This is a genomic window from Streptomyces sp. NPDC025618 (assembly GCF_055558795.1).
On the sequence record NZ_JBVHLW010000039.1, the window covers coordinates 1 to 51,306 of the forward strand.

Here is a 51,306-nt window from a genome sequence, read left to right on the forward strand (position 1 = left end):
TTGTGAGCGCCTTCTCTTTCGCCGGGAGATATGTTTATTCCCCCCCCCCCCCCCCCCCCAAGCCCCCCCCCCCCCCCCCCCCCCCCCCCCCCCCCCCGCTACGAGACTCGCTACGAGACGGTCAGCTCGGCGATCCCTGTGCGGGACTTGGTACCGGTCTGGCCGTGCAGAGCGACGCGTACGTATCGCGCGGAGACGGGCCCGCCGCCCGCGACGGCCTCGTGCCAGTGCCGGCCGTCGAGCGAGAGCCGGACGCTGTACGAGGCCGGTGCCGGGCCGGTCCAGACGGGGGTGGCCTTGGTGACGCGTACGGACTTGCCCAGGTCGGTGGTCAGTTCACCGTTCGGCCCGCCGGGGACCCAGGCCGTGGCGGGATTTCCGTCCACGGCGGCCGCCGCGTACATCCCGGATTCCTCGGAGGTGGCCGTGGCGGTGGTGCAGCGGGCCAGGTTGTCGGTGGGGGTGAGGTCGGGGCGGCGGGTCTTGAGGACCGCCGGTGCGGCCTTGGTGAGGACCTGCTCGCCCTGCGGGGTGTCGAGGGTCATGGGCGCGCCCTCGGTGAGCCGCACGGTGGTGTCGTGGGCGCCGATGGCGATGTCGTACGTGCGGCCCTGCCAGCGCAGGCCGCGCAGGGTGACGCCGCGACCGAGCTGCGGGGGCAGCGTCGGGTCGAGGTGGAGCCGGTCCTCGCGCATCCGCATGCCGGTCAGGCCGTTGGTGAAGATCTGGAGGAAGCCGCCCTTGCCGGTCAGGAAGTCCTGGGCGGGCGCACCGGCCAGCGGGTCGTCGGCGCCCGCCTTGGTACCGCGGGCCTCGGAGAACTGGTCGAAGGGACCGCGTACGAACGGCCGGACGGAGCGCTGCAGATAGGTGTATGCCGAGCAGCCCGGTTCACCTGTGGCGGCCGCGTCGATGGCGTGGACCGAGTCCGTCATGGCGGGGCCGTCGGGGTCGGTGCGCTGGGCGTAGTAGTCGAGGGTGCGTGCCGCGTCGGCCCGGGACATCGGCCATTCCAGGGGGTACGTCAGCAGCACCGTGTCGGCCTGCTTGATCCTGCTGCCGGGGTAGCCGTCGTACTGCTGGAAGACCTTGTGCCGCGCGTCGTACGGGATCCGGATCCTGTCGGCGACCGACGTCCACTCCCCCGGCGCGCGCTCGCCCAGCAAGCGCGCGGCACGGGCGGCGTTGCGCAGGGCGGTGACGGCCCCGGCGTTGGTGAAGACCGCGTCGTCGACGCCGTTGCTGTACTCGTCGGGGCCCGCGGTGTCCTTGATGGAGTAGCTGCCGTCGGCGTTGGGGGTGACCCTCCCGGCCCAGAAGTCGGCGATTCCCTTCAGCACCGGCCAGCCGCGCTCGCGCAGCCAGGCGGTGTCGCCGGTGGCGAGGTAGTACTGCCAGGTGGCGAGGGAGATGTCCGACTGGAGATGGATCTGGGTGCGGCAGTGGGGCGGGTCGACGCTGTGGCACTCCTGGGCCAGGTCGCCCTTGCTGCCGCTGTTCCAGGGGTAGAAGAGCCCTTGGTAGCCGAGCCCGCGGGCGTTCTCGCGGGCTCCCGGGAGGGTCCGGTAGCGGTAGTCGACGACGGTCCTGGCGAGTTCGGGCGCGGTGGCCAGCAGGGCCGGGTACATCCAGGTCTCGGCGTCCCAGAAGACGAGGCCCGCGTAGTTATCGCTGGTCAGCCCGGTCGGGGCGATGCTGTTGGCCGCGCCCTGCCGGGTGCTGGACAGCAGCCCGTATCGGGCGGAGCGCACCCACGCCTGAAGGTCGGGCTGTCCCGGCACCTCGATGTCGGAGTGCCACAGCCGGGCCCAGGCCGCGGTGTGGGCGCGCAGCAGCCCGTCCCAGCCGCGCCGGGCCGCGCGCAGTGCGGCGGCGGTGGCGTCCTGGCGGGGCGCGTGCGAGGTCAGCGCGGTGTCGACGCCCACGTATTTGGTGAGTTCGTACGCGTGGCCCTCGCGGACGGGGAAGGTGAGGGACTGCTCGGCGCTCAAGTCCTTCGCGGATCCGGCGCGCCGGCCCCCGGTCGCGTGCACACCGCGCCCGGCCCGCAGGGTGGAGGCGACGGCGCCGTCGGTGTCCGTGCCGTCGGTGCGGAAGGCCACGTCCATGGTCCGGCCGTCCCGGCCGGTCCCACCGGTGCGGTCACCGCCGCCGGTCTGCCGCATGCGCCGCGCGCCGCGTCCGTCCAGCAGGTCGGTGACGGTGGCGTCGCCGCTCCAGCGCGGCGTCATGCGCAGCCGTACGGCGCCCGTGTGCGGGTCGTCGCGGTCGGCCAGCACGTCGTAGACGAGGTCGGTCCTGCGCCCGTCGACGGCGGTCCAGGTCAGGGAGGTCCGGACGATGCCGCAGCTCTGGAAGAGGGTCTGGCGATATCCCGAGATCCGGCCCGGCTTCGTCGAAGAGTCGAAGACGTCACCGTGTTGGCCGCCGGTGCCGACGGTGAGTCCGGTCCAGGTGGGGAGCGCGGCGACGGCCTGCCGGTCGGCGGCGGTCTGCTGGTTGTGCGCGTAGAGCCCGGAGACGAACGAGCCGTCGTATCCCGGGGTGAAGAGCGGCCAGCCGGTCTTGCCGTCGCTGTCGGTGTAGCCGGCGCCGTTGGGCGGTACGCGCTGCCCCAGATAGCCGTTGCCGACGTAGGCGTGGTCGGTGTCGCCGGTGTCGATACGGGTGGAGTCGAGGGTCCAGCCGTCACCGGTCCGGCAGCCGGCGGGGGAAGCGGCAGCGGCGGAAGGGTCGGCGGTGGGGGGTCGCGGCGTCGGCGCGGCGGCCGCGGGCGGCGCCGAGGCGACGAGCGCGCCCGCGAGCAGCAGTGCGGACAGCCGGGCCGGACGCGGCCGCGCGCCGGGGGAGTACGTCATTGTTCTCCGTCGTCTTGCCTGTGTTCCAAGAGTCCCGCGACCTTAAATTTGATGAACTCATAACGTCAACAGTCGTGGTTGTCTTTATGACTCTTGAAGACGAAGAACCCCGCGCCGACACGCCGGAAGGCCATGGCGAACCGGGCGTGGCCCGCTGGGTCCGGGCGGCCAGGGGCCCGCCGGGGCCCCTGGCGAGAGGGGCCCCGGCGGGGCGGCGTCAGCGGACGAACTTCCAGGTGATGCCGTTGATCACGCCCTTGTCGAGCGGTGCCAGCTTCTGGAAGGCCGTCTTGCTGAGGTCGATGTGGGTCCGGTCGCACGAAGGACACTTGTCCTTCACCGGCACTCTGATGGTCTTGCCCTGGTAGCTGACCTCCACCGATATGCCCTTGCACAGCGGGTCGTTGTTGGGGTTGGCGGAGGTCCACCACGACGCCGGGACCGCGACGAGGTCCTGGGAGGTGGCGTCGATGGGGGTGCCGCAGGCGCCGTAGCCCTTGTCGGTGTAGTACGTCATCTTGCCGCTCATCGACTGGCCGATCGGGACGTCAGCGGCCGCGGGTCCGGCGCCGAGGGCGATACCGGTGACGGCGGCGACCAGGACGGGGGCCGCGTATCGGAGGGTCTTCAATGCGCGCATGTTCTCTCCTTGTTCATGAGGGGTTGTTCATGAGGGGTTTGTTCACCAGGCGTTGTGCACGGGCCGTCGCGCATGGGTCGTTGTGCACGGGCCGTCGCCCATAGGTCATTCAGGGCGACTCCCGCCCGGAACAGCGGATGACGGCATGACGCAGCCGTGGAGCCCGTCGGCCCACGAAGCCGCAGGACAGCGGCATTTCCTCGGCACGTGCCCGGCTTCCGGCATATGAGGACATGCTCCTCGTTGCTCCCGCAAGCCCTTTCAGGCGCAGTTGTCCTGAAAACATTGCTCAATACATTGAGTTCGGCCGGACACGGTGCCTGCTATTGACAGCAAACTCAGGGGAGTTATTCACTGCGCGATGGCGACAACACGCCGATCGGGCCCGATTCACCGTCGGCCGGCGTCACTCATCTTTTCCCCCACAGGAGCCGCCATGAGAAGAAATCGCATCGCCGCCCTGCTGTTGGCCGCACTGGCCCTGGTCGGCATAACCGTCCTCGCTCCGGCCGGCACCGCGGGTGCCGTCGGCCCGCGGGGTGCCACGCGGGCCGCCTTTCCGGTGAGCGAGGCCCAGTTCAAGCAGATGTTCCCGAAGCGGAACGCGTTCTATACGTACCAGGGCCTGGTCGCCGCGCTGAGCGCGTACCCCGGCTTCGCGGGCACCGGCAGCGCCGAGACCCGGAAGCAGGAGGCCGCCGCCTTCCTCGCCAACGTCTCCCACGAGACCGGCGGGCTGGTCTACGTCGTGGAGCAGAACACCGCCAACTACCCCCACTACTGCGACCGGAGCCAGCCCTACGGCTGCCCGGCCGGCCAGGCCGCCTACTACGGCCGCGGCCCCCTCCAGATCAGCTGGAACTTCAATTACAAGGCGGCGGGGGACGCCCTCGGCATCGACCTGCTCCACCGTCCCTCGCTCGTGCAGACCGACGCGGCCGTCTCCTGGAAGACCGCCCTGTGGTACTGGAACACCCAGCGCGGCCCCGGGACCATGACCCCGCACGAGGCGATGGTCAACGGCCGCGGATTCGGGCAGACCATCCGCAGCATCAACGGCAGCCTGGAGTGCGACGGCCGCAACCCCGCCCAGGTCCAGAGCCGGGTGTCGAACTACCAGCGTTTCACCGGCATTCTCCATGTGGCGCCGGGCGGCAATCTGTACTGCTGACCCCGATTGCCCTTTCGGGCAATCGGAAACGGGCGGCACCGTCGAGGTGACCGCCCGTTTCATACGCAAAGCGTTTGGGTGGACCGTGTCCGCATCATCGCGAGTGCTGGTGTTCGCTCTCCCTCATTCATGAACTGCACTGTTCGGCAATTCCCGTCCGACGGCCGCGGCACGGGATCACGGGCGGGCCAGCCAGCGCACCTCGTACGGGGCGAGGGACAGCGCCTGCCCCTCCACCACGGCCGCCACCGGACGACACTCGGTGTTGACGACGAGCACGGCCGCGTCGTCGGCGAGGACCTGGATCCTGTCCCCCGCCCCGGCCGTGGCGGCGACCGGCCGGAAGGCGGTGCCCGGAGGGAATTCGCGGGCGAAGTTCCTCAGCAGCCGCGCCATGGGCAACTCCCCTCCCCCGTCGGACAGATGGGTGCTCCGCCACAGGCATCCGGGGCACGCCTTCCCAGTGCGCTGCGGGTTCCAGTAGAAGGCCGCGGACGCGCCGCTCTCCGCCAGCCGCATCATCGCGGTGGCGTGCACGGCGATGCGGTGCTGCTCGCCCCAGCCGTCCCGGCCGCCGGGCCTGTCGTCCTCGGCGGGCGGCTCGACGTACCACTCGGCCCACCACACCGGGAGCCCGGTCACGCTCCTCACCCAGCGGGTGACGTCGGCGAACTTCTCGGTGGCGGCGAACTCGTCGGGGAGCGCCCGGTGGCCCTCGCGGGTGTAGCTCGACCCGTCGACGACGACGAAGTCCGCGCCCGCCTTGTGCGCGCTCCAGTAGCGGATGACGTCGGCGGAGCGCTGGTCGAGTTCGCCCCAGGGGCCGCGCAGTTCGCGTGAGCGGTCCTCCGGGGCATCGGCGGGCGGATCGTGGTCGACCACCACATAGGGGCCGCCCACCAGGTTGCGGGGGTTCCGCCGCTTCAACTCCGCGTGGACGAGGTTGTACAGCCGCGTGTAACCCTCGTAGTCCCAGCGCCGTTTGCCCTCGTCGTAGAAGCCCTTCATTTCGTTCCACACGAGGAAGTGCCGGATGTCCGGATAGCGTTGGGCGATCACCCCCGCGAGCCGGGCGAAGTCGGCGTAGTGCCGGGGATCGGGGGCGGCCTCCAGCCGGGACCAGTCGGTGCGCCCGGCCCGGCCGCCCTTCATCCAGTCGGGGGCCGCGCACAGCGTGAGGACGGGCGTGGCCCCCGTGGCGCGCATCAGGGCGACGCGGTCGTCGAGCGCCTCGAAGTCGTAACGTCCGGGCGCCGGTTCGGGATTCTCCGCGCCCCAGCCCATGATGTGCTGGTTCTGCGGCAGGGGCCGTGCGGAGAGCAGGGCACCGGCTCTGCGGGTGGCGTCAGGTTCACCGTGTTCCGCGCTGTGCTGGGTATGGGTGAAGCCCCAGCCCGGTGCCCCGTCGTGTCGTTCCACGGCATCCAGAATATCCGTGCCGTCCTGTCTTCTCCCGGGCTCACGTGGATCCGGGGCGCGGCCGGCCGGATCCACGTGCGGGAGGCGGTGGGGCCATGTCAGATCCTGACGGCCCCCACGCTCGTGACGGCCGCCCGTCTCAGCGGAGCCAGGGAAGATCCGCTCCTTCCCTGTCGAGCCCTTCCTCCATCGCCCGGCAGATCCGGCCCAGTTGCTGGATCTGCTCCGGGGTGAGGTTGTCGAAGACGGCCGCGCGCACCGCGGCGACGTGGCCCGGGGCCGCCTTCTCCAGGACCTCGCGGCCCTCGTCCGTGAGGACGGCGTTCTGGCCGCGCTTGTCTCCGTAGCACGACTCCCGGCGCACCCAGCCGAGCTTCTCCAGGCGGGTGACCGCGTGCGAGAGCCGGGGCCGGGTGATCTTCGCCTGGCGCGCCAGGTCGGTCATCCGGATCCCCCGGCGGGGGGCCTCGGAGAGCTGGACGAGCAGCCCGTAATAGAGATGCGGCATGCCCGCCTCGCGCTGGAGCCGGCGGTCCAGGTGGTCCTCCACCAGCCTGGTGGCCTGCAAATAGGCGCGCCACACGCGCTGTTCCTCATCGGTGAGCCACCGCGGCTGCGACTCCTGCCCCACAGATCCTCCTCGTATGTCCGTGCCCACAGGTCATTCCGCCGAGGTCTGTGGCTTGGGGAGGAAGGGGATCATCAGCATGCTCACCAGGATGATGACCCCGGAGACGACGAACGCCCGGCCGTAACCGGAAGCCAGGGCGTGGGCGCCGGACCCCACGTCGGCCGTGCGACGGGCGGCGACGGAGGCGAGGACGGACAGGCCGAGCGCGCCGCCCATGGTGCGCGAGGTGTTGGCGAGGCCGGCCACCAGGCCCGATTCGGAGAGCTCCACGCCCGTCGTGGCGGAGACCGCGAGGAGCGTCATCATCAGGCCCGCGCCGAAGGAGAACACGACGCCCGGACCGAGCAGGGTGACCAGGAAGGAGCCGTCGGCGTCCATGTCGCCCTGCCAGATGAAGCCCGCCGCGGTGAGCAGCCCCGCGATCACGAGGAGGGTGCGCCCCTTGATCCACCGCATCAGGCGGGGTGCGAACTGCGCGGAGAGGATGATGGTGGCGGTGTGCGGGAGCAGGGCCAGGCCGGTCTGCACCGCTGAGTACTTCAGCACGTTCTGCATGTAGAGCGAGAGGAAGTACCACATCGCGTAGAAGCCCATGCCGCTGACGACGGTGATGGCGTTGGCCGCAGACACCGAGCGCACCCGGAAGATGCCGAGCGGCATCAGCGGCTCGCGTGTGCGCTGCTCCACGGCGACGAAGGCCGCGAGCGCCACGGCGCCGGCGATCAGGAAGGCGAGGGTGCGCGCCGAGCCCCAGCCGTGCCCCTCGCTCTGCGAGATGCCGTACGCCAGGCTGCCGACGCCGAGTGTCACCAGCACCGCTCCGGGGAGGTCCAGCCGGCGCCGCCGCGCCTGGTCGCTGCGGCTCTCGGCCAGCCAGGCCACGGTCGCGACGATCACGATCAGGCCGAGCGGCACGTTGATCAGCAACACCCAGCGCCACGAGAGGTAGTCGGTGAGCAGGCCGCCGATGAGGCCGCCGGCGGCGCCGCCGCCCGTGCCGACCGCCGTCCAGATCGCGACGGCTTTGACGCGTGCCGGGCCTTCGGGGAACGTGGTCGTGAGGATGGCCAGGGTGGCGGGTGAGAGCACGGCCGCCCCGATGCCCTGCAGGGCGCGCGCGACGATGAGCATCCACGGCGCCTGCGCGAGGCCGCCCAGCAGGCTCGCGGCGGTGAACACCCCGAGGCCGAAGACGAACACCGCCTTGCGGCCGAACAGATCGGAGGCCCGGCCGCCGAGCAGCAGGAAGCCCGCGAAGGTGATGACGTAGGCGTTGACGACCCACTGCAGGCCCGTCTCACCGATGTCGAGGCCGGAACGGATCGACGGCAGCGCGACATTGATGACGGACACGTCGAGGACCACCACGAACTGCCCCACGCAGGCGGCGAGGACCGCCACCCAGGTGGACCCGCCGCGACCGCGCGCCTCTTGGGCGCCGTCCTTTCCGGAAAGTAACTGTGACATGGACTGCATCATCCTCAGGTGGCGTCCTCGCCCTCAACAGACAAACGGAGTAGGGGACTTCATACTTAGGGACTAGTCCTCCGCTTGCTGCCCTGCGATCCCCCGCGCGAAGCGCTCGGCTGGACGTACCGCGAGGAGACGTCACCCGGCCCGCTCAGAAGTACCCCTCCCGCTTGCGGTCCTCCATGGCCGCTTCCGACAGCTTGTCGTCGGCCCGGGTCGCGCCTCGTTCCGTGCGCCGGGAGACGGCGATCTCGGCGATGACGTCGGCCACGGTGGCCGCGGCCGAGTCCACCGCGCCGGTGCAGGACATGTCGCCCACCGTGCGGTAGCGCACCCGGCGCTTCTCCACCGCCTCCCCGTCCCGCGGCCCGCCCCATTCCCCGGGCGCCAGCCACATGCCGCTCCGCCGGAAGACCTCGCGCTCATGGGCGTAGTAGATCGAGGGGAGTTCGATCGTCTCGCGGGCGATGTACTGCCACACGTCGAGCTCGGTCCAGTTGGACAGCGGGAAGACGCGGACGTGTTCGCCGGGTGCGTGACGGCCGTTGTAGAGCTGCCACAATTCGGGCCGCTGGCGGCGCGGGTCCCAGCCGCCGAACTCGTCCCGCAGGGAGAACACGCGCTCCTTGGCGCGGGCCTTCTCCTCGTCGCGGCGGCCGCCGCCGAAGACGGCGTCGAAGCGGTGGCGCTCGATCGCGTCCAGCAGTGGCACCGTCTGCAGCGGGTTGCGGGTGCCGTCGGGACGTTCGCGCACGCTGCCGTTGTCGATGAACTCCTGTACGGAGGCCACCTCCAGCCGCAGGCCGAGCGCCGCCACGACGCGGTCCCGGTAGGCGATCACTTCCGGGAAGTTGTGGCCGGTGTCCACGTGCAGCAGCGCGAACGGCACGGGCGCGGGCGCGAAGGACTTCAGCGCCAGGTGCAGCATGACGATGGAGTCCTTGCCGCCGGAGAAGAGGATCACCGGCCGCTCGAACTCGCCCGCCACCTCGCGGAAGATGTGGACGGACTCCGACTCCAGCAGGTCCAGGTGGGTCAGCCCGTGCGGCCGTGCCGTCCCGTGGGTCCCGTCGCGCCCCGCGGCGTACGGCCCGCTCCGCCGGGGGTTCAAGCGAGCTCCCTCTCCGCCAGGAGCCGGTGCAGCGCCCGCGCCGACTCCTCGGCGCTCCGCTCGCGCACCGGGAGCCGCAGCTCGGTGCCGGGCGGCGCCGGGAGCCCTCGCGCGGGCACCTCGTCCCGCACCACCCGTACCTCCAGATGCGCGGTGCCGGACCTCTCGTGGCGTCTGCGTACGTCTTCGCGGCCGGCCGCGGGGGAGGCGGTCACCGGGACGAGGACGACGATGCCGTTGCGCGCCAGGACCTCGGCGATCAGGCCGATCCGCCGCATGCCGGTGTCGCGGTCCGCGGGCGAGGAGCCCGCGGACAGGAGCGCGCGGGTCCCGTCGCCGTCGAGCACTTCCACGCGCCGGCCCCGCTCGCGCAGCCGCTCCGCCAGCGCGCGGGCGATCGTCGTCTTGCCCGCGCCCGGCGGGCCCGTCAGCCATACGGTGGCGCCCGGCCAGCACGTGCAGAAGGATTGAGGGTTCACCCGTCGCTCCCGACTCGCCGATGGGTAGTGCGTGACAACCGCGGCGGACCGGGCACCGGCGCCGCGCGTTCGGGCAGCGCGAGGACCCGGGTCGCCGCCGCCGTGATCAGGTCCTGCGCCCTGTCCGGGCCCGGTGGCGCGTCCCGGGCCGCGCGCCAGGCCACCATGCCGTCCGGCCGTACGAGCACGGCGCCCGCGGGCCCGGTTCCGCAGGCTCGCGGGAAGTCGTCGGCGGGGTCGGCGAGTTCGCCGCCGGTGGCCGCCAGGTGATGGCCCCGGAGGGGGATGTTCGTCTCCTTCGCCGTCCGTGCGGCGGCCTCCGCCCAGACCGGGTCGGCGGAGAGCAGGACGAGGCGCCCGTGGCACAGGTCGAGCGTGGAGACGCGCCTTCCGCTGTCCGCGCGCAGCCACAGGTGCGGCAGCCGGGTGCCCGGGTCTCCCCGCAGGGCGAAGACCGGAGGGAAGGCGGGTCCGGGCGAGGCGCCGAGGACGGCGGCGGAGCTGTAGCGGTATCCCATGATCAGGGTCCGGGGGTCGCAGCGGACGCTTCCTCCCAGCGGCTCCGGCGGCACGCCGTCGAGGAGCATCGACTGGTCCGCCGTCGCCTTTCCCACCGGGCGGCGCTCTTCGTCGTAGGTGTCCAGGAGCCGCGGTCCGGCCCAGCCGCCGAGCACGGCGGCGATCTTCCAGGCGAGGTTGTGCGCGTCCTGGAATCCGACGTTGGAGCCATAGCCCCCGGAGGGCGGGTGGAGGTGGGCGGCGTCGCCGATGAGGAACACCGCTCCGCTGCGGTAGGCCGCCGCTATGCGGTGCCGGGCCTTCCAGTGGAAGACGGTGTCGATCCGCGCGTCGCTCCCGCCGTCGCCGACAGCGGCCCGGACCAGGTCGAGGCAGGTGCGCTCGGAGTAGCTGCCGTCGGGTTCGGCGCGGGCCGGGTCGTAGTCCACCGCCGCGCACCAGCGGCCCGGGGTGTTGAGCTCCATCACCGCGCCGTCGAACCCGGGGTTCTGGATCATGCACATGAAGAACCGCCGGTCGCGCGCCCAGCGGCCCGGGTCGGCGCGGAAGAGGATGCTCACCCGGTGGGCGACGGTGCCCAGCCCCTCCCGCGCGATGCCCACGCCCTCCGCGATCCGGCCGCGCGCGCCGTCGGCGGCGACGACGAAGCGGGCGTCGACCGTATAGGTCCGGCCCGTCCCTGCGTCCCGGACGCGGGCCCGCGTCCGGTCCTCCCCCGGCCACAGGCCGGTCAGTTCGTGCCCGAAGCGCACGTCGGCGCCATGGCGCGCGGCGGCCTTCGCGAGCAGCGGTTCCATCCGGTCCTGGCCGCACCAGAAGGGCGCGCAGGGGCCGGGTACGGCCAGTTCCTCGTCGCCGGTCTCCAGCACCCGCGCCGGTTCGGGGCCGGCGAGCGAGGCGGCTTCCAGGACCACTCGGGGGAGGTGGCGTTCGGGGCGGGTCCGCAGCCGTGGGTCGTCCTCGCGCACGACCTCGAACCCCACCCGGCGGATCTCCTCCTCCAGGCCCGCCTCGCGGAAGAGTTCCATGGAGCGGCGGCTGACGTGGGTGGCGCGCGGGACGGGCGAGGTGGTCGTACGCCGTTCGACCAGCAGGGTGCCGACGCCGTGGCGTGCGAGGAAGAGCGCCATCGCCAAGCCCGTCGGTCCTCCTCCGACGACGAGCACCGGGACGTCCACCGCTGGGCTCTCCTCCCTGCCGGTCGCGGGTCTCGGGCCGCTGTCAGGACTTGGCCGCCAGCCGGTCCCCGACGACGAGGTGGTCCAGGCGCATGCCCGCGAACGCCTCGACGGCGTCCTCCGGGGTCTCGACGATGGGCTGGCCCGCGACGTTGAAGGAGGTGTTGAGCAGCACGGCACAGCCGGTGAGCGACTCGAACCTGCCGAGCAGCTCGTACACCTTGGGGTTCTGCGCGGCGTTCAGCGTCTGGAGCCGGGCGGTGCCGTCCACGTGGGTGGCGGCCGGGATGGCGTCCTGCCGGGTCACGCGCGCGACGACCAGCATGAACGGGGAGGGCTGGGCGAGGTCGAAGTAGTCCGCCGCCCGGTCCTCGCGCACGATGGGCGCGTACGGGCGGAACCACTCGCGGTGTTTGACGTTGTCGTTGAGGTGGTCCCGTACGGACGCGGGGAAGGGTGCGGCGAGAATGCTGCGGTGTCCCAGGGCCCGGGGGCCGAACTCGGAGCGGCCGTCGAACCAGCCGATGATCTTGCCTTGGGCGAGCAGGCCGGCGACCCTGCCGGGCAGGTCGTCGGGGGTCTCGACGGTGAAGCCCGAGGCGGCCAGGGCCGCGTCGACGCGCTCGGTGGAGTAGTCGGGCCCGAGGTAGGCGGTGTCGAGGACGGGGAGCTCCGCGGGCGCAAGGCCCTCCAGCTGGTGGAGGCCGTAGTAGGCGCAGCCGAGGCTGATCCCGTTGTCGCCGGCGGCCGGCACGACGAAGACCCGCTCGAAGGGGGTCTCGCGCAGGATCCGGCCGTTGGCGACGCTGTTGAGGCCGACGCCGCCGGCGATGCACAGGTCCGTCAACCCGGTGCGGCGGTGCAGGTCCCGGGCGCAGTGCAGGAGGGCGCGTTCCAGGGTCTCCTGGGCGGCGTAGGCCAGGGCCGCCCGGTCCTCGAACTCGCCCGATTCAACCAGTCGTTCGAAGACGTGGTTCACCTTGCTCGCCGAGATCTGCACGCCGCCCTCGGGCAGCAGGGTGACCAGCTCGGCGACCTCGTCGACGAAGCGGTCGTCGCCGTAGGGCGCGAGGCCCATGGTCTTGCCGTCCTCGCTGACGGGGTAGCGGGTCTTGGGGCCGGTGTAGGCGAGGCCGAGGGCGAGGCTGGCCGAGCGGTAGAAGTGGCCGAGCGAGTTGTCGGTCTCGCCCGGCTGGTAGTAGGCGCTCTCGGAGGTGGCGTCCACGGCGTGGGTCCCTGCGACCCGGTTGACCAGGCGCAGCCCGGAGGCGTCGGCGGTGTAGCAGCTGATCGTCTCCGCCTCGCGCGGCCCGGGGCCGGACTTCAGACCGGTCACCAGGCTGCCGGAGTTGTCGCAGACCAGTACGGCGGCGCGGGTCATGCCGGAGGCGCCGAACGCGCTGTAGGCGTGCGCGAGATGGTGGTTGACGACCGTCACGCGCTTGCGGAACGAGTGGTAGAAGGGGCGTGGTACGAGCTCGCAGGCCACCACGTGCTCCACGGCCTCGGCGGTCGTGCCGAGGGCGTCGAGGACGGCGCGCCGGCTGTGGCCCGCCAGGAGGTCGGCTCCCAGGCCGTACTTGCTGCGGACCAGCCGTTCCTCGTCGATCGCCACCAGCCGTCGGCCGTCGGTGGCACAGGAGGCCCAGTCGTGTCCGGATCCACCCAGACCCAGCACCGTCATGGTGTCATTGCTCCTTCAGCTGTGGCCGGCTTCGGTCAGGAGGGGCGGGCTCAGGCCCTGCGGATCTCGACGATGCGCACCGGGCCCGCGCCGCAGGGCAGCGAGCGCTCCACTGTCAGGCCCGACTTCTCCAGCAGCGCGGCGAACTCGCTCTCCGAGCGCTCGGCACCGCCGACGAGAACGAGCAGCAGCAGGTCGACGAAGAGCGTCGAGGCGGCGGGCCGCTCGTCGATGAGGTTGTCGATGACCAGGAGCCGGGAGTCCGGCGTCATGGCGGCGGCGATGCGGCGGAGGATGCGTACGACGTCGTCGTCGTCCCAGTCGTGCAGGACGTGCTTGATGAGGTAGAGGTCGGCGCCGTCGGGGATGGTCTCGAAGAAGTCGCCGGGCAGGATCTCGCACCGGTCCGCGAGGCCGCGGCCGGTGAGGAGTTCGCGGGCCTCCTCGGCGACGGGCGGGCGCTCCAGCAGGGTGCCGCGCAGGCCGGGGAAGGCGTCGAGGACGGCGGCCATGAGGCTGCCGCGGCCGCCGCCGATGTCCACGACGGTCGCGGCGCCGGAGAAGTCGTAGGCCGCGGCGACCTGGCCGGCCTCGGCGAGGGAGACCGACCCCATGGCGCGGTTGAACAGCTCCCGCGCGTCCGGGTCCTCGTGGGTGAGCTGCCAGAACGAGGTGCCGTTGGCCACGTCGAAGGACGCCTCGCCGGTGCGGACGCTGTGCGCGAGCTGCTCCCAGGCCCGCCAGTGCCAGGGGGCCGCCTGGAAGCGCGCGTCGGTGGCGACCGGGCTCGCGGGGTCGGGCAGCAGGACGGCGGAGAGGGCGTTCTGGGCGAACAGGTCGTCGTGGCCGAGGTCGTCGAAGACACCCACCGTGGCGAGGAGGCGGAGCAGTCTGCGCAGGGTCTGCTCGTGCGCGCCGGTGGCCTCGGCGAGGGCGGCCGCGGTCCGGGGGCCCTCCTGGAGCAGTTCCGGGACGCCGAGTTCGACGGCCACGTGGATGGCGCGGGCCTTCCACGCCCCTTGCAGGATGTCGTTCACGGTCTCTTCCGCTGCGGCGCGGGCAGCCGCGGCCTCGGCGTTCTCGGGTGTCTGCGCCACGGTCATACGGGGGTCCTCCACAGGGCATCGGGGGGCAGGCGGCATGAGGACAGGGCGGGTGCGGCCAGGTCCGGGGAGACGGGGTGCGCGGACGCGGCCGCGGGCGGCGTGCGGGCCTCGGAGCCGCCCCGGCGGGCGGGGCGGCGCTGCGGGCACCGGCGGCGGACGGCCGGGAGAGGTGGCGCGCGGGCCGTTCAGGGACGGCGCGGGCGGCACACGGATCGCACGGACACCGGTACTGCGACCGGGCAGCACCGGGAGAAGAAGCAAACGGTCCACCGAAAACCTGTGTGGAGCCAGCCAAACTGTGCCAAGCACCGGAACGCCCGTCAAGATTCCGTCCGGCACCGCCTCGCCGTGACCGGAGCCTCCCGCACTGTTTCGGCCATCGTGGATCAGCGGCCGCGCCCTGCCGCACGGCAACTCCTCCCCCGGCCCTAGGCTGTTGGGCGACCCCATGACCACGCGGTACGGCTGACCTCGCCGGGCCGCAGGAAGAAGGACCGGCGATGACACCAGAGGAACTCTCCGACTTCGCGCTGGAGCTGCCGGAGGCGGTGGACGACGAGGCGTTCGGCCCCGGAGCCGCGGTCTTCAAGGTGGAGCAGAAGGTCTTCGCCATCCTCCAGGACGCGTCCGAGGACCGTCCGGCGCAGGTCACGCTGAAGTGCGAACCGGATCTGGCGCTGCACCTGCGCGAGCAGTACGCGGCGGTGGTGCCCGGCTACCACGTCAACAAGCGGCACTGGAACACGGTTGTCCTGAACGGCACGGTTCCCGTGGATGAGCTGCGGGAGATGGTGGAGCATTCGTACGATCGCGTGGTGGCGGGGCTGCCGAAGGCGGTACGGGAACGCCTGAGCCTCCTGCGCAAGGTGTGACCCCACCCCACTCCCCCGCCTCTCCCGCCTCTGTCTCTCTCTGAATTTCCTTCGTTCCGTCGTCTGGAGAGAGTCCTCGTCCCGCTGTTAGCTTGATCCGACGATCGACGCCTGTCCGGCGCCGGAACGCTTCGGCCTTTCCGGCGCCTCCCGGATGACGGCATACCCACTGCCACGCACACCGAGGGAGTCGCCCGTGACCATTCGCCAGCGTGTCGTCGTCATCATCACCGAGGGAGCGGCACCCGAGCTGCTCGACCGCTGGTGTGCCCAGGGGCTGCTGCCCGGCTTCGCCGCTCTGCGCTCGCAGGGGGCCTCCGGGCCGCTCCACGCCGAGGGCACCCCCTACGAGCCGCCGGGACTGCTCAGTGTCCTGACCGGCCGACGCGCCGCGGACCACGGCTTCTTCTCCTACTGGACCTGTCACGACCCGGAGTACGCGCCGCAGGTCCTGACTCCCGAGCACCGCCGCCATCCGCTGCTGTGGCAGCACGAGGTCTTCCACGGCGTCAGGTTCGCCTCGATCGGCCTCTTCGGCACCCACCCCCCGGAGCCCTTCGACGGTTCCCTGATCACCTATCCGATGTATGCCACCCTCCACGCCTGCCACCCGCGCAGCCTCCAGCGCACGCTGGCGAAGAAGGGCATCCGTCCCGTCCACGACGTGTCGATCTTCTGGACCGGCCAGGACCGCGACGAGCTGCTGCCCTCGCTGCTGGAAGCGGACGTGCAGCGCGGCCGCGCGGCGCTGGCGCTGCTGGAGGAATCCGATGTCGTGATCGTCAACCTCACGAGCATCGACCGCTGTTCGCACATCTACTGGCAGGAACTGGAGCACGGCCCCGAGCACGAGCGGGACAGCGCCGTCTTCGCCGCCTACCGCACCTGCGACCAGGTGATCCAGGACGCCTTGCGGGCGGCCGGCGACCACACCAGCGTGGTGGCCTTCTCGGAGATAGGCTTCGGGCCGCTCCGCAATTACTGTTCCATCAACGACGAGATGGCACAGGCGGGATTCCTGACCACCGCCGAGGACGGCCGCGTCGAGTGGGCCGCCAGCGCGGCCTTCGAGGCGGTTCAGGGCACCCATGGGGTGAACATCAATCTGCGCGACCGCTACAAGCACGGCCTCGTCCCGGAGCGTGACTACGAGAAGGTCCGCACCGATCTGGCGGCCGCGCTGCTGGAGCGGCGCAACCCCCGTACGGGCAGGCCCTTCTTCGAGGCGGTGCGCCGCCGGGAGGAGGTCTATCCCGGCGAGGCCACCGTGCACGCACCCGACCTCATCCTGGAGCCGGCCGACTGGCGCTATCTTCCGCTGGGCGACCCGCGCTGGGCCTCACATGTCCACCGGGACTGGCAGAGCGGCTGGCACCGCCGGGAGTCCTACTGGTCGGCTGTCGGTCCCCGATTCGCCGGCGGAACACGGCAGAGCCGTACCGCCGCGCCCGTCGATATTCCCGCAACTGTCTGCGCTCTGCTGGGGCGTGACGTGCCGGCTGATTGGGACGGCGTTCCGCTGTCCTGAAATCGACGCCCTGCCAGCGGCGTTGACCCCCGCGAGGGACGCTCCGATTGGCCAAAGTCACGCGCGGTCACTAGCGTACGGCGCGTCCGGCACATTCGGACTTCGCGGTCCGGTCGGCCCCGGAAAAATCAGACGGCCCGGCGCGGAGACCTATTTCAAAGTGCAAGAAAGGAACGCGCATGTCAGCAAAGATTTCCCTCTTCGCCGTGGTGGTCGAGGACATGGCCAAGTCGCTGGAGTTCTACCGGAAGCTGGGCGTCGAGATCCCCGCCGAGGCCGACTCCGCGCCGCACACCGAGGCCGTGCTCGACGGCGGCATCCGGCTCGCCTGGGACACCGTCGCGACGGTGCGCAGCTACGACCCCGAGTGGCAGGCCCCCACCGGCGGGCACCGCTTCGCCATCGCGTTCGAGTTCCCCGACACCGCGAGCGTGGACAGGAAGTACGCCGAGCTCGTCGACGCCGGCTACGAGGGCCACCTCAAGCCGTGGGACGCCGTCTGGGGCCAGCGCTACGCCATCGTCAAGGACCCCGACGGCAACGTGGTCGACCTCTACGCGCCCCTCCCGTAACACCCTGGGCGGGGCCCGGACCGACCGCGCGTCCGGGCCCCGCCGGCTCGGCTCACCGGCACGTTCCCCGAAAGGCGGACACCATGGTCCTACGAGCGCCCAGGCGCCGGCGCGAACCGCGCCGCACGATCACGCCGCCGCCCGGCCGCGGCGAACGGGAAGAGATCTGCGGGCGGGTCGCATTCGTCCGCCAGGAATACGGCCCGGCCCCGGCCGATCTGCTCCCCTTCCCCGATTCCCTGGCGGCCGCCCCGCTGGGCACCCTCCGCTCGGGGATCCGCACCGGATTCCTCGGCGGCCCCTGGCAGGACGGCTTTCCGCGCTATGTCTGGCAGCGGTCCGGTGACTCCGTCGTGGAATTCCGGCTGACGGGCCGTTCGCCGGGCGAATACACCGGATACGAACTCCACCCGAGCGAATGGCCGGAAGGGCTGGCGGACCATGCTTCCTGAGTTCCAATTGCAGTGGAATTGGCTCGACGCCCCGGCCGGCGGGGAGGGCGAGCTGCGGGCGACCTGGGCCCGGCTGCGGATCGCCGTGGGCGCCGAGACCGTCACACTCGTCCAGGAGCCCGGACGGGGGACCTTCCGGGAGCACACGACCGGCTCGCTCTATCCCCTCGCCGAGTGGATCGCCTTCAACTGGTGGTCCCTCGTGGCCGACGCGCGGCCCGGCACCCAGATATCCCAGCTGCGGTTCACCTACCGCTACGGCGTGGGCGACGACCGCGGCTCCTGGTGGATGCGCTCGCGCCGCCACATCCTGCGCGCCGCGTGCGACGGCTTCCGCTGGCCGGACATGCTCTTCGTGCCCGAGGGCCGGGAGACCCGGATCGTGTGGATGCCCGACATGGGCCCCGACGCGCGCCCGGGCGACCGCTTCGCGAGCCGCGGCAACTCCTGTGTGGAGAGCGCCGCGTTCACCGCCACACTGGCCTCCTTCGTCGACGCGGTGACCGAACGCCTCACGGCCCAGGGCATCACCGGCACCCCGCTCCAGGAGGAGTGGGCCGCCGTCCGCGCCACCGACGAGGACGAGGCGGCCTTCTGCCGCATCGCGGCCCGGCTGGGCCTGGACCCCTACGCGGAGGCGGAGCCGTACGAGGCCGACATCCTCAAGGCCGCCGAGCAGTTGCCGGAACCGCTCGCCGGCGACTTCTTCAACGGGGTGCGGCCGGAGCGGATAGCCGACCAGCTCCAGTGGATCGCGCGCGTCAGCACCCTGATGGGTACCGCGCCGCAGGACGCCCCGCTTCCCGCAGCGCTGGTGGAACTGCGCAAGGACTGCGCCGACCTGAGCGAGCGGTTCTTCGCTCCGGGGCGGCTCGACAACCCCTGGGACCTCGGCTACGAGGTGGCGCACCGGGTGCGCGCGTGGGCCGGGATCGACGACACCGCGCCCTTCGACCCGGCCCCCCTGATGGGCTACCGCACCGAGCAGGTTCCCTATATGGACCGCGGCCTGGTCGCCCTCGGCACCCGCAGGGGCGCGGACGGGCCGGTCCTGGTCTCCTCCCGGCGCTACACCGACCGCCCTCGCCGCTTCCTCCAGGCCCGCGCGCTGTGGCATCTGATCTGCGACCCCGACGACACCTTCCTGATCGCGGCGGCGCACACCCACCGCCAGCACGTGGCGCGCGGCTTCGCCCTGGAGGTCCTGGCCCCGGCCAAGGGCGTGGCGAGCCTGCTGGCCGACCCCGGCCACCTGGTGTCCGCGGAGGACGTCGAGGTGATCGCCGACGACTACGGCTGCGGCAACATCGTCGTGGAGCACCAGTTGGACAACCGCGTCCTGGCGAAGGACTTCACCTGGTCAGGCCGGCCGCGCGCCGGCGCCCCGGCCGGTGAGAGGGGCCGGGGCGCATGACCGCCACCGCCCCGCCCGCCTTCCCCTTTCCGCCCGGCCCCGAGGGCACCGTGCCGGCCGAGTACGCGCGGCTGCTCGCCGAGGACCCGGTCTCCGAGGTGCGCCTGGCGGACGGCTCACGCATCTGGCTGGTGACCCGGCACGAGGACGTGCGCACGGTGCTGGGCGGCGGCGGCTTCAGCCGCCACCGGGCCGCCACGCTGCCGGGAGCGGGGTTCGGCCGGTCCCAGGGTTCGGGCATCGTGGACCTCGACCCGCCGGAGCACGGGCGGCTGCGCGGTCCGGTCGTGGCCGCGTTCGGCGCCGCGCGCACGGCGCGCTTCGCCCCTCGCGTCGAGGCGGCGGCGGAGGCGGTCCTGGACCGGCTCCCCGCCGGTGCCGGAACGGCCGACCTCGTCCAGGCGTACACCGCGCCCTTCGCGGGCCGCGTCACCTGCGAGTTCCTCGGGCTGCCCGGGGAGCGGTGGCAGGACGTCACCTCCGATGTCGAACTGCTGCTGCTCCCCCGCGGCGCCACCGAGCAGGCGCTGAAGGAGGCCCGCGGCAGGCTCGGGCAGGTGCTGGACGACCTGCTCGCCGCCCACAGGGCCGAGCCGGGCGACAGCGTCACCGACACGCTGCTGAGCGCGGCCGAGCTCACCGACGACGACCGGCGCCTGCTGCTCCACGGCCTGATCATCTCGGGCTTCATCACCATCCGCGACCTGCTGGCCCGGCACCTCTTCGGCGTGCTCTCCTCCCCCGGCCTCGCGGCACGCCTGCGCGACGACCCGGCCGTACTGCCGTCGGCCGTCCAGGAGTTGCTGCGCTACTACCCTTCCAGCAACGACGGCCTGCTGCGGGTCGCCACCGAGGACGTGGTGCTCTCCGGCCGGCGGATCGCCGCCGGTGACGCGGTGCTGCCGCTGGTCTCGGCGGCCTCCCGCGACCCCGCGGTCTTCACCGACCCCGAGGTGCTCGACATCGACCGGGTCGCCGACCGCGGCATCGCCTTCGGCGCGGGAGCGCACGCCTGCCCCGCGACGGGACTGGCCGTGACCGAACTGACCGTCGGCATCGGCCGCCTGCTGGCCGCCTTCCCCCACATCGCCCTGGCCGTGCGGCCCGACGAGGTCGAGCACAGCTCCGAACTGCTGCCCCTGGGCATCCGGTCACTGCCGGTGGTCCCCGGGCCGCGCCGCTGAGCCGGAGCCCCCGAGGCAGGCGCGGCGCGCTTCCCCGCGGGGCGCAACACGTCCAGGGAGACGACCCGCAGCGCCTGTACGCCGGAGAACCACGCGCGACTCCAGGCCCTGACGTCGCGGTACGGCCCGGACCACGTCCTCCGGTTCAGCCCCGAAAGCCCGCCGCTGCCGGCCGGGCCCGGCCGGCGCATCCCCACGGGTCAGCAGAAGGAGACGGTGAAGACGATGGACCGGACGGACACAGCGGTCGAGCGGTTCCCGATGTACATCGACGGGCAGGCCGTGCAGGCCCACGACGGTGCCGTGCTGCGCACCTTCGAGCCGGCCACGCGGCGCCATCTGGCCGACCTCCCCAGCGGCGGCCCGGAGGACGTGCGCCGGGCGGTGACCGCCGCGCGGCGGGCCTTCGACGAGGGCCCGTGGCCGCGGCTCTCCCCGGGCGAACGGGCGGGCCTGCTGCGCGAGGTGGCACGGAGGCTGCGCGAAGAGGGTGCCCCTCTGGCCGAGTTGGAGGCCCGCGACAACGGCTCGACCCTGCGCAAGGCCCTCGGGGCCGATGTGCCGGGGGCCGCGGCCGCCTTCGAGTGGAGCGCGTGGTGGGCGGAGCAGCTGCCCGAGCGGCAGCCGGAGGCACCCGGTTCCGGCTCCTACGTCGTGTGGCGGCCGGTCGGGGTCGTCGCCGCGATCGTGCCGTGGAACCTGCCGCTGCTGCTGGCGGCCTGGCGCATCGCCCCCGCCATCGCCGCGGGCAACACCTGCGTGCTCAAACCGGCCTCCTTCGCCTCGCTCTCCACGCTGCGGCTGGTCGCGCTGCTCCACGAGTGCGGCCTGCCGCCGGGCGTGGTCAACGTGGTCACGGGGCCGGGCGGTGTCACCGGGGAGCAACTGGTGCGCTCGCCCGGTGTCGACCTCGTGGCGTTCACCGGCTCCGACGAGACCGGCGCCGCCGTACGGGAGGGTGCCGCCTCGGCGGGGACGAGCGCCCGGCTGGACCTGGGCGGCAAGTCCCCCAACATCGTACTCGCGGACGCCGATCTGGACCGGGCCGTCACCGGTGTCGCCTGGGGCGCGTTCCTGCACAACGGGCAGGTGTGCATGGCCGGTACGCGAGCGGTGGTGCACGCCGGTGTTCATGACGAGTTCCTGCGGCTGCTGGCCGAACGGGTGGGCCGGCTGCGCGTCGGCGATCCGCTGGATCCGGCCACCGACCTGGGGCCGCTGGTCTCGCGCAACCAGGCGCGTACGGCCAGGCGCTTCACCGAGCTCGGCCTCTCCCAGGGCGCGGAGCTGGTGTGCGGGGGCAGGGCCCCGACGGCGGACGAACTGCCGCGCGGGCTGGACGCCGGGGCGTATTTCCTGCCCACGGTGCTGGCGTCGGTCGGCCCGGACGACGCGGTCGCGCAGGAGGAGATCTTCGGTCCGGTGCTCGCGGTCGTCCGGGCGGAGTCCGACGAGGACGCGGTGCGCATCGCCAACGGCTCCCGCTACCGGCTCAGCGCCGGGGTGTGGTCCCGCGATCCCGTACGGGCCCGCGCGGTGGCCGAACGGCTGCGCGCGGACCGGGTGTGGATCAACGACTACCGGCTGGTCGATCTGGAGCTGCCCGGCGCCGCCGGGTCCCGCTCCGCCGTCTGGGACCGGCTGACCAACGAGCTGGACGCGTACCGCCGGAGGCATATGGTGCACGGCGGCGCGGCGGGAGCGGGCGGGGTGTCGGCGCCGCCCACTCCCTACGCGCTGCTGGGCGGGTGATGTCAGCCGAGGACGGAGCCGCGGGAGCCCCGCGGCGCGAGACCCAGCAGCTCCCGCAGGGTGGGGGCCACGTCGTAGAGCGACAGGCCGTCCGCGCGGCCGGGGGTGACGCCGGGGGCGCTGAGGGCGAAGATGCCGGTGTCCCCGTGGTTGGCGTGGTCGGGGCCGGTGTCGTTCTCCGTCGTGTAGAGGCCCTTGCCCATGCCGAGGGTGGCCAGGGCCCGCCAGCGCAGGTTGCCGACGTAGACCAGGAGGTCGGGGGCGATGCCGTTGACCTCTCCGTAGAGCTCGGCGGGGCGCAGGGCGCGGGTGCCCATCGGCTGCCCCTGGTCGTCGGGCAGCGCTTCCAGGGCGGAGGCGATGAGGTCGCGGGTGGTCTCGTACTCCGCGGCCGGGATGGTGCCCTGCGGCTCGCGGCCCTCGACGTTGAGGAAGATCCGTCCGTAGTAGCCGCCTTCGGCCCAGGCTGTGGTCCGCTTCCAGTCGACGGCGGCCTGGGCGACGGGCGTGGGGCCGGCGGGTTCCTCGGTCAGGACGAGGTAACCCTCCTTGCGCAGCCATTCGTTGACGAAGAGCCCGCCCACCATGGGCTGGGCGCCGTGGTCGGAGACGACGAGGACTGCCGTGTTCTCGGGGAGGCTCTCCAGGAAGCGGCCGAGGTGCCGGTCGAGGGCGCGGTAGTAGTCGCGGAAGAGGCCGGTGTAGGCGTTGCCCGGCTCGTGGCGCGGGTGGTCCGGGTCGCAGTATTTCCAGAAGCCGTGGTGGAGGCGGTCGGGGCCCATGTCCACGAAGGAGAGGAAGTCCCACTCCTGGGTGGTCGCCAGGTGGCGCGCGACCTCGAAGCGCTGCTCGCTCATGTCGAAGACGCCCTGCGAGACGCGTTCCAGGTCGGTGGAGCGGAAGTCCTCCACGTCCAGGGCGTAGCCGCCGGTGAGCTTGTGCAGCTCGTCGGCGAGGCCGGGCGGGGAGGTGTAGCGCGACTGCGTGGAGGGGGCCAGGAAGCAGGAGACCATGGCGCCCTGGATGGGGGCGGGAGGGTAGGTGCCGGGGACGCCCAGGACCACGCTGGTGCGCCCGGCGGCCGTCATCTCGTCCCAGATGCGGGGGGCCCGGATGCTGTGGGAGGTGGCGAACCTCAGCGGTCCGTAGTCATAGGCGCCGCGGTCGCGGAATCCGTAGACGCCCAGTTCGCCGGGCGAGCGGCCGGACATCATGCAGGACCAGGCGGGCATGGTGATGGGCGGGTCGATGCTGCGCATCGGACCCCACAGGGATTTCCGCCGGAGGGCGGTGAACACCGGCATGTCCTCGGCGAACCGGTCGAACATGTACTGCGGGGTCGCGGAGTCGAGTCCTATCACGGCAACTTTTCCGGCAGCGGGCATCGCGGATTCCTCTCGCTGTGCGCACCGTGCGACATTGCTTGCCGGAAAACGTACACGGCGGTCCGGCGGTCCGACAGGGGGCCGTGGAAATGCCGCCGCATTTCCGCGCGCCGGGCCGGTGGTGAACTCCCGCCGCAATCCCGGCGAGCCCGCCGGAATCCCCTGTCACATTCGACCGGAAAACCTGCGAACCCCCGGGGAGACCAATGAAGATCAGCATCGCTCTGCCGAACACCGTGCCCGGCGCGGACGGACATCTGATAACCGATTGGGCACGGCGGGCGGAGGAGCGGGGATTCGCCTCGCTCGCGGCCACCGAGCGCCTGGTGTATCCGGGCCTCGACCCGCTGCTGGCGCTGGCGGCGGCGGCCGGGGCGACCTCCCGGATCGGGCTGCTCACCAATGTCCTGATCGGCCCGCTGCGCACCGCGCCGGTGCTGGCGAAGGCGGTCACGAGTCTGGACTCGCTGTCGGGCGGGCGGTTCACGCTGGGGGTCGGGCCCGGCGTGCGCGAGGACGACTTCGAGGCCGCGGGCCGCGTCTTCGGCGACCGGCGCGCGGCGTTCGAGGAGCAGTTGGAGCTGCTGGGCCGGGGCGCCGGGCCGGGCGCGGACGGGCCCGGCGTGCCGGTCCTGGTCGGCGGGGTCAGCGCCGCGGCGGTACGCCGGGTGGTGCGCTGGGCCGACGGCTGGACGGCGCCCGGACTGGAGCCGGGGAAGATCGTGCCGGTCGCCGAGCGGGTGCGCCGCGCCTGGAGCGAGGCGGGGCGCGCGGGGGCGCCGCGCGTGGTGGCGCTGGCGCGCTACACCCTGGGCGAGGACGTGGCACAGGAGTCGGCGGCCTTCGTCAGGGACTACTTCGCGGTGCTGGGCGAGGAAGCGGAGGAGTTCGTGGCGAAGACCCCGCGCACCGCCGGGCAGCTGCGCGAGGCGGTCTCGGCGCTCGCCGACGGCGGGGTGGACGAGGTCGTCCTGCACCCCACGGCGGCGGCGCTGTCCCAGGTGGACCGGCTGGCGGACGCGTTGCTCTAGGGGCGGCGCGGCCGCCCGTTCAGCGGCCGGCGCGCCGGCCGCCGGCGAACCGCAGGGCCCGCTCCACCCCGTCGAGGCGGAAGGGGTGCCCGACCTGGAAGATCAGGTGCTGGACACCCATCGCCACCAGGCGGCGCAGCTCCTCGTCGGTCTGGTCGCGGGTGACGAAGGCGCTGCGTTCGATCTCCGCCGGGTCGCGGCCGACCCGCGCGCACCACTGGTCCAGCACGCGGTTGCCCTCGGCGAAGCGCCAGGCCATGGTGTTCCAGACGGCGGCGCGTTCGGCGGCGAAACGCAGCAGGCGCCGCTGTCCGTCGCCGCCGATGAGCAGGGGGAGCTCGCCGAGCGGGCCGGGGCGCAGCCGGCCGAGTCTGCGGTCGACGCGCTCGACGGCCTCGATGAGCCCCGTCACCCGCTCCCCCGCGCCGGGGGCCGGGTATCCGTACTCCTTCAGGTCGCGTTCGACCCACCCGGCGCCCATGCCGAGGATCAGCCGGCCGTCGCTGAGGTGGTCGACCGTGCGGGCCATGTCCGCCAGGAGGTCAGGGTTGCGGTAGGCGTAGTTGGAGACCAGGGTGCCCAGCCGGGCGGTGCGGGTGTCGGCGGCCATGGCCGCCAGCAGGGTCCACGCCTCGAAGTGGCTGCCGTCGGGGTCCCCGGTGAGCGGGAAGAAGTGGTCCCACAGCCACAGCGAGTCGACGCCCAGGGAGTCGGCCGCCCGCCAGGCGGCCCGCAGTCCGGCCACCGAGGTGTGCTGGGGGGCCAGCCAGACCCCGACGCGGAGGGGACCGTCCGGCGGCGGCGATGTGTGTGCCATGGAGAATCCGTCCTTCCCGCACGTGAAAAAATCATGGACCGGCGTTTTTCGCGCTATGGTGCGGGCGAGATTTCGGCTGCTAGCCTCGCCATATGGATGCGACTTTGACGAATGACGTCGAGAAAGCCTCCCGGGATCTGGTCGAATCCGGATACTGCCTGATCGAGTGCCCGTTGCCGGCCGCGGTCTTCGAAAAGCTCAGAGGGCGGCTGCTGGAGGTCGCCGAGCAGGAGCGTGAGAACGGTTCGGCTTTTCTCTACGACGGCGGCAACCAACGCGTCTTCAGCCTGCTGAACAAGGGCGAGGAATTCGAGCAGAACGTGCAGGACCCCACCGTCATGCGTCTGATGGAGGAGATCCTGGGCTTCGGCTTCCTGCTCTCCAGCACGCATGCCAATATCGCGGGTCCCGGCGGCTCGCGGATGCATCTGCACGCCGATCAGACCTTCGCCCGGCCGCCGTGGCCCCCGTATCCGCTGGTGGCCAACAGCATGTGGATGCTGGACGACTTCACCGAGGACAACGGCGCGACCCGCCTGGTGCCCGGCTCCCATCTGCTGGGCCGGCAGCCGGACTACGACCGGGGCGAGGGGAACACCGAGTCGGTCGCCGTGTGCGCGCCGGCCGGGAGCGTGATGGTCTTCGACGGGCGCCTGTGGCACCAGACGGGCGCCAACTCCACCGACCGGCCACGGCACGGCATCCTCAACTACTACTGCCGCGGCTATGTCCGGCAGCAGCAGAACTTCTTCTCGGGCCTGCGGGAGGACGTCGCCACCCGCGCGACGCCCGAGCTGCGCCGTCTGCTGGGGTACGAGAACTACTTCTCCCTCGGGATGACCGACGGCCTGCCGTAGCGGCGCCGGGCGGGAGAGAGGACGCGGTCGGGGCGGTGCGGGAGAGAGGACGCGGGAATGTCGCGAACGGCTGAGAGTAGCGCCGGGGGCGTGGTGGTGCCGGTGGTCCGGCTGGTCACCGTGACGGACAGGGCGGACGCGGAGGGCTGGCGGGAGGCGCTCGCCCCCGAACTGGTCGCGGACCACGGCCTCGACGCGATCGCGGAGGCAGTCGGGGACGGCGGGCCGTGGGCGCTGTTCTGCGCCGGTGCCGGGCTGGGCGCGGCGCTGCGGGCCGCCGGGCGGGCGGCACGCCCGCCGGCCCATGTGCTGCTGTGGCTCGACGGCCGCGGACCGGGCGGGGAGGCGGAGGAAGACTTCGGCCAACTGCCCTGCCCCGTCACCGTCCTGGTGTCGGCGGCGGTGGACCGCCACCGAGCCGTGGTCCCGGCCTGGCGCGGTCTGACCGAGGGGCCTTTCACCGTACGGATCCTCCCGGCGGCCTGTCCGCTGCCCGGGGCGTGCGACCGGGCCGGCGCCCAAGTGATCAAGGAGGAGCTGCGGGTGTGGCCCGCCTGAGCGTGCGTGCGCGCCGGTCCGGGGCACCGTCAGCTCTCGGGGACCAGCCGGGTGAGGGCGCGGGCGGCCAGGCGGTAGCCGAGCGCTCCCATCCCCATCACGACGCCGGAGGCCAGCGGGGCGGTGACGGAGGTGTGCCGGAACGCCTCGCGACCCCACACGTTGCTCAGGTGCACCTCCACCCAGGGCGGGGCGAAGTCGGCGAGCGCGTCGCGCAGTGACCAGCCGGCGATCATCAGGGCTCCCGGGTTGACCACGGCTCCCACCACGTCGTGGTGGCTCTGGAGCACATCGACCAGTTCTCCCTCGCCGTTGCGCTGTTCGGAGACCAGCCGCCAGCCGCGCGCCCCCACCTCCTCGGCGACGGCGGCCTCGATCTCGGCCAGGGTCTCGGTGCCGTAGATCTCCGGCTGCCGTTTGCCGAGGGTCCCCAGGTTGGGTCCGTTGAGCAACAACACGCTGCGCATGCCGGTCTCCTCTCAGCCCACGAGCGCCTTGTGGAGTTCCGCGGGGGTGGCTCTGGCCAGGTCGGCGTCGTCGGGGAGGTCGGCGCCGAGCTCCTCCTCCAGGACGACGGTGAGTTCGATGAGCCGGGCGGAGTCCACCGCCAGCTGTTCACCGAGCGGCGTGTGGGGGTCCAGGACGGCGTCCTCGGCCCCCAGCGTCCTCGTCACCAGACGCAGGAAGTCCTCCAGCGCGGGCGCTCGTTCCATGGTCGTTCGCTCCTTCGGGGTCCGGCGCCGCAGGCGGCCGGGCGCTCGGCCCGGCGGGCGCAGGGGCAGGTCCTGTTCGTAGTGCAGGCCGAGCCGCAACGCCGTCTCGGCCTTGGCCAGTTCGGCGCCGAGGTATCCGGCGTGGGCGGGGTCCTCGATGACCCCGGCCTCCAGCAGCCCGAGCAGCATCGACTCCCCGCGGGTGCCCCACATCTCATGGCAGGGCATCACCTCGGAGGTGTAGTGCCGCAGCAGGATCCGCCGGTGCTCGCGGTCGAGGCTGATCAGCACGAATCCGCCGATGCCCGCGTCCAGGGAGCTGCGGCGGCCCACCGGGTGCAGACGTCCGAACCCGGGCCCGCTGAAGCGTGGTTGATCCGTGTCGTGGTCGCGGGGCAGACGGGCCGGTGCGCGCCGTACCCGTGCGAGGAGCGCCGCGACCTCGGCGCGCAGTGCCCCCTCGTCGCGCACGCCGCGGGCGTCGACCAGCTCGACGCGGGCGCGTACCTCGTCGATCTCCCGCTCCGTCACCGATCTCAGGACCGGAAGATAGCCCATGGCTCCCCGGATGTGCCCGTCCTCGGGGCGGAGGCCGTGCTGGAAGAGGGCGATCAGGCTCTGGCCGGCGAGGAAGCGGGGCGAGTCGCGGCCGCACACGAGCAGGCCGCGGACCGTACGGTCGTGCCGCAGGGCCTTGATCACCTGCTCGATGCCCAGGTTGGCGGTCATCAGCGTGCCGGCGACGGCCACGCCGGGCAACCGGGCCAGGGGACCGGCCAGTTCCCTGCTGCTCAGCGTGCAGACCGCCACCGTCGCCGTGGCGGCTTCCGTCTCACCACGTGGCACCGCTGCCCTCTCCCGTGTACTGGCGCGGCAGTCCGCCGGGGCGTTCCTTGGGGATGGTCGAGCTGACCTCCGTCACCCGGGCGCCGAGCCGGGTGAGGGCCTTGCCGACGCGCAGCTGTTCGCCGCGGAGCAGGTCGAGGCGGTCGCGGAAGAAGTGCTCGACGTCCACCACCTGCCGGCCCTGCTTCTCCGGGTCGAGGGAGTCGTTCATGACGGCCTCGACATTGGACATGAAGAAGGCGTAATTGTGCTGCCCCATCTCCTGGCGGATCTCGTGCACCCGGGCCTTGAAGTTCTCCATCACCTCGTCCACCCCCGGCAGGGAGGTGAACCGGCGGTGCAGCCGGGAGATGAAGGTCTGGAGCACGACGTTGTAGGTCTCGAAGGCGAAGACGGAGGACTGCTCGGTGATGACGCCGTGCCGGTGGTAGTCGTCGTTGTTGTACAGCTGGGCGAAATGCTTGGCGAGCCGTCCGACGCGCGGGTCCTTGAATGCGTAGCCGTACGGGTCGAGTCCTTCGAGATAGCTCTCGCCCAGGAGTCCGTCGGCGCGCATGCGGCTCACGATGGCGGTTCCGGGGTAGATCTCCAGGCGCTCGGTCATGCGCCGGAGATTGTGCCCGGAATTGTCGCGCAGGAAGGCCGCGTTGGTGACGATCGTCTCCAGGGTCGCATACGGGTGGAAGGGGATGAATCCCATGGCGAGATAGATGCCGTGTTCCCGCAGCATCCTGATGATGGTGACGTTGTCCTCGACGGTGGCGCGTTTCTCCCAGAGCAGCAGTTCCTCGGCGGTGCCAGCTTCGATGCCGACGTTGACCTTCTCCAGGCCCGAGGCGACCAGCAGGTCGAGCAGGGCGTGGTCCTCGGGGGTGTCATGCCAGTTCTCGGCCCGCATGCAGACGTTGTAATAGATGTCGAGACCGCGCTCCAGGATTCCGTTCGCGATGGCCGCGACCCGTTTCTTGCCCACCCGGCCCCCGTCGGGGTCCTCGAAGGTGGAGTCGACGAAGTCGAAGGTCCGGAACTGGTGGCGCGCGACGATCTCGGCGACCTCGTCCACGATCTGTTCCGGTCCGCGGCCGCGCCACGCCTTGCCCGCCTGGACGCGGTTCTTCAGGTGCGGGGCGGAGCAGAAGGCGCAGTTGGCGACGCAGCCCCGGCTGGTGCTCACCCGGACGTACTCCAGCTTGTCGCCGTGCTGGCTGAGCTGGTCCCGGGCGGGGAAGGGGAGGTCCTCCAGGTTGTGGATCAGGGGGCGGGCGGGGTTCTGGCGCGGGGTGCCGTCCTCGTCGCGGTAGCAGATGCCCTTGCAGGCGGACAACGGCTCCTTGAGGTAGAGACGTTGGACGAGGTCGAGGATGGTGGGCTCGCCCTCCCCGACGGCGACGACGTCGGTCCAGGGGTTGTTCCGCAGGACGTCCAGGCCCGCGAAGGTGCCGGCGGGGCCGCCGCAGGCGATCGTCGTCCCCGGCAGCTCCTCCCGCAGCAGCCGGCACAGGGTCAGGCAGCTGCCCAGGTTCAGGCTCATCAGGGTGAAGCAGACGAGGTCGGGCCGGAATTCCTTGAGCGCCTCGACGGTGGCGGCCGCCGCGTCGTCGCCGTGCTCCACCTCCCGGATCTCCGCGGTGAAGCCGGTGTGGCGCAGCACGCTGGCCATATAGGCGACGCCGAGGTGTTCGGGGGACATCACGAGGTCGCCGTCGAGGAGGATCAGGAAACTGACCCGGAAGGACGCGGGATCGGTGATGCGCGGGTCCAGGGCCAGGTCGAGTGTGCCCGGTTTGGGTGCCGATGGTGCCAGACCGAGGTCGTGCTTCATCAGAACTCCCTGATGTCGGGATGGGGATCCGTACGGCCGCGGGCGGACTCGGGTCCCGTCGTGCCGAGCACGGCCGCGCCGTCGAGCCCGCCGGGGTGGATGCCCAGGGAGGCGAGGACGGTCGGGGCCACGTCGGTCATGTCGAGCGGGCCGCCGGCCGTCCCGGGGGCGGGCGCGGGCGCGCCGCGGCGGTAGAAGACCGCGTCGTCGCGGGTGTGCGTGCCGGTGAGGATGTCGTCGCGCACGGTGGCCGTGCCGCCCCAGCCGCCGCGCAGCTGCACGCCGGGGGCGGGCACGGCCACCAGGTCGGGGGCGTTGCCCAGGAGCGGGCCGTGGTAGACCTCCGGGGCGCGGTAGAGGTCGCGGACGAGGAGCGGTCCGTCGACGTCGGGGCCGAGCCGGGTGCCGTCGCAGCGCAGGGCGGCCAGCTCCCGCGCGATCTCGTGGGCGGCCTCGTCCGCCTCCGCGTCGGTCAGGCCGCCGCCGGGGAAGCGGCTCTTGCGGTTGAGGTAGACGCGGGCGGGGTCGAGCGCGAAGGCGGTGCTGCGCGCGTCGACCGCGGTGAGGTCCGGACACACGTCGAGCCCGGCCAGCCAGCCGGACTCCCTGAGCCACGCGTTGAGATAGACCTGACAGGCCGCGGGGCCGAAGCCGTGGTCGCTCATCAGGAAGAGTTCGCCGTCCGGCGGGAGGGTGCGCACCAGGGTGGCCACGCAGTCGTCCACGAGGCGGTAGAAGCCGAGGACGTCCTCGTGCAGGGGGTCGGCGGGGTCGGCGACGGCGCGCCACAGGAAGTGGTGGACGCGGTCGGTCTCGGTGAGCACGGCGACGGCGAGGTCCCACGCCTCCTGCCGCAGGAGGCGTTCCATCGCCCGGGTGCGGGCGCGCAGGGCCCGGACGGCGCGCCCGAGGAAGGCCGCCGGGTCGGCGGCGACGTCGCCGACCTCGACGTCGAGTTCGTAGTCGAGGCCGCGCAGCAGGGGCAGCAGCCGTGGCGGGCTGACGGCGCGCTCCAGTTCAGGGGCGACGAAGCCGGAGACCAGCACGCCGTCGATGGCGGGGGCGGGGTAGGTGCCCGGCACGTTCAGGCACAGGGTCCTGCGGCCGGCGCGGGAGGCGAGTTCCCACAGCGGGGGTTCGCGCAGCTGCCCGACGCCGGGGAAGCGGATGCGGTAGCCCTCGCCCGGGGTGAGGTCGGTGAAGCCGTAGATGCCGTGCCGGCCCGGGTTGGTGCCGGTGAGGAAGGTGGCCCAGGAGGTGGAGCTGATCTCCGGTACGGGTGCCAGCAGTTCCGCGCAGTGGCCCTCGGCGAGCAGCGCCGCGGTGTGCGGCATGGTCCCGTCGCCGGCCAGGCGGGTCAGCAGGGTCCTCGGCATGCCGTCGAGCCCGATCACCAGGGCGTGCCGGTCCATCGTGCTCACGTCCTTCCGCTGCGGGGAGCCGGGGCGGGGGCGAGCGTGCGCGCGGTCGTCATTCGGCGGGCGCGGTGACGCCGCTCATGCGCTCGGACACATAGCCGGCGAGGAGGTCGAGGCTGTCGATGAGCTTGATCGACAGGTCCTCGTCGGCGATCTCTATGCCGAATTCGCTCTCGACCCAGATGAGGAATTCGATGGTGTTGATCGAGTCCAGCCCGAGCTTCTCCACGAGCCCCTCGTCGGGCACGGCCGAGGGTTCCAGGGACAGTTCGAGGGAGTCGACGAGCACCTTGCGCAGCCGGTCCTTGATCTTGTCGGTGGTCAGGGTCTCCATGGCAGACAAACCTCTCTCCTCCACACCGCCGCGGACGGCGGGACTCCGGTGGGGACAAGCGCCGGTACGGCCCGGCGGTGGTTACAGATAGCCCATTTCGCGCAGGCGGTCACTGGTGTAGGCGTCCTCGCCGCCGGTGGGCGCGAGCGCGGCGGGGCTCGTGGCGGCCGGGGCGCCGGTGGCCTCGACCCGGGGATCGGCGGGCGGGAGGCGTACGCCGTCCTCGAGGACGGCGGTCACGGGGCGGCCGTGGATGTCCTTCGGCCACGCGGCCCCGAGGTCGGTGAGCAGGGTGGGCAAGGTGTCGGTGAGCGCGACGGTGCCGGGCAGCCGGCCGGGACGGACGCGGGGCGAGCGGTGCGCCCACATGCCGCGGTAGCGGTGCAGGCCGGTCTGCGCGCTCGGCCGCCACACCTCGCCGCCGAGGTCGGGGACGGGGAGCACGGTCTCGTCCCGCGGGACGAGGAGGAGGTCGGGCGCCCGGCCCGTGTGCGGCCCGGGGTACGCCTCTTCGCGCGGGCGGACGGCCCGGAAGACCCGCTCCCCCTCGGGGCCGGTCAGTCCGGAGAGCAGGCCCGCGACCTCGTCCATGACCCGGGCGCGGTCGCGGGGGGCGACGGTGCCGCGCCGCTGGCGGCCCCGCACGTTGACATTGAGGCCGTAGCTGCCGGGGACGGGCATGTAGACGCTGGTGCGGCGGAAGTCGACGTGGCGCCCGCCGCCCGCGAACCAGCTCGCCGCCGCGTCCTGCGGCTCCTCCCCCGGCCCGGTGGCCAGCAGTCCGGCCTCCTCCAGGAGCGTGTGCACCGCGAGGCCGTGCCGTCCGGGGCCCAGGCCGTGGTCGGAGACGAGCACGACGGAGGTGTCCTCGTCCACCAGCTCCAGGAGTTCGCCGACCGCCTGGTCGATGGCCTGGTAGATCCGGGGCATGGCGGCGTCCCAGCCGCTGCCTTCCGGTGCCGCCCGGTGGCCGGGGTGAGAGGGGTCGCCGAAGTGCCAGTAGTGGTGGCCGACCCGGTCGGCCTCGGTGAGCACGACCATCACGAGGTCGGTGGGCCGGGTGGTCATCAGGTGCCGTACGGAGCGGACCCGCGCGGCCACATTGCGCTCGGCTTCCTCCAGATAGGCCATGTCGCCCCGGAACATGGTCGCGAGGTCCGACTGGAAGTGGGCCTTGGCGGCGGCCAGTTCGCGCAGCAGGGAATCCGGGCGGCAGTGCTTGAGGGTGCGCTCCAGCGGCCAGGTGACCTGGTAGCCGGGGAGGTCGGCCGGCGGGTGCGACATGGGGATGTTGACGAGGCCCAGCGAGTATTCCTGCGCGGCCAGCCAGTCCCAGGCGCTGGACCTGCCCAGATCGCCGGAGCGCGTGACACGGGCCCCGTAGGCGGGGTCCTGGGTGTCGTAGAACTGATAGATCCCGTGGCCGCCGGGGTCGCTGGCGGACACGAACGTGCTCCACCCCGGCGCCGTGTGAGCGGGCCAGGTGCAGTCCGTGGCGGCGCTGGCGCTCTCGCGCAGCAGCTTCGCCATATGGGGCAGCAGACCGCACTCGATCAGCGGGTCGATCGTATCGAAAGTGCCTCCGTCGATTCCGATGACGAGGGCGCGGGGAGAGGGTGGCACGGAATTGCCTCCAGCTCTGAAAACTCATCATGATTGCAGGCAGAAACTGCCGCTCATCGATGATCCGAGGACTGTAACAGCCCCTCACCGGTGCGTCCACAGACCGCACAACGGTGGCCGTAGGGCGCCCGGATCCGAGGTCCGGAGTCGGATTCGGCTCAATGAACCATGCACAGAGCACATACCAGGACGCTGCCCGGCCCACCATACGCGACGCCGCGCACTCCCTCCAGGCATGCGGTTTGAGCCACTTCGACGCGGGAGACCCGGGCCGAGGGCACCGCCGAGGCATCCGTGAACTGGCCCAATTCACTTCGGTAAAAGGTAATTTCACAGCTCAACCACCCTGCTGACGAGAATCCACCGCCCACCGGGGGCCGGGGCAGCGCTTCCCGGCAAGGGTGTTGACTCCGGCAACTGCCCTATGGAGGCTCGTGCTTGGCATGTGATCCGGCCCACGACCGGGGGCCGGATCACATGCCCGCTCCGGCCACCCGCACGCCGCGGGCCGGATTTCCTCCTCGCCCCCGAGGAACGGTGATTCCCGTCGGGTCACACACCGCCTCGGCGCAGGGTGAACACAATGGAAACGAGCCGTGCGCAACGGCCCCCGAAGACATCCGAAGTCACCACGGACTCGACACCCATCCGTCTGCCGTACAGCGCCCGAAGTCGCCCATGCCGCACCCGCAGGACCGAAAGGCTGCTCAATGACACCAACGTCCGGTGATGACGTCCTGTCCTTTCCCTCATGGCCGCAGCACGGCGCGGAGGAGCGCGCCGGTCTTCTCCGGGCCCTGGACCAGAAGGGGTGGTGGCGCGACGCGGGGCAGGAGGTCGGCCTCTTCGAGCGGGAATTCGCCGACTATCACGGCGCCCCGCACGCGATCGCGACGACGAACGGCACCCACGCCCTGGAACTCGCCCTGGGGGTCATGGGGATCGGCCCGGGCGACGAGGTCATCGTCCCCGCGTTCACCTTCATCTCGTCGTCGCTGGCAGTGCAGCGCGTGGGCGCGGTGCCGGTGCCGGCGGACGTGCGGCCCGACACCTACTGCCTCGACGTCGACGCCGCCGCGGCGCTGATCACCCCGCGCACCAAGGCGATCATGCCGGTCCACATGGCGGGCCAGTTCGCCGACATGGACGCCCTGGAGAAGCTCTCCCTCACCGCGGGCGTGCCGGTCCTCCAGGACGCGGCGCACGCCCACGGCGCGCAGTGGCAGGGCCGCCGGGTCGGGGAGCTCGGCTCGCTCGCCGCCTTCAGCTTCCAGAACGGCAAGCTGATGACCGCGGGCGAGGGCGGCGCCCTGCTGCTGCCCGACGACGACTCCCACCGCGAGGCGTTCCTCCAGCACTGCTGCGGACGCCCGCCCGGGGACCGCGTCTACCGCCATCTGACGCAGGGCTCCAACTACCGCATGAACGAGTTCTCCGCGAGCGTCCTGCGCGCTCAACTGACCCGCCTGAAGGGGCAATTGCGCATCCGTGAGGAGCGCTGGGCGCGGCTGCGCGCGGCGCTGGCCTCCATCGACGGCGTGGTGCCGCAGGGGCGTGACGAGCGCGGCGATCTCCATTCCCACTACATGGCCATGGTCCGGCTGCCCGGCATCTCCGCCGCGCGCCGCCTCGCCCTGGTCGACGCGCTGGTCGAGCGGGGGGTGCCCGCGTTCGTCGGCTTCCCGCCGGTCTACCGCACCGAGGGCTTCGCACGCGGCCCGGCGTCCGCGGACCCCGAGGAGCTGGCCAAGAACTGTCCCGTGGCGGAGGAGATCGGCAGCGACTGCCTCTGGCTGCACCATCGCGTACTGCTCGCCGACACACCGACGCTGGACCGGCTGGCGGAGATCTTCTCCGGCCTCGTCGGCGCGCTCTGACCCGATGCGGGCCCCCCACGGCAGCACCGCGCCCCGGCTGAGCGTCGTCGTCCCCAGCCGGGGGCCCGCGGCACGCCTGCGCGCGACCCTCGCGTGCCTGGCCGGATCCGGCCCGGGGACGCCGTCCTTCGAGGTCGTCCTCGTCGACGACAACGACGGGGGCGATCAACTACCGGCGGCCGCACGCGAAATGGGCGAGCTGCTCCCGCTGCGTGTCGTGCGGGGTCCGCTGCGGGGGCGGGCCGCCGCCCGGAACGCCGGGGCCGCCGCGGCCCTCGCGCCCCGGCTGGTCTTCCTCGACGACGACGTCCTGGTGGGCCCCGGATTCCTCGCGGCACACGCCGACGCCGCGGACCCGGGCGCCTTCACCCACGGCCGGCTGCGCGAACTTCCCACCGCCGCGCGGTTCCTCGCCACGGTCGAGGGGGCCGCTCCCGCCGAGGTCCGGCGCGCCCGCGCCGGCCTCGAACCCGCCTCCCCGGCCGCCCCGGAGCGGCGCCCGCCGCACCGGCGGCTCGTCGCCAACGCCCTGGAGCGGGCCGTGGAGGCCATGGCCGGCGGCTCCCTGCCGGACGTCGCGCCCTGGCTCGGCTTCATCGGCGCGAACACCGCCCTCGACCGGGCCGTATGGGAGCGCGCCGGCGGATTCGACGAGGAGTTCGGGCGCACCTGGGGGTGCGAGGACCTGGAGTTCGGATTCCGCCTGCACGCCGCCGGGCTGCGCAGGACCCTCGCCCCCGGCGCCCTCGGCGTGCACCTCAGCCACGCCCGCCCCGGCCGCTGGGAGCAGCACCACCGCAACCTGACGCACTTCTCCACCACCCATCCGCACCCCTCGGTGCGCGCCCTGGAGGCCCTGCTCGGGCCGGAGGGCACGCCCGAGGCGTATGTGCGCGCCGTCCAGGCCGAAGAGGCCGCACCGGCACGGGACGCCGCCCGGTGAGCGGCATACCGGCCACCGCGCCGTACGGGCCCGTGGTGCTCTCCCCGCACGCGGACGACGCTGTGTGGTCCGTGGGCGGGCGGCTGGCGCGCTGGGTCGCCGAGGGCCTGCGGCCGACCGTCGTCACGGTCTTCGCCGGGCCCGCGGCCGGGGCGCCCGGGTCGTGGCGCGCCGCCGCCGATCCCGCGGTGCGCCAGGCCGAGGACCGGGCGGCGTGCGCCGAACTGGGCGTGCGCCACGTGCCGCTGGACTTCACGGACGCGGCACTGCGTACGGCCTCGGGCACCTATCGCTACGCTTCCCCGCGCCGGCTGTTCGGCCCGTGGCACCCGGCCGACCTGCCCCTGCTGGACGAGGTCCGGGCGGCTCTGCGGCCACTGTGCGCGGGAGCGGCGAGCGTCCACGCCCCCCTGGCGGCGGGCCGGCACGTCGACCACCGCCTGGTCCGCGGCGCGGTGGAGGCGCTGGCCCCCGCCCGCACCGTCTTCTACGAGGACTTCCCCTACCGGCTGCGCGAGCGTGATCACGCGAACCTGCGGCCGCGCACGGAGCGGCTGCCGTCCACGGCGGTGGACCGCTGGCTGGCCGCCGCCGGTCGCTACACCAGCCAGGCGAGCGCCCACTTCGGCGGGGTCGCCGCCCTGCGCGAGGCCCTGCTCGCCCGCGCCCGCGCGCACGGCGGGGCCGGCGGGCCGGTCCACGCCGACCGCCACTGGGTGCCCGTCGGCCGGGACGACCGGGGCGAGGCCCGGCCCGCACTCGTGGAAAGGGGGCCGTGACCCACGCCGCGCGCAGCCCCACCACCAGAGAGGCCACTCATGTCCCGTCACACCCACCCTCCGACGGCCGCCCCCGAGGCGGGCACCAGGCGGCGCCTGCCGCTGATCGGCAACGACCTGGTCATCAACGAGGACTCCTGCAACCTCAGCTGCACCTACTGCCTCACCGGACAGAGCAACCTCAAGGAGGGGCACTCCCTCCAGCTGATCTTCGAGCCCCCGCGGCGCGACAGCTACGCCAAGGACAGCGGACTCGGGCAGCGCATGGACAAGGTCGCCGACCGGATCCGGGACCGCTTCGGCCTGCCGCTGCTGAAGGTGACCGGGGGCGAGATCTTCCTCGTCCGGGGGATCATGGATTTCCTGGAGCAGGAGGCCCGTAAATACGACGTGCTGGTCATCCAGACCAACGGCGTCCTGGTGCGCGAGGAGCACCTGGAGCGGTTCCGCTCGTGGGGCAACGTCGTGCTCCAGGTCTCCCTCGACAGCCACCTCCACCACGGCAACAGCCACCGGGTGCCGTCGGAGAGCCTGCACGGGAAGGTCGTCGCCGCCATCGCCCGGATCCTGGACTCGGGGCTGCCGGTGGAGATCTACACGGTGCTCAACGACCGGAGCGTCACCGAGGTCTGCGCGTTCGCCGAGTGGCTGTCGGGGTTCTCCCGGCCTCCCGTGTTCTTCCCCTTCCCGGTGCGGGGCCCGGACTCGGAGGACTTCAAGGTGCGGCCGGAGCAGTTCGGCCATATCCAGGAACTCATCGACCGCTACGACGAGTTCGCGCGGGTCCTCCCGCCGCGGCCCTATTTCGACCGGCTGACCAGCTTCTACCGCGAGGGGCGCCGCACCTTCCGCTGCCACCTGCCGCGGCTGGTCGTCTCCAGCTTCAGCGACGGCGTCGTCACCCCCTGCCCCAACATCTGGTTCTCCGACATGGGCAACGCCCTGGAGGAGGACTGGAGCGAGATGCTGGACACGGTCGGCACCAGCGGCCTCTACAGGGCCCTGCTCGCCCCCAAGCCCCGGCTCAAGGCGTGCCACGGCTGCTTCACCCCCTGGGACACGCTCTCGATGTACTTCGAGGACGAGATCACCCTCGACGAGCTGTGCGCCGCCCCCACCTACTCCCCGCCCCGCATCCGGCAGATGCTCAGCGACGCGAAGGCGGACTACCTCCAGGGCGGCCATGACTGAGCCGACAGGCGGTCACGAGGCGGACACCCTCCTGGGCGCGGTGGAGCGGCTGCCGGCCGGCCGGACGCCGCTGCCGGGGACCGACGCCAACGCCCTGCTGGAGCAGGTGCGTACGGCCGCCGCGGCGCTCAAGGCCGAGGCGGTGGAGGGCGAGGCCGTGGCCCTGCGCGCGCCCAACAGCCCACAGTGGGTCGTCGCCTTCCTCGCGCTGCTGGCATCCGGCGCCAGGCCCCTGCTGCTCGAACCCGACACACCGGACACCGAGACAGCCCGGCTGCTGCGCGCGGCCGGGGGCGGCAGATCCCTGGTCGTCCCCGGGACCGGCGAGCTCCGACCGACACTGACCGGCCCGCCCGGGGAGCACTCCGGCGGCGGGTCCGCCGTCCTGCTCCCGACCTCGGGGTCCACCGGCGCGAGCAAGCTCGTCGTCCGCAGCGAGGAGAGCCTGCTCGCGGAGGGCCGCCGCTACCGCGACGGCATCGGCCTCACGGGAGAGGACACCCTGCTGCTGCCGGTGCCGCTGTCCCACGCCTACGCGCTGGGCTGGCTGTTCGGCGGCCTGCTGACGGGGGCCGCGCTGCGCCCCGTACCGCCGGCCGCCCTGGGCCGGATCGCCGAAGAGCTGTCCGGTGGCGCGACGGTGGTGGCCCTGGTGCCCAGTGTGGCCCGGCTGCTGGCGACCCGCCGGCTGCGGGGAGCCACGGCCGGACGGCCGACGGGGGCACCCGCCGCCCCCGCCCTCCGGCTGGCCATGGTGGGCGCGGGACCGGTGGACGAACAGCTGGACCGCGCGTTCACCGAGGCGTTCGGGACCGGCCTCGCCCGGAACTACGGATCCACGGAGACGGGCGCCGTGCTCGCCGGACCGGCGGGCCTGGAGCCCCTGTGCGCCGGAGCCCCCCTGCCCGGCGTGGAGTGCGAACTGACCGCCCGGGACGGCACGGTGCCGCCCCCCGGCACCCCGGGGCTGCTGAGCGTGCGGGTGGACGGAGAGCCGTACGCCATGGGCGACCTCGCCGTGGCCGTGCCCGGGGGCCTGCGCATCCTGGGGCGTGAGGACCGGGCGATCCGCCGGGGCGGGCGCTGGGTCTCCCCGCTGGAGATCGAGGAGGTGCTGCGCGCGCACCCGGACGTGGTGAACGTGCGGGTCGGCGCCCGGCGGGGGCGGCACCAGGGCGAGGACGGGATCGTCGCGGAGGTCTCGGCGGCGGCGCCCGGCCTGACCCCCGAGGCGCTGCGCGAGCACGCCCGCCGGGAGCTGGCCCCGCACAAGGTGCCCGACGAGTTCGTCCTGCGGGAGAGCCTGCCGGTCAACGCCGCCGGCAAGGTGCGGGCGGCGTCCGTCTACCGCCTCACCCGGGGCGCGGTCGAGGCCGCCCGCGCGTACAAGACCTCCGAAGTGCTCTTCGCCCTGCACGACTTGGGCGCGCTGGAGCCGCTCGCCCGGGGCGCCGACACGGCGCTCCTCGCCGGGGAGCTGGGGTGTGACGCCGATGCCCTGGAGTGGCTGCTGCGCACGGCCGCCGCTCTGGGGGTGCTGACCGCCGGGGCGGAGGCGCCCGGGGCACGGGTCCGGGCCGGGGAGCTGGCCGCGTTCGTGGCACTGGAGGAGCACCTCTCCCGGGGGCTGGTCACCCGCGAGGAGCTCGCCGCCGTCGCCCGGCGCGGGACGGCTCGGCGCCCCTTCGACGAGAGTCCGCCGGAGAGCCTCGATCCGCTCGTGCCGCTGTACCAGGGCGCGATGGACGGCCCCGGCGCACGGGCCAGGGCCGCGCTCGGCCTGCGGCTCCTGCGGCCGGGCCCGGGAGCGCGGACGGTGGAGGTGACCGCGGGTCCGGGCCGCTATCTGGAGCGCCTGCTCACCTTGGACCCCGCGGCGACCGGCCATCTGGTCACCGTCGGCCGGCTCAGCGGGCCGCTCTCCCCGGCCGTCGCCGCGGCCGTCGAGGAGGGCAGGGTGACCGTCGGCCCGCGACTGCCCGCCGGTGACGCCGACTTCTGCGTGGTCGCCAACGCCGTGCACGGCCCGGGGCCCGGCAGCGCTCTCGGCGCCCTGCTCGGCTCCCTGCGGCCGGGCGGGCGGCTGCTGGTCGACGACGTCTTCCTGCCGCCGTCCGGGCCGGGGAGCGAACTGGCCCTGGACTGGCTCACGCACGGCGGGACCGCGTGGCCGACCACCGGCGATCTGATCGCCGGACTGCTGCAAGAGGGGGCGGAGGTCGCACGGCACGTGCCGCTGGACGCGTCCCCCTGTCATCTGATCATCGCCAAGGAGGCCGGTTCATGAGCAGCGTCACCGACCGGGCCACGGAGCGCCTGGGACAGAGCGGCCGCGTGGTCGTGGTCTCGGGCGCGTCCGGGCAGATAGGCGGCGCGTGCGCGCTGGAGCTCGCCGCGCTCGGCGCCACCGTCGTCGCGGGTTACCACAGCGGGGAGCAGGCGATCCGCAAGCTGCGGGAGCAGGTGGAGGGCCAGGGCGGCACGCTCGTACCCGTCGCGGCGGACCTGAGCGAACCCGCGGGCGCCGACGCGCTGGTGGCCGCGGCCGTCGAGCGGTTCGGACGGCTGGACGGCTGTGTGGCGGCCGCGGGTCTGCGCACCCGCAGGCTGGCGATGGCCACGGACGCCCGGAGCCTGGAGAAGCTGCTGCGGGTGAACCTGGCCGGTTCGGTCAACCTCGCCAAGGCGTGCCTGAAGCCGATGATGCGCGCCAAGTACGGGCGGATCGTGCTCTTCGGCTCCCGGGCCGGGACCAGCGGGCTGCCCGGCCACAGCGCGTACGCCGCCACCAAGGGGGCGCTCCAGCCGTGGGCGGCCTCGGTGGCGGGCGAGGTCGGCAAGCACGGCATCACCGTCAACGTCGTCGCGCCCGGGGCGATCCGGGCCGAGGTGATGGACTTCTCGGAGGCCGAGCGCGATCTCGTCCTCCAGTTCATCGGGGCGGGCCGGCTCGGCGAGCCCGAGGAGGTCGCCGCGGCGGTGTCGTTCCTGCTGTCGCCGTCGGCCTCCTACGTCAACGGCAATACGCTCGTCGTCGACGGCGGTGCCCGCTTCTGATGACTTTCACGGAGAAGGCACCCGTCGTGACACCGCCGGAGACGGCGCGCGAGCCCCTGCGGATGGCCGTGCTGGGCGCGGGGTGGGTCTCGCGCAAGGTGTGGCTGCCGCTGCTGGCGGAACACCCGGCGTTCCGGGTCGACTTCCTCGTGGACGACGACCCCGTGGCCGCCAGGTCCGCCCTGCCGGAGGGCACGCGGACGCGCATCCTGAGCAGACCGGAGGAGATCGCTCCGAGAAGCGTGGACGCGGCCATCATCGCCCTGCCCAACCACCTCCATCTCCCCGTGGCCAAGGCCCTGCTGGAGCGGGACGTGCCGGTGTTCGTCGAGAAGCCGGTGTGCCGCACGCTCTTCGAGGCCCAGGCGCTCGCCCTGGACCACCAGGCGCGGGGCGGCAGCATCGGGGACATCACCCTCTACGCCTGGAGCGCCGCCCGGCACCGCACCGACGTCTGCCGCCTGGCGGAGCTGCTGCCCTCGCTGGGCGCCGTGCGCAGCGTCGGGCTGAGCTGGATCCGGGCCACCGGCATCCCGCAGCGCACCGGCTGGTTCGTCGACCGGCGGCTCGCCGGCGGCGGCGCGCTGCTGGATCTGGGCTGGCACCTGCTGGACGTGGGGCTGCACCTGCTGGGGTGGCCGCGCGTGGTCCGGGCGGCGAGCACGATGTCCGCGGACTGGATGAGCCGGGGCGAGGCCACGGCCGACTGGAGCCGGCGCTCCTCCGGCACCGCGCGGTCCGGGCCCGGCGAGACGGTGGAGGACACCGCCCGCGGCTTCCTCGTCACCGACACCGACGTGGGCATCTCCCTGGAGACGCGCTGGGCCTCCCACCAGGCGCTGGACGTCACCACGATCACGGTGGAGGGCACCGAGGGAGTGGCCACGCTGCGCGGCACCTTCGGGTTCAGCCCGCACCGGCTGCGGAAGTCGAGCCTGGTGGTCCTGCGCCAGGGGGTGGAGGAGACCATCGCGCTGCCCGACGAGCCCGTGGGCGTCGAATACAAGCGGCAGGTGGACGAACTCGCCCGCCGGCTCGGCGGCTCGGCCGACGGGCAGGGCCCGGTGTCGGGCCTGGGCGAGGGCTCGATGGCCGAAGTGACCATCCTGGCCTCCTGCATCGACCACATCTATTCGGCCGCCGGTGTCGATCCCCCCTCCCCCCTGCGCCCGCCGGAGAGCGAGGCGGCGCCCGGCACCTCCACTTGTCCACGTGTCCTGCCCACCCGGGGAAGCCAATGAAATTCGCTTATTTCTCCCATGTCTGGGGCCGTCCCGGGATCACGCCGGGCGAGCGCTACGAAGAGCTCTGGCGCGAGGTCGAGGACGCCGACCGGCTCGGCTTCGACTACGCCTTCTCCGTGGAGCACCACTGCACGCCGCACGAGAGCTGGATGCCCTCGCCCGCGGTCTTCTGCACGGGCGCGGCGCTGCGCACCGAGCGCATCCGAGTCGGGCCGATGGGGTGGGTGCCGCCGCTGCGCCACCCGCTGCACCTGGTCGAGGAGGTCGCGACCCTGGACCAGCTCCTGGGCGGGCGCCTGGAGGTGGGGCTGGCCTCGGGGGTCAGCCGTGATCCCTTCCTGCCCTTCGACGCCGATTTCGACAACCGGCACCTCCTGACCCGGGAGGCCCTGGAGCTGCTGCGCACCGCGTCCGCCGCTCAGGGCGCCTTCGACTTCGACGGACCGGCGCACCGGCTGCGCGACATCACCCTGTCCTTCCCGCCGGTGCAGCGCCCGCACCCGCCCGTGTGGGTGCCCACCACCAACCGCAACACCCTGCGCCATCTCAGCCAGGCCGGTGCCCACACCAGCTCCACGATGATCGTGCCGCGCGCGTCCATGGCGCTGGTCTACCGGCACTACCTCGACTGGTGGCGCGGCCACGGCCATGTGACGGACCCGCGCATCGGCTACTGGACGCTGGTCCATGTGGCCCGGACGGACGCCGAGGCGGAGGAGCGGGCGGCCGCGCACATGACCGAGACGTTCACCAAGACGCTGCGGTACGGCTCGGTGTCCCGCTCGCGCGATCAGCACGCCCCGCCGAGCAGGCTCAGCACGGCGGACATCCTGGCGGGCTCCGGCGACTTCCGCTTCCTGCTGGAGAACAACCTGGTCTTCGTCGGCTCGCCGTCGACCGTGGCCGACCGGATCAGGGCGGCGTCCCTGGAGGGTCATTTCGACACGCTGCTGGGCGAGTTCGCCTTCGGTGAGCTGGCGGAGGGGCACCGGGTCGAGTCCATGGAGCTCTTCGCCCACGAAGTGGCACCGGCGCTGCGCCCCTTCACCCCCTACGCGCCGCGCCCGCAGGAGCCGGCGTACAGCGCGAGCGACGAGCAGCAGGTGGCGGCCCGCCTCCAGGCCCTCGGCTACATCGACTGACGCGGTACCCGACAGGCGGCCGCACCGGCTGTTCCGTCCCGTCCCGCCATGCCGTCCCGTCCAGGCGAAAGGATCGAGGAGATCAGCGTCTACACGCCGGCCCGGCCCCCCTCCACCCAGGAGCTCCAGGCACTCGTGGCACGGCTGCTGCTCGTGCCCGACGAACACCGCCGCTTCACCGTCGACGAGCAGAGCGCGCGCCGGCTGCACCGCCTCGGACCGGAGTTGCTGTCCGCGCTGTGCGAGGCGGGCGTGCCCTTCGTGGGTACGGGCTCCGCGCGCCTCTTCGACGGCTACGACCTGGGCAACGCGGCGCTGCACCTGGGCCTGGCCTCGGTGCAGCGCCGGGCCGTCCGCTCGTGGGCCGGTTCCCTGCGGACCGCCTCGGCTTCACAAGGGCCGCGCTACCGCGTCGACGTCACCGCCTCCTGCCCGGTGCCCGGCCACGCGGGCCCGTGCCGCTACGGCGTGCTGCTGCCCGGCGCCCGTCGCCCGGTGGAGGCCGCCTCACCGCAGGAGACCACGCTGGCGCGGCTGTACGTACGGTCGCGCGACCACTGGCCGGACTTCCCCCCGGCCGTCCTCGACCTGCTGCGCACCCTGGAGCCGGTCGGCTTCTTCCTGCTGCCCGAGGCGATCCGCTGGGACCCGGAGTTCCTGTGGAGCACGCGCATGGCGGACTGCGGCGGCGCGGCGGCCTGGCTGGTGGCGGAGGGCCAGCGCCGCGGGCTCGACGCGCGGTTCTCCTTCGGCCTGCTGGTGGCCAAGCCGTACTCCACACCGCACTGCTGGGCCGAGTTCCTGGTGGGCGGCCGCTGGGTGCCGGCCGATCCGCTGCTGCTGCGGGCCATGGCCGCCTGGGGCGGGCTGGACGCGGCGGCCCACCCGCCGCACAGCTCGCCGGGGGCCATCTACCACCGGCTCGCGGGCCGCTTCACGAAAGTCGTCAGCCACGCCGGGGTCTGGGCCCCGACGTCCCTACCCACGGAGCTCCTGCCATGCCTGTGAACCCCCCGCCCCTCCCGGAGGCCGCGAAGGACGCGCCTTCCCCCTCGTTCCCATCCCGGTTCACCACGGTCGTCTTCGACCTCGACGGCGTCCTCATCGACAGTTTCGCGGTGATGCGCGAGGCGTTCGCCCTGGCCTACCGCGAGGTGGTGGGGCCGGGCGAGCCGCCCTTCGAGGAGTACCGCACGCACCAGGGCCGCTATTTCCCGGACATCATGCGGCTGATGGGTCTCCCCGGCGAGCTGGAGGAGCCGTTCGTCCGGGAGAGCCACCGGATGATGGACCAGGTCGAGGTGTATCCGGACGTGCCGCAACTGCTGGCGGACCTGCGGGCGGACGGCGTCGGCACCGCGATCGCCACCGGCAAGTCCGGCTCCCGGGCACGCGCCGTGCTGGCCGCCGTCGGGCTGCTGCCCCTGCTGGACGAGGTGGTGGGCAGCGACGAGGTGCCGAGGCCCAAGCCGCACCCCGACATCGTGCGCGAGGCGCTGCGCCGGCTGGACGCGGCGCCCGAGGGCGCGGTCATGGTCGGTGACGCGGTGATCGACATCCGCAGCGGCCGCGCCGCGGGGACCGCCACCGTGGGCGCGACCTGGGGCGAGGGCACGCCCGGGCAACTGAGCGCCGAGCGGCCCGACTTCCTGCTCGACAAGCCGCAGAGCCTGCTCGCGCTGGTCCGCAGCGGCGGCCGCGCATGACGCCCGCGACCCCGCGCTGGAGCGTCGTCGCCCCGCAGGGCACCAACCTCGAACTGGCCGGAACGGACGGCCGCGAGGGCTGGCGGCTCCTCCTGGAGACCGCCCGCACCGTCCGTCGGCAGGACCGCGGCGGACTCTGGCTGCTGGACCGCACGGACACCCTGCCCCGGCGCGAGCCCGAGCCGGTCTGGGAGGGCTGGACGGCGCTCGCGGCCCTCGCGGGCGCGGTGCCCGGCCTTGAACTGGGTCTGCTCTCCTCGGCCCCGCCGTACCGCAACGCCGCGCTGATCGCCAAGCGGGCGGCGGCCCTGGACCTCGTCTGCGACGGCCGCCTCACCCTCGGCTTCTCCGCCCGCGAGTACCTCCCGGAGCATCACTCGACGGGGCACGCGGTGCCCACCGGCCTGGAGCCCGACGAGGAGGAGGCGGCGGCCCACCGGGCTCTCGGGGAGACGGCCGAGGCCCTGCGCGCGCTGTGGAGCGGACAGCCCGTCACCTTCACCGGGGAACACATCCGCCTGACGGCGGCGCACTGCGTGCCCACCCCCCGGCAGCGCCCCCTCCCCCTCGCGCTGCGCGCCCCGGCCGGGGACGCCGGGCGCGGCGCGTTGCTGCCCGCCGACGCCACCGTGCGGGAGTGCGCTCACATCCAGTGGACGGGCGAGCCCGGTCAGGTCGCCGCGGCCGTCACCGCCTTCCGCCGCCGCCGCACGGAGCTCGGGCTCGACCCGGACGGCGTCCGGCACGCGTGGGCCGCGGAGTGCCGGATCTTCGACTCCGCGCTGGACCGCGACCGCTGGCTCGCCACCCCGCACGAGGTGCTGTTCTGGAGCCACCACCCCGACCTGCTGGCGCGGCGCAGCCTGTACGGGACGCCGGAGCAGCTCGTCGAACGCGCGCGGCGTCTCGTCGCCGCGGGCGTGGAGGAGTTCGTGCTGTGGTTCCGCGACTACCCGGCCACCACCAGCCTGGAGCGCCTGTTCCACGAGGTCGTCCCCCAGGTGGCGCCGGGCGCCGCCAAGGAAGCGGAGGAGTGAGCCCGTGCTCGACACCCTGTCCACCGCGCCGTTTTTCTCCACCGCCTGGCTCGCCGGGGCCCAAAAGCTCGAACGCCCGCCGGCCGGCGAGCGCAGCACGGTCGCGCTCCGCCTGGAGCTCACCGACCCACCGGCCGATACGCCCCCGGCGGTCGACGTGCGGGTGGACCTGGTCTCCGGGCGGCTGGGCCTCGCGGCCGCGGCCGGCGAGAGCCCGGGGCTGCGGATCCGGCTGCCCCTGGAGGCCGCCCGCGCCCTGCTGCTCGGCCCGGCGCGGGAGCGGGCCGGTGTCTTCGAGCGGGGCGACGTCCGGGCCGAGGGCAACTTCAGCCTGCTGTTCTTCATCGACGCCGCGCTGGAGCGCGACGGATCCGGCCATGTGGCCGCGCTCGGTGGCACTCCTGGCGCCCCGGCGCGCGAAGTGGCCCCACCGCCCGGCACCGAGGAGGCGGCCGAGGCCGTCCGGGGCGCCCGGGCGGCACTTCCCGGCACCATGCGGGAGCTGGAGCGCGAGGTGGGCACCTCCACCCCGGGGGCGCAGATCTACGTCTCCCGCGACGGGGTCCCGCTCGCGGACGCGGGGCTGGGGCTGGCCCGTCCCGGGGTCGCGATGACCCACCGGTCGCTCCCCTTGTGGTACTGCTGCGCCAAGCCGCTGCTGTCGGTCGCCCTGGGCCGCCTGTGGGAAGCGGGGGTCTACGACCCGTACCTGCCCGTGGCGCACTATCTGCCCGAGTTCGGCAACCGGGGCAAGGAATCCATCACCTCGATGGAGCTGCTGACCCACACGGGCCCGCTGCCCACCGGCGACGACCCGCTCCACGGCGTCGTGGCCGGCCCGGACGAGGAACGCGTGCGCCGCGCCTTCGAGGTGCCGGTGGCACCGCGCCCGGGGGGTGCGCCCGGCATCAACTACAGCCAGTGGTGGGCCTGGTTCGTCCTGGCGCGCATCCTCCCCGCCGTCGACGGCAGGGAGTACGGCACGTATGTCCAGGAGGAGATCCTGGGGCCGTGCGGCATGTCCGCCACCCATGTCCAGCTGGACCGTGACGCTTTCGCCGCGCTCGGGGACGAGCTGCCGCTGATCCATGTGAGCAACCCGGAAGGCGGCCCGTGGCCCACCCACTGGTGGTCCACCGAGGCGGCCACCACACGCTGCATCCCCGGGGTCAACACCCGGGGCCCGCTGCGCGACATGGGAAGGCTCTTCGAGATGCTGCTGCGCGGCGGGTCCGCTCCCGGCGGGCGCGTCCTGGCGCCGCCGACCGTCGCCGCCCTCACGGCCCGGCACCGCACCGGCCTGACGGACCGCTACGGCAACGCCGACTGGGGCATGGGCTTCCGCCTCGAATGCCGCCGGCTGGACCCGCGGTTCACCAGCTTCGGCTCGTACGCCTCCCCCCGGTCCTACGGGCACGACGGGCTGTGGACCGCGGTGGTGTTCGCCGACCCGGACGCCGCTCTCGTCGTCGCCCTCCACCTCAACGGGAAGGTGGAGCACGAACGCCACCGTGAGCGCATCATCCGCCTCGCCGACGCCGTCTACCGGGACCTCCGCGTCTCCTGACCCCCGACCGGCCCAGACCCCCGACCTTTCACGAGAGGGCTCATCCATGCCGCACTCCGAGCTGTCCGACCTCCCCATGCCCTCGCCCGCCTCCGACGAAGTGGGCGCGCTCTACGACCGGTTCACCGCCCTGGGGGCCGCGTCGCTCGGCGAGAACCTGCACTTCGGCTACTGGGACTCCCCCGACAGCCAGGTGCCGCTGGCCGAGGCCACCGACCGGCTCACCGACATGATGACCGAGCGGCTGCGTATCGGCGCCGGCTCCCGCGTCCTGGACCTCGGCTGCGGGGTGGGGACGCCCGGCGTGCGCATCGCCCGTCTGAGCGGCGCGCACGTCACGGGCATCTCGGTGAGCAAGGAGCAGGTCGCCCGGGCCAACGCGCTCGCCGAGGAGTCCGGCCTCGCCGACCGGGCGCGCTTCCAGCGGGCCGACGCGATGGACCTGCCCTTCGAGGACGGGAGCTTCGACGGGGTGATCGCCCTCGAGTCGATCATCCACATGCCCGACCGCGCCCAGGTGCTCGCCCAGGTCGGCCGGGTGCTGCGGCCCGGGGGCCACCTGGTGCTCACCGACTTCTTCGAGCGGGCCCCCCTCGCCCCCGAGGGGCGGGCGGCCGTCCAGCGCTATCTCCACGACTTCATGATGACCATGGTCAGCGCCGAGACGTACCCTCCCCTGCTGCGCGAGGCGGGCCTGTGGCTGGAGGAGTTCCTCGACATCAGCGACCAGACCCTGGAGAAGACCTTCGTGGTGCTCTCGGAGCGCATCAACGCGTCGAAGGAGCGCCTGGAGAAGGAATTCGGCGAGGAGATGGTGGACCAGTTCGACCCCGGCGACCTCGTCGGCATCAAGGAGTTCGGCTATCTGCTGCTCGTCGCCCAGCGCCCGGGGAAGTGAGCGGCATGACCGACACCACGTCCGCCTCCGACCGGATGGTCGAACTCTACAACCGCGTCACCGACTTGATGGTGCACGCGGAAGGCGGCTACATGCACGGCGGCTACTGGGCGGGCCCCGACGTCCCCACGACCGTCGAGGAGGCCGGTGACCGGCTGACCGACCATGTCTCGGCGCGCCTGGGCCTCACCCCCGGGGAGCGGGTGCTCGACGTGGGGTCGGGCAACGGCAAGGCCACCTTGCGCGTCGCCGCCCGGCACCGGGTGAAGGCCACCGGGGTGTCCATCAACCCGTATCAAGTGAGCCTGTCCCGGGAGCTCGCCGAGAAGGAGGGCGACGACACCACCGCATTCCACATCGGTGACATGCTCGCGCTCCCCTTTCCCGACGGCTCGTTCGACGCCTGTTACGCCATCGAGAGCATCTGCCACGCCCTGGAACGCACCGACGTCTTCACCGAGATCGCCCGGGTCCTGCGCCCCGGCGGCCGGGTGACGGTGACGGACTTCGTGCTGCGCCGGCCGCTGAGCGAGGCGTCCAGGGCGATCGTCGACACCGCCAACGACAACTTCCAGCAGGGCCCCGTCCTCACCCGCGAGGCGTATGAGGACCGCATGCGGTCGGCGGGGCTGGAGGTGGTGGAGTTCCTCGACATCGGGGACGAGGTACGGCCGTCGTACGCGGCGGTCGCGGCGAAGATGCGCGCGGCCAGGGACGAGCTGGGCTCCCACATGGACGACGAGGCGTTCCACCGCATGGTCGACGGCATCGACCGCATGGGCTCGGTGGAGGAGGTGGGCTACTCGGTGGTCACCGCGCGGAAGCCCTTCCCCCGGGCCCAGGGCGACGACGGGAGGGAGGACCGGTGAAACCCACGCGAGAAGCCCCCCGGCAGGCGGGCTCCTGGACCGTCACCGAGGCCCCCGGACGGCTGCCGCTGATCGGCCACACCATCCCGCTGCGCCGCATGCCCCTGGAATTCCTCACGGCCCTCCCCTACCGGGGCGACCTGGTGAAGGTCTCGCTCGGCCGCACGCCCGCCTATATGGCCTGCCACCCCGACCTGATCGGGCAGGTCCTGGCGGACCCGCGGACCTTCGACCGGGGCGGGCCGTTCTACGAGAAGACCAAGCTGCTCATGGGCAACAGCCTGGGCAACTGCCCCTTCAGGGACCACCGCCGTCAGCGCCTGCTGGTGCAGCCCTCCTTCCGCCGCGGCCGCCTGGCCACCTACACCGAGGTCATGCGCCGGGAGCTGGAGGCGGAGATGGACCGCTGGCGGCCCGGCGGGATCATCGACGTCAACGACGTCTTCCACGCGCTGACGGTACGGATCGGCGCCCGGGTGCTGCTGTCCACGGAGATCGGCACCCCGGCCGTCGAAGGCATCCTGCGGCACCTCCCCATGGTGATGGAGGGCATGTACGAGCGGATGGTCTCCCCGCTGGGGCTGCTCCACCGGACGCCGACACCGGGCAACCGCCGCTTCGACGAGGCGCTGCGGCAACTGCGCTCCATCGTCGACGACATCATCGCCACCTACCGGGCGGCGGGGACGGACCACGGTGACCTGCTCTCCGGGCTGCTGGCCGCCCGCGACGAGGCCACGGGCGACCGGCTCTCCGACGCGGAGATCCACGACCAGGTGATGAACTTCCTGATGGCCTCCACCGAGACCACCGCGACGGCACTCACCTGGACCTTCCACCTGCTCGGCGAGAACCCCGACTGCGAGGCCCGGCTCCAGGAACTGGCCGACAGCGCCCCCGCCGGGGAGCCGGACGGGGCGGACCGGAGCTCAGGCCACAAGGACGAGCCGGACTACGCCCGGCGCGTCATCACCGAGGTGCTCCGGCTGTACCCGCCCGGCTGGCTGGTCACCCGGGTCGTCTCCGAGGAGACCGAACTCGGCGGCGTACGCATGCCGGCCGGAACGGTCATCATCTACAGCACGTACGCCCTCCAGCGTGACCGGCGCCTGTTCCCCGACGCCGAGCGCTTCGACCCCGACCGGTGGCTGCCGGAGCGGGCCAAGGACGTGCCGCGCGGCGCGATGATCCCCTTCGGGACCGGCAGCCGGAAGTGCATCGGCGACGAGTTCGCGATGAACGAGACGACACTGGCGATGACGATGGTGGCCGCCCGCTGGCGGCTGCGGCCCGTGCCCGGCACCGTGGTCCGGCCGGAGCCCCGGGCCCTGGTCGCCGTGGGCCCCCTGCCCATGGTCACCGAACCACGCGTCTGAACCAGAGCCCCGGAGCAGGGCGCCGGGTACGGTGGGGGGGGGGGGGGGGGGGGGGGGGGGGGGGGGGGGGGGGGGGGGGGGTGTTTTTTTTCCCCCCCCCCCCCCCCCCCCCCCCCGCCCCCCTGCCCCAAGTCCACCCCGGGTCCGACGTTCCCCCACCCCCCCCGTTGGGGCCC

General features: G+C 72.8%; 44 protein-coding genes. 26 read left to right on the plus strand and 18 right to left on the minus strand.

The annotated features are described in order from the left end of the window. Positions 1-110: 110 nt before the first annotated feature. Positions 111-2,858 (minus strand): discoidin domain-containing protein, encoded by a 2,748-nt coding sequence (locus tag ACZ4A5_RS25840; RefSeq protein WP_467588912.1) that lies wholly within the window; start codon positions 2,856-2,858, stop codon positions 111-113. Positions 2,859-3,075: 217 nt separating this feature from the next. Beyond that, positions 3,076-3,498: a cysteine/serine endopeptidase inhibitor gene (locus ACZ4A5_RS25845; protein ID WP_467588915.1), complete on the minus strand. Its 423-nt coding sequence runs from the start codon at positions 3,496-3,498 to the stop codon at positions 3,076-3,078. Between the two features lie 436 nt (positions 3,499-3,934). Here ACZ4A5_RS25845 and ACZ4A5_RS25850 point away from each other — a divergent pair, with 436 nt between their 5' ends. Further along, complete coding sequence (locus ACZ4A5_RS25850; protein WP_467588919.1) at positions 3,935-4,669, plus strand: chitinase; 735 nt, start codon at positions 3,935-3,937, stop codon at positions 4,667-4,669. A gap of 177 nt (positions 4,670-4,846) precedes the next feature. Here the strand turns inward: ACZ4A5_RS25850 and ACZ4A5_RS25855 are convergent, their stop codons facing one another. The 8 genes from ACZ4A5_RS25855 to ACZ4A5_RS25890 form a co-directional block, all read right to left on the minus strand. After that, positions 4,847-6,088, minus strand: a complete 1,242-nt coding sequence (locus ACZ4A5_RS25855) for a xylan 1,4-beta-xylosidase (protein ID WP_467588922.1) — start codon at positions 6,086-6,088, stop codon at positions 4,847-4,849. 139 nt (positions 6,089-6,227) lie between these two features. Next, on the minus strand, positions 6,228-6,719 hold the full coding sequence (locus tag ACZ4A5_RS25860; protein WP_467588926.1) for a MarR family winged helix-turn-helix transcriptional regulator: 492 nt from the start codon (positions 6,717-6,719) through the stop codon (positions 6,228-6,230). A 30-nt stretch (positions 6,720-6,749) separates the two neighbouring features. After that, positions 6,750-8,195, minus strand: coding sequence for an MFS transporter (locus ACZ4A5_RS25865; RefSeq protein ID WP_467589034.1), 1,446 nt, complete (start codon positions 8,193-8,195; stop codon positions 6,750-6,752). Positions 8,196-8,340: 145 nt separating this feature from the next. Continuing rightward, positions 8,341-9,300 carry a sulfate adenylyltransferase subunit CysD gene (gene cysD / locus ACZ4A5_RS25870; RefSeq protein ID WP_467588929.1) on the minus strand — a complete coding sequence of 320 codons (960 nt, stop codon included), beginning with the start codon at positions 9,298-9,300 and terminating at the stop codon, positions 8,341-8,343. After that, the gene (locus ACZ4A5_RS25875) at positions 9,297-9,779 is read right to left on the minus strand and encodes an adenylyl-sulfate kinase (RefSeq protein WP_467588933.1); all 483 of its coding nucleotides are present in this window, start codon (positions 9,777-9,779) and stop codon (positions 9,297-9,299) included. Before ACZ4A5_RS25875 ends, cysD begins: the two co-directional genes overlap by 4 nt. Further along, entirely contained in the window at positions 9,776-11,476 is a 1,701-nt protein-coding gene (locus tag ACZ4A5_RS25880) for an FAD-dependent oxidoreductase (protein WP_467588937.1), read from the minus strand. The genes ACZ4A5_RS25875 and ACZ4A5_RS25880 overlap by 4 nt, the downstream gene beginning before the upstream one ends. Before the next feature lie 43 nt (positions 11,477-11,519). Next, complete coding sequence (locus ACZ4A5_RS25885; RefSeq protein WP_467588941.1) at positions 11,520-13,160, minus strand: carbamoyltransferase family protein; 1,641 nt, start codon at positions 13,158-13,160, stop codon at positions 11,520-11,522. Between the two features lie 50 nt (positions 13,161-13,210). Then, positions 13,211-14,263 carry a methyltransferase gene (locus tag ACZ4A5_RS25890; RefSeq protein ID WP_467588943.1) on the minus strand — a complete coding sequence of 351 codons (1,053 nt, stop codon included), beginning with the start codon at positions 14,261-14,263 and terminating at the stop codon, positions 13,211-13,213. Between the two features lie 503 nt (positions 14,264-14,766). Here ACZ4A5_RS25890 and ACZ4A5_RS25895 point away from each other — a divergent pair. From ACZ4A5_RS25895 to ACZ4A5_RS25925, 7 genes are all read left to right on the plus strand, one after another. Beyond that, positions 14,767-15,138: an MmcQ/YjbR family DNA-binding protein gene (locus ACZ4A5_RS25895; RefSeq protein WP_467588947.1), complete on the plus strand. Its 372-nt coding sequence runs from the start codon at positions 14,767-14,769 to the stop codon at positions 15,136-15,138. A gap of 196 nt (positions 15,139-15,334) precedes the next feature. Next, positions 15,335-16,666: an alkaline phosphatase family protein gene (locus ACZ4A5_RS25900; protein WP_467588949.1), complete on the plus strand. Its 1,332-nt coding sequence runs from the start codon at positions 15,335-15,337 to the stop codon at positions 16,664-16,666. A 179-nt stretch (positions 16,667-16,845) separates the two neighbouring features. Then, positions 16,846-17,238: a VOC family protein gene (locus ACZ4A5_RS25905; RefSeq protein ID WP_467588952.1), complete on the plus strand. Its 393-nt coding sequence runs from the start codon at positions 16,846-16,848 to the stop codon at positions 17,236-17,238. Positions 17,239-17,321: 83 nt separating this feature from the next. Then, positions 17,322-17,690 (plus strand): hypothetical protein, encoded by a 369-nt coding sequence (locus ACZ4A5_RS25910; RefSeq protein WP_467588955.1) that lies wholly within the window; start codon positions 17,322-17,324, stop codon positions 17,688-17,690. Next, the gene (locus ACZ4A5_RS25915) at positions 17,680-19,104 is read left to right on the plus strand and encodes a hypothetical protein (protein ID WP_467588959.1); all 1,425 of its coding nucleotides are present in this window, start codon (positions 17,680-17,682) and stop codon (positions 19,102-19,104) included. The genes ACZ4A5_RS25910 and ACZ4A5_RS25915 overlap by 11 nt, the downstream gene beginning before the upstream one ends. After that, positions 19,101-20,288 (plus strand): cytochrome P450, encoded by a 1,188-nt coding sequence (locus ACZ4A5_RS25920; RefSeq protein WP_467588963.1) that lies wholly within the window; start codon positions 19,101-19,103, stop codon positions 20,286-20,288. Before ACZ4A5_RS25915 ends, ACZ4A5_RS25920 begins: the two co-directional genes overlap by 4 nt. Positions 20,289-20,513: 225 nt before the next feature. Further along, positions 20,514-22,040: an aldehyde dehydrogenase family protein gene (locus ACZ4A5_RS25925; RefSeq protein WP_467588966.1), complete on the plus strand. Its 1,527-nt coding sequence runs from the start codon at positions 20,514-20,516 to the stop codon at positions 22,038-22,040. Between the two features lie 2 nt (positions 22,041-22,042). On the opposite strand, the gene ACZ4A5_RS25930 is transcribed toward ACZ4A5_RS25925, so the two are convergent. Next, a complete protein-coding gene (locus ACZ4A5_RS25930) occupies positions 22,043-23,425 on the minus strand; it encodes an alkaline phosphatase family protein (protein ID WP_467588969.1) in 1,383 nt (460 codons plus the stop codon). A gap of 206 nt (positions 23,426-23,631) precedes the next feature. Between ACZ4A5_RS25930 and ACZ4A5_RS25935 the strand changes: the two genes are divergently transcribed. Then, entirely contained in the window at positions 23,632-24,456 is an 825-nt protein-coding gene (locus tag ACZ4A5_RS25935; RefSeq protein ID WP_467588972.1) for an LLM class flavin-dependent oxidoreductase, read from the plus strand. 19 nt (positions 24,457-24,475) lie between these two features. On the opposite strand, the gene ACZ4A5_RS25940 is transcribed toward ACZ4A5_RS25935, so the two are convergent. Further along, positions 24,476-25,273, minus strand: coding sequence for an LLM class F420-dependent oxidoreductase (locus ACZ4A5_RS25940; protein ID WP_467588975.1), 798 nt, complete (start codon positions 25,271-25,273; stop codon positions 24,476-24,478). 92 nt (positions 25,274-25,365) lie between these two features. Between ACZ4A5_RS25940 and ACZ4A5_RS25945 the strand changes: the two genes are divergently transcribed. Both ACZ4A5_RS25945 and ACZ4A5_RS25950 read left to right on the plus strand, forming a co-directional pair. Then, positions 25,366-26,130, plus strand: coding sequence for a phytanoyl-CoA dioxygenase family protein (locus ACZ4A5_RS25945; RefSeq protein WP_467588977.1), 765 nt, complete (start codon positions 25,366-25,368; stop codon positions 26,128-26,130). 57 nt (positions 26,131-26,187) lie between these two features. Continuing rightward, positions 26,188-26,688, plus strand: a complete 501-nt coding sequence (locus tag ACZ4A5_RS25950) for a hypothetical protein (RefSeq protein WP_467588979.1) — start codon at positions 26,188-26,190, stop codon at positions 26,686-26,688. 29 nt (positions 26,689-26,717) lie between these two features. Here ACZ4A5_RS25950 and ACZ4A5_RS25955 read toward each other — a convergent pair whose 3' ends face one another. From ACZ4A5_RS25955 to ACZ4A5_RS25980, 6 genes are all read right to left on the minus strand, one after another. Next, positions 26,718-27,155, minus strand: a complete 438-nt coding sequence (locus ACZ4A5_RS25955) for a type II 3-dehydroquinate dehydratase (protein WP_398869331.1) — start codon at positions 27,153-27,155, stop codon at positions 26,718-26,720. Between the two features lie 12 nt (positions 27,156-27,167). Beyond that, positions 27,168-28,247 (minus strand): DUF4346 domain-containing protein, encoded by a 1,080-nt coding sequence (locus tag ACZ4A5_RS25960; RefSeq protein ID WP_467588982.1) that lies wholly within the window; start codon positions 28,245-28,247, stop codon positions 27,168-27,170. Beyond that, positions 28,234-30,069 carry a cobalamin-dependent protein gene (locus tag ACZ4A5_RS25965; protein ID WP_467588987.1) on the minus strand — a complete coding sequence of 612 codons (1,836 nt, stop codon included), beginning with the start codon at positions 30,067-30,069 and terminating at the stop codon, positions 28,234-28,236. The genes ACZ4A5_RS25960 and ACZ4A5_RS25965 overlap by 14 nt, the downstream gene beginning before the upstream one ends. After that, on the minus strand, positions 30,069-31,481 hold the full coding sequence (locus tag ACZ4A5_RS25970; protein ID WP_467589036.1) for an alkaline phosphatase family protein: 1,413 nt from the start codon (positions 31,479-31,481) through the stop codon (positions 30,069-30,071). The genes ACZ4A5_RS25965 and ACZ4A5_RS25970 overlap by 1 nt, the downstream gene beginning before the upstream one ends. 58 nt (positions 31,482-31,539) lie before the next feature. Further along, on the minus strand, positions 31,540-31,821 hold the full coding sequence (locus ACZ4A5_RS25975) for a phosphopantetheine-binding protein (protein ID WP_398869334.1): 282 nt from the start codon (positions 31,819-31,821) through the stop codon (positions 31,540-31,542). 81 nt (positions 31,822-31,902) lie between these two features. Continuing rightward, positions 31,903-33,444: an alkaline phosphatase family protein gene (locus tag ACZ4A5_RS25980; RefSeq protein WP_467588990.1), complete on the minus strand. Its 1,542-nt coding sequence runs from the start codon at positions 33,442-33,444 to the stop codon at positions 31,903-31,905. Positions 33,445-34,154: 710 nt separating this feature from the next. Between ACZ4A5_RS25980 and ACZ4A5_RS25985 the strand changes: the two genes are divergently transcribed. The 15 genes from ACZ4A5_RS25985 to ACZ4A5_RS26055 are packed head-to-tail and all read left to right on the plus strand — an operon-like array spanning position 34,155 to position 51,130. Next, positions 34,155-35,321: a DegT/DnrJ/EryC1/StrS family aminotransferase gene (locus ACZ4A5_RS25985; protein ID WP_467588993.1), complete on the plus strand. Its 1,167-nt coding sequence runs from the start codon at positions 34,155-34,157 to the stop codon at positions 35,319-35,321. 4 nt (positions 35,322-35,325) lie between these two features. Beyond that, positions 35,326-36,264, plus strand: coding sequence for a glycosyltransferase family 2 protein (locus ACZ4A5_RS25990; RefSeq protein WP_467588995.1), 939 nt, complete (start codon positions 35,326-35,328; stop codon positions 36,262-36,264). Beyond that, positions 36,261-37,043 carry a PIG-L deacetylase family protein gene (locus ACZ4A5_RS25995; RefSeq protein WP_467588998.1) on the plus strand — a complete coding sequence of 261 codons (783 nt, stop codon included), beginning with the start codon at positions 36,261-36,263 and terminating at the stop codon, positions 37,041-37,043. Before ACZ4A5_RS25990 ends, ACZ4A5_RS25995 begins: the two co-directional genes overlap by 4 nt. Positions 37,044-37,082: 39 nt before the next feature. After that, complete coding sequence (locus ACZ4A5_RS26000) at positions 37,083-38,234, plus strand: radical SAM protein (RefSeq protein ID WP_467589000.1); 1,152 nt, start codon at positions 37,083-37,085, stop codon at positions 38,232-38,234. Beyond that, positions 38,227-40,521, plus strand: a complete 2,295-nt coding sequence (locus tag ACZ4A5_RS26005) for an AMP-binding protein (protein WP_467589004.1) — start codon at positions 38,227-38,229, stop codon at positions 40,519-40,521. Before ACZ4A5_RS26000 ends, ACZ4A5_RS26005 begins: the two co-directional genes overlap by 8 nt. Then, the gene (locus ACZ4A5_RS26010; RefSeq protein WP_467589007.1) at positions 40,518-41,291 is read left to right on the plus strand and encodes an SDR family NAD(P)-dependent oxidoreductase; all 774 of its coding nucleotides are present in this window, start codon (positions 40,518-40,520) and stop codon (positions 41,289-41,291) included. Before ACZ4A5_RS26005 ends, ACZ4A5_RS26010 begins: the two co-directional genes overlap by 4 nt. After that, the gene (locus ACZ4A5_RS26015; protein ID WP_467589010.1) at positions 41,291-42,532 is read left to right on the plus strand and encodes a Gfo/Idh/MocA family protein; all 1,242 of its coding nucleotides are present in this window, start codon (positions 41,291-41,293) and stop codon (positions 42,530-42,532) included. The genes ACZ4A5_RS26010 and ACZ4A5_RS26015 overlap by 1 nt, the downstream gene beginning before the upstream one ends. Further along, positions 42,529-43,677, plus strand: a complete 1,149-nt coding sequence (locus tag ACZ4A5_RS26020) for an LLM class flavin-dependent oxidoreductase (protein WP_467589013.1) — start codon at positions 42,529-42,531, stop codon at positions 43,675-43,677. The genes ACZ4A5_RS26015 and ACZ4A5_RS26020 overlap by 4 nt, the downstream gene beginning before the upstream one ends. A 48-nt stretch (positions 43,678-43,725) precedes the next feature. Then, on the plus strand, positions 43,726-44,685 hold the full coding sequence (locus tag ACZ4A5_RS26025; protein ID WP_467589016.1) for a transglutaminase-like domain-containing protein: 960 nt from the start codon (positions 43,726-43,728) through the stop codon (positions 44,683-44,685). Next, entirely contained in the window at positions 44,676-45,383 is a 708-nt protein-coding gene (locus ACZ4A5_RS26030) for an HAD-IA family hydrolase (protein ID WP_467589017.1), read from the plus strand. The genes ACZ4A5_RS26025 and ACZ4A5_RS26030 overlap by 10 nt, the downstream gene beginning before the upstream one ends. Beyond that, positions 45,380-46,420: an LLM class flavin-dependent oxidoreductase gene (locus ACZ4A5_RS26035; RefSeq protein ID WP_467589020.1), complete on the plus strand. Its 1,041-nt coding sequence runs from the start codon at positions 45,380-45,382 to the stop codon at positions 46,418-46,420. The genes ACZ4A5_RS26030 and ACZ4A5_RS26035 overlap by 4 nt, the downstream gene beginning before the upstream one ends. Before the next feature lie 4 nt (positions 46,421-46,424). Next, entirely contained in the window at positions 46,425-47,987 is a 1,563-nt protein-coding gene (locus ACZ4A5_RS26040; protein WP_467589023.1) for a serine hydrolase domain-containing protein, read from the plus strand. 46 nt (positions 47,988-48,033) lie between these two features. Beyond that, positions 48,034-48,885 (plus strand): methyltransferase domain-containing protein, encoded by an 852-nt coding sequence (locus ACZ4A5_RS26045; RefSeq protein WP_467589026.1) that lies wholly within the window; start codon positions 48,034-48,036, stop codon positions 48,883-48,885. A gap of 5 nt (positions 48,886-48,890) precedes the next feature. Continuing rightward, positions 48,891-49,754 (plus strand): SAM-dependent methyltransferase, encoded by an 864-nt coding sequence (locus tag ACZ4A5_RS26050; protein WP_467589029.1) that lies wholly within the window; start codon positions 48,891-48,893, stop codon positions 49,752-49,754. Then, complete coding sequence (locus tag ACZ4A5_RS26055) at positions 49,751-51,130, plus strand: cytochrome P450 (protein ID WP_467589032.1); 1,380 nt, start codon at positions 49,751-49,753, stop codon at positions 51,128-51,130. Before ACZ4A5_RS26050 ends, ACZ4A5_RS26055 begins: the two co-directional genes overlap by 4 nt. The last annotated feature ends 176 nt before the right edge of the window (positions 51,131-51,306 follow it).

What these genes read in the sequence shown, in the direction of transcription:
- ACZ4A5_RS25840 (WP_467588912.1), bottom strand. Translation starts at nt 2,858, where the DNA reads ATGACGTACTCCCCCGGCGCGCGGCCGCGTCCGGCCCGGCTGTCCGCA.
- ACZ4A5_RS25845 (WP_467588915.1), bottom strand. Translation starts at nt 3,498, where the DNA reads ATGCGCGCATTGAAGACCCTCCGATACGCGGCCCCCGTCCTGGTCGCC.
- ACZ4A5_RS25850 (WP_467588919.1), top strand. Translation starts at nt 3,935, where the DNA reads ATGAGAAGAAATCGCATCGCCGCCCTGCTGTTGGCCGCACTGGCCCTG.
- ACZ4A5_RS25865 (WP_467589034.1), bottom strand. Translation starts at nt 8,195, where the DNA reads ATGCAGTCCATGTCACAGTTACTTTCCGGAAAGGACGGCGCCCAAGAG.
- ACZ4A5_RS25885 (WP_467588941.1), bottom strand. Translation starts at nt 13,160, where the DNA reads ATGACGGTGCTGGGTCTGGGTGGATCCGGACACGACTGGGCCTCCTGT.
- ACZ4A5_RS25890 (WP_467588943.1), bottom strand. Translation starts at nt 14,263, where the DNA reads ATGACCGTGGCGCAGACACCCGAGAACGCCGAGGCCGCGGCTGCCCGC.
- ACZ4A5_RS25895 (WP_467588947.1), top strand. Translation starts at nt 14,767, where the DNA reads ATGACACCAGAGGAACTCTCCGACTTCGCGCTGGAGCTGCCGGAGGCG.
- ACZ4A5_RS25905 (WP_467588952.1), top strand. Translation starts at nt 16,846, where the DNA reads ATGTCAGCAAAGATTTCCCTCTTCGCCGTGGTGGTCGAGGACATGGCC.
- ACZ4A5_RS25910 (WP_467588955.1), top strand. Translation starts at nt 17,322, where the DNA reads ATGGTCCTACGAGCGCCCAGGCGCCGGCGCGAACCGCGCCGCACGATC.
- ACZ4A5_RS25915 (WP_467588959.1), top strand. Translation starts at nt 17,680, where the DNA reads ATGCTTCCTGAGTTCCAATTGCAGTGGAATTGGCTCGACGCCCCGGCC.
- ACZ4A5_RS25920 (WP_467588963.1), top strand. Translation starts at nt 19,101, where the DNA reads ATGACCGCCACCGCCCCGCCCGCCTTCCCCTTTCCGCCCGGCCCCGAG.
- ACZ4A5_RS25925 (WP_467588966.1), top strand. Translation starts at nt 20,514, where the DNA reads ATGGACCGGACGGACACAGCGGTCGAGCGGTTCCCGATGTACATCGAC.
- ACZ4A5_RS25930 (WP_467588969.1), bottom strand. Translation starts at nt 23,425, where the DNA reads ATGCCCGCTGCCGGAAAAGTTGCCGTGATAGGACTCGACTCCGCGACC.
- ACZ4A5_RS25935 (WP_467588972.1), top strand. Translation starts at nt 23,632, where the DNA reads ATGAAGATCAGCATCGCTCTGCCGAACACCGTGCCCGGCGCGGACGGA.
- ACZ4A5_RS25940 (WP_467588975.1), bottom strand. Translation starts at nt 25,273, where the DNA reads ATGGCACACACATCGCCGCCGCCGGACGGTCCCCTCCGCGTCGGGGTC.
- ACZ4A5_RS25945 (WP_467588977.1), top strand. Translation starts at nt 25,366, where the DNA reads ATGGATGCGACTTTGACGAATGACGTCGAGAAAGCCTCCCGGGATCTG.
- ACZ4A5_RS25950 (WP_467588979.1), top strand. Translation starts at nt 26,188, where the DNA reads ATGTCGCGAACGGCTGAGAGTAGCGCCGGGGGCGTGGTGGTGCCGGTG.
- ACZ4A5_RS25955 (WP_398869331.1), bottom strand. Translation starts at nt 27,155, where the DNA reads ATGCGCAGCGTGTTGTTGCTCAACGGACCCAACCTGGGGACCCTCGGC.
- ACZ4A5_RS25965 (WP_467588987.1), bottom strand. Translation starts at nt 30,069, where the DNA reads ATGAAGCACGACCTCGGTCTGGCACCATCGGCACCCAAACCGGGCACA.
- ACZ4A5_RS25970 (WP_467589036.1), bottom strand. Translation starts at nt 31,481, where the DNA reads ATGGACCGGCACGCCCTGGTGATCGGGCTCGACGGCATGCCGAGGACC.
- ACZ4A5_RS25975 (WP_398869334.1), bottom strand. Translation starts at nt 31,821, where the DNA reads ATGGAGACCCTGACCACCGACAAGATCAAGGACCGGCTGCGCAAGGTG.
- ACZ4A5_RS25985 (WP_467588993.1), top strand. Translation starts at nt 34,155, where the DNA reads ATGACACCAACGTCCGGTGATGACGTCCTGTCCTTTCCCTCATGGCCG.
- ACZ4A5_RS25990 (WP_467588995.1), top strand. Translation starts at nt 35,326, where the DNA reads ATGCGGGCCCCCCACGGCAGCACCGCGCCCCGGCTGAGCGTCGTCGTC.
- ACZ4A5_RS26000 (WP_467589000.1), top strand. Translation starts at nt 37,083, where the DNA reads ATGTCCCGTCACACCCACCCTCCGACGGCCGCCCCCGAGGCGGGCACC.
- ACZ4A5_RS26005 (WP_467589004.1), top strand. Translation starts at nt 38,227, where the DNA reads ATGACTGAGCCGACAGGCGGTCACGAGGCGGACACCCTCCTGGGCGCG.
- ACZ4A5_RS26010 (WP_467589007.1), top strand. Translation starts at nt 40,518, where the DNA reads ATGAGCAGCGTCACCGACCGGGCCACGGAGCGCCTGGGACAGAGCGGC.
- ACZ4A5_RS26015 (WP_467589010.1), top strand. Translation starts at nt 41,291, where the DNA reads ATGACTTTCACGGAGAAGGCACCCGTCGTGACACCGCCGGAGACGGCG.
- ACZ4A5_RS26020 (WP_467589013.1), top strand. Translation starts at nt 42,529, where the DNA reads ATGAAATTCGCTTATTTCTCCCATGTCTGGGGCCGTCCCGGGATCACG.
- ACZ4A5_RS26025 (WP_467589016.1), top strand. Translation starts at nt 43,726, where the DNA reads ATGCCGTCCCGTCCAGGCGAAAGGATCGAGGAGATCAGCGTCTACACG.
- ACZ4A5_RS26030 (WP_467589017.1), top strand. Translation starts at nt 44,676, where the DNA reads ATGCCTGTGAACCCCCCGCCCCTCCCGGAGGCCGCGAAGGACGCGCCT.
- ACZ4A5_RS26035 (WP_467589020.1), top strand. Translation starts at nt 45,380, where the DNA reads ATGACGCCCGCGACCCCGCGCTGGAGCGTCGTCGCCCCGCAGGGCACC.
- ACZ4A5_RS26045 (WP_467589026.1), top strand. Translation starts at nt 48,034, where the DNA reads ATGCCGCACTCCGAGCTGTCCGACCTCCCCATGCCCTCGCCCGCCTCC.
- ACZ4A5_RS26050 (WP_467589029.1), top strand. Translation starts at nt 48,891, where the DNA reads ATGACCGACACCACGTCCGCCTCCGACCGGATGGTCGAACTCTACAAC.